Raw genomic sequence first — 47,204 nt, forward strand, 5'->3', positions numbered from 1 at the left:
TTCAAAAGGGGGGAATTGGTTCGAAAGTCCCCTTTTTGAAGGGGGATTTAGGGGGATCGAGCAGGATTTTAGCTTCTCGTTTGAGATGTGTGTACACGGTAGCCACGCAGGGATTTTACCCCTGCATCCCCTTGTTAAACATTGAATTGTGCCCACGAGGAGTACCGCTCCAGACTGCTGAACAAAACGTTATCTGAAATCATCCAGAAATCTTTTACGCTACAAGTGAGTGAGTTGATGGATAGTAGTTTTCATGAACGTAATGAAAATTCTATTGAAGGCTGTGTGGCTCTGTAGGGTGGTGGTGTTGAGCCTGACCATTTGGTTGGGCATCAATCTGCTAGATGCGGGGTTGGGACTGTCTCACCAGAGCGTTGCGTATGCGATCGCGACTAATCGCGATACCGTCACTCAGGTTACGGTGCATTTGGGCACTGAGGCAGGCGAACTCAAATTTGTGCCCGATCGCATGACGTTCGCAGCCGGTAAACGTTACAAATTGGTATTAGACAATCCCAGCCCAGACAAGCATTATTTCACTGCCAAAGATTTTGCCGATGCCATCTGGAGCCAAAAAGTAGATGCAGGCAATGTGGAAATTAAAGGCGCAATTCATGAACTAGAACTGCGTCCAGGGGCGATCGCCGAATGGGTATTTATCCCCCTGAAAACAGGTACCTATGAATTGCACTGTTCCATTCCCGGTCATACGGAAGCGGGGATGAAGGGAAGCCTGACTATTGCGAACTAATCTACCTATCAAACTTCTAAGGATCACAGATTAAATAACCTGTAATTCTTTTTGGGAGAGCGGCGGCGGAGCCGCCGCTCTCCCAAAAAGAATCGGGTTTTATTCAATCCACGATTCTAAGGATCGTAGATTGAATAGAATCGAAGATTTAGTTTTAGAAGCGCGGCGTCGCCGCACGTCCAAAACTAAACATTCAGGTTTTGTTTGATTGGTGATCCTCAGGAAATTTTCCAGAGTCCCTCCTGTTTTCTCGGTTGGTAGAGTGAAAGATAAAATGGAGGGAATTCTCTTAATCCTCTTCCCCTAAAAAATTTATCTGCTCCTTCAGGACTCAGATGTTCAATCCGACCACCATGTTGATCAAATCCTTCGTTAAGGAGTTGCAAGAAGGCTATGAGCAAAACTACGGAGGATTAAAACCCGATTACGCCAACATCATCGGTTGGTCGGGGAGGATGGCATTAGAAAATATTGCCAATAGCGATGCGCTTTATCACAATGTCGAACATACGTTGCTAGTAACCCTGGTCGGGCAAGAAATTTTGCGAGGCAAACACATCCGAGAAGGGGGTGTTTCTTGTGAAGACTGGATGAATTTTATGATTTCGTTGCTATGCCACGACATTGGCTATGTCAAGGGCGTCTGTCGGAGCGATCGCCCTGGCTCTTATGCCACTGGCATTGGCGAAACGGTGATCTCGTTGCCACCCAGTGCCACGGATGCCAGCCTTGCCCTCTATCATGTCGATCGCGGCAAACTATTTGTAGAAGAGCGGTTTGGCGGCAATAAATATATTGATGCCGAAAGCATTAAGCGAAATATTGAACTCACACGATTCCCTATTCCTGAAGATGGCGATCACCAGGACACGCTTAACTATCCTGGGCTGGTTCGTGCTGCCGATTTAATTGGGCAACTGAGTGACCTGCGCTATCTCAAAAAAGTGAGTGCCCTATTTTACGAATTTCAAGAAATGGGCTTCAACCAAAAAATGAACTACGAAAATCCGGCCGATTTACGGCGTAGTTATCCAAAATTTTATTGGGATGTGGTCTATCACTATATTCAAGACGCGATCGCCTATCTTTCTCTGACCCAGGAAGGTCAGCAAATTATTGCAAATCTTTATTCCAATGTCTTTGTTGTAGAACACGAAAATTCAGACACGACTCATCATTAAGGATCTTTACAAAATTAAAATCCATAACTGTTTTGGGAGAGTGCGGCTCCGCCGCACTCTCCCAAAACAGTTATTCAAGTTATTTTTATAAGGATTCTGATCATTTTTGGGGTCAGGAATGGGGTGCCTTGCGTGTGTTGAGATTGCTATATAGTCTCAAGAAGAAGACATTGCTATCTCATCGCCTGGGAGCGAACCCTATGAGTTTACTGGGAAATATTATCTGGCTGCTGTTTGGAGGATTTGTCAGCGGGTTAGGGTATATCGTCGGTGGGCTGGGTATTTGCCTGACGATTATTGGCATTCCCTTTGGGCTACAAGCGATTAAATTAGGGATTGCGACACTCACCCCGTTTGGCAAAAAAGTCGTTGAACTGGACAACGCAGACAGCCCCTTACGACTCATTTTTAATGTGATTTGGATTGTATTGTTTGGTTGGGGAATTGCCCTTTCGCACCTGGTGCATGGGCTAATTTTGGCAATTACCATCATCGGTCTTCCCTTTGCCAAGCAGCACTTTAAGCTGCTGATTATGGCGCTATTACCGTTTGGACGAGACTTTCGTTGAGTGTCAGTATTTTTTCGGACTTTCCCGATTCGTTCTTTTTTATTCACTAGAAATTTACAAACTAAATTCCTTAGCAAAGCTGGAGTGAACTTTTTAGAGAAGTTGTGGATCTTCAATTTAAGTATTCTTACGATTTAATCGTGGTTGAACGGAATGGGTAAACGATGGGAATGACTTCGGCGTAGTCCCTCTCCTTTTCCGCTGGTGAGGTCATTCAACATCCTGGTTCTTAGGATCGTGGATTGAATAAACCCCAATTCTTTTTGAGAGAGCGGTGGGTTGGTTAATCTGTAATCCTTAACAAATTCGATAAAATCTTCTACAAGTGGGAGTAAAGACGTGAAGGTATTGGTCACAGGTTCAAGCGGCTTGATTGGTTCTGAGGCGGTGCAATACTACGACCAACAAGGTCATCAGGTGACAGGTGTTGATAACAATATGCGCGCCGAGTTTTTTGGCAGTCAGGGCGATACAACCTGGAACCTGAATCGGTTAAAGAGTTCAACCAATAATTTTGAACACCGTAGTATTGATATTCGCGATCGCGATCGCCTGTTTGAACTATTTCAAGAAAAGAAATTTGATCTAATCATTCACTGTGCCGCTCAACCATCTCATGACAAAGCCTGTCATATTCCTATCTTGGACTTTGAAGTCAATGCGCTAGGAACCGTTAACCTTCTGGAATCGACCCGCCAATTTTGTCCAGAAGCCGTCTTCATTCACATGAGCACCAATAAGGTCTATGGCGATGCACCGAATGAAGTGCCCCGCGTTGAGCTAGACAAGCGCTACGATTATGCCAACCGCGAAGACTACAACGGTATTTCTGAAGAGTGCCGCATCGACCGTTGCCTGCACTCATTGTTTGGTGCCTCCAAAACGGCTGCTGATGTCGTAGCTCAGGAATATGGACGCTATTTCGGCATGAATGTCGGGATTTTCCGGGGCGGCTGTCTCACGGGTCCCTCCCACTCTGGCGTAGAACTCCACGGTTTTCTGTCTTACCTGATCAAAGTAGCCATTACCAATGGAACTTACAAAGTCTTTGGCTACAAAGGAAAGCAGGTGCGCGACAATATTCACAGTTATGATGTGATTCAAGCGTTTGAAGCATTTCGCCATAATCCTCACCCCGGCGAAGTCTACAACTTGGGTGGCGGGCGCGATAACAGCATCTCGATTCTAGAATCGTTTGACTTGATTGAAGAGTTGACGGGTCACAAGGTTAACTGGGTCTATGTAGATGACAACCGCATTGGTGATCACATCTGCTATATCTCCGACTTGCGTAAACTCAAGACTCACTTCCCTGAGTGGGGCATTACCCGTAGTATCACTGACATTTTCAAAGAGATTATTGAGGCAGAGACAGCCCGCTATGCTACTGCTTAACTCAAATGACCCGTCTTCTATCAGCAATGTAGACACAGCCAGCCAACCCCGGTTGATGTTATTTGACTTATCTGTCGGTGGGCATCATCCGGGCTACATTCAGCACTTGATCCGCTACTGGTGTGAACACAATTTACCCGGTTCGTTGGATATTGTCGTTGTCCCCAAGTTTTTGACCGACCACGCTGATGTCGTGGAGTTTGCCGCATCCTATGGGCGCGAGGGGATCAACTTTGTTGCCATCACCCCGTCAGAGGTTGAGTCCCTCAATACCCGACCCGGTGCCCTGTCAAAAGCTCATCTGGCGTTCCAAGAATGGGGATTGCTGTGCAAATACGCCGCTTTGCGTCAGGTCAATCACGTCTTTTTGATGTATTTTGATACGGCGATCGTCCCCTTTATTTTTGGTCAAAAGCCGCCTTGCCCCATCTCTGGTATCTATTTCAGACCCACCCTCCACTACCACACGTTTGGGCACTATCAGCCGACATTTAAAGATAAGACGCAGGTTTGGCGGGAATACTTTAACCTCTCTCGGATCTTGCGTCGCCCTCAATTGGAGACGCTGTTTTGCCTCGATCCGTTTTCCATTGAGCACCTCAAACAGTTTCGGGGAACTGCCAATGTTCTTCATTTGGCAGATCCCATCCAGGTCTATGAGGATGATCAACCCGATCCAGACCTGCTGAAGCAGCACCTTGGGATTAAACCCGATCGACAGGTGTTTCTGTTCTTTGGGGCATTGACTGCTCGTAAAGGGATCGATCAAGTCCTGGATGCCATCCCTCTCTTGCCGCCTGATCTGCAACGGCAGATCTGTTTGCTGTTGGTAGGACCGTTGGGGTCGGGGGTTGAGGGCAAACAACGGATGCGCGATCGCTTAGATGCTCTGTCTGCCTCGACGCCAGTACAAATTGTAGTGCACGATGAGTTTGTTTCCGATCGCCAGATTCAGCCCTATTTCCACATTTCCGATGTGATTTTGGCTCCGTATCAACGACATGTGGGTATGAGTGCCATTTTGGTACGAGCAGCCATGGCGTTGAAGCCTGTATTAGCCCCTGACTATGGTCTGATGGGTGAAGTGACCCGACGCTATCAGTTGGGGTTAACGGTAGATTCTTCTCAGTCAGATGCGATCGCCCAAGGGCTGACTCGGTTTCTGACGGAAGATCCAACCACTCTGTGCGATCGCTCTCAAATGCAACAATTTGGATCAATAAACTCATCGCAAGAGTTTGCCAGAGTTATTTTTGAACAACTCTCTGTCTTTCACCCTAAGCAGGCTTGAATCTATGTTGGAGAACGCCAACTCCCTTCGTATTGCCTGGTTGCTGCCGGTTGCTTGGTTTTACTGGCAACCGGCTTTGAGTGAATTTACCAAATTATTTCCCCATACCCAAATTTTCACAGCTCTCTTTCCAGGCTATGCCCGAGGCTTTGAAGATTCTCTGGCACTGGAGGTAATTGGGGAATGGAAAGTCTTCAAACAGCGTTCGGAACAGGAAGGGTATGGTTCTAGCTTTACCTCCCTATCTTTGGGCGTAGCAGGACCCCTGTTACGATTTCGTCCGGATGTTGTGTTTAGTAGCTCGTTCGGGGTGTGGACTATTCTGGCGTTGTTGCTGAAACCGCTGGGCAGATGGAAAGTGATTCTGGCTTACGAAGGCAGTACACCGGGAGTAGACTTTCGCAATTCACCCCTGCGCTTGTTTCTGCGTCGGTTAATGGTGAAAGCTGCCGATGCCTTCATTACCAATAATCAGGCAGGGCGCGACTATCTGACGCAAATTTTGTATGCCGATCCGCAACGAGTGTTTGCCCAACCCTACGAAATTCCTTCGGCAAAAAGCTTATTAGATGGGGTTGAAGCCGTAGAATTGCCGATTGCGGAGCGACAACGCCCGCTTTTTCTGTTTGTTGGGCGCATTATGCCGCGCAAGGGTCTGCATCTATTACTGCAAGCCTGTCTGTTATTACAAAAGCAAGGGTATCAGAATTACACCTTACTGATTGTAGGAGACGGAGAACAACGGCAAGAGTTAGAAACGTTTACGCGCGACCATCACCTAGAAACCTGTGTGACATGGATTGGACAGGTGGATTATGCCAAAGTCAATGCTTATTTTCGAGCCGCCGATGTGTTTATTCTGCCAACCCTGGAAGATACATGGGGCGTGGTGGTGCTAGAGGCAATGCTGTTTGGCAAACCTGTGTTGTGCTCCACGGGGGCTGGCAGTGCCGAGATGGTGAGAAATGGTGAAAATGGCTATCTTTTTGACCCGAGGCAATCTGAACAGCTGGCAGAATTGATGCAAAAGTTTATTGATCAGCCTCAGTTAGCCGCAGCCATGGGTGAGCGATCGCTCCAAGTTATGGCAGCAACTACACCAGAGATTGCAGCTCATGCCCTTGCCCAAGTGGTGCAATTGGTGGCAGCAGGGCAATCTCAGGGAGTCTCTGCATGAACGAAAAATCGATTGCCATTCTGACCTGGACGTTGAAGGGTGGGTCGCTGACCAATTACACGACTGCGTTAACCCAGGGCTTATGGGATGCTGGCGCAAAAAATCTTTATTTATTTTATGTAAATGATGGATTGGGCAGTCATGTGACGGTGCCCGAAGGGGTTCACCTCGTGCCCTTGGGGGCAAAGCGATCGCGCTGGATGCCTTTTTACCTGGCGCGTCGTCTGAGAGAGATCAAACCCGATTTTTTAATTGCCGTCTCGACTTTCATTAGCCTTCCGGCTGTCATTGGTTGGCTGTTATCGGGTCAGCGATCCACTAAGCTGATTGTCAGTGAGCATTCAACTATGAGCTACAAGGTCTATGTTGAACTCAAAGACGACCCGATGGTCAAAATTCAACCCTTCTTAGCACGCCTGCTCTATCCCATGGCAACAGGCTTACATGCCAACAGCCAGGTTGTGTTAGACGATCTAATCAATACGATTGGCGTGGCGATGCCACCCGAGCGAGCGATCGCCACCACAAATCCCGTGAATATCGATGCGATCGCCCGCTATAGCCAGGCAGAACCCGATCATCCCTGGCTGAACCATAAGGACAAGCCTGTCATTATCAGCGTTGCCAGACTGGCGCAGCAGAAAAATTTTCCGCTGTTGCTAAAAGCCTTTGCCAGAGTTAAACAACAGGTTGATGCCCGACTGATTATTGTGGGAGAGGGTCCCGAACGACCCCATTTAGAACAACTGGCTGCCCAGCTAGGGATTGAGCAAGACGTAAGTTTGCCTGGATTTTCATCCAATCCCTGGTGTTATATGGCAAACGCTGATGTCTTTGTGTTGTCGTCTGAAGAAGAACCTTTTGGTCTGGTATTAGTAGAAGCGATGGTATGTGGAGTGCCTGTGATAGCTACAGATGCGATCGGGCAAGGTCCTAAAAGTGTTCTGGAGGACGGCAAACATGGCATTCTGATCCCCAGTGAAAATGAAGCGGCACTGACGGAGGCGATCGCAAAGCTCTTGACCCTGCCCGAACTGCGAGATCAATTGATTGCTGCTGGTAAACAGCGGTGTCAAGCTTTTCAACCCAAACTTGTGGCTCAGCAATGGCTTTCCTTCTTATCACGTTTACAGGCGTTATGACGCCAACCAGCGCTCTTAAACGTTGAGTAGCATTACCAGAGAAAGGGGACTGTGTCCCGTTGTGGCAACAGAATCTCCACACCTTTCCGAGAACTTAGGCTTATGGTTCATGGGTATTAGCTAGTTCAGTGCAGCCGATTCAGTCGGTAGGACATTCAAACAAGGGAGAAAGTGGATTGATGAAAGTTCTGTTATCAGCGTATGCGTGTGAAGCTGGTCGGGGCTCTGAACCAGGAGTCGGCTGGAACATTGCCTGGGAGGTCGCTAAACATCATGAAGTATGGGTGCTGACTCGCCCTGATGACGGTCGTCCCGCGATCGAAGCGTTTCTTGCCGAGCATCCCAACCCCAACCTCCATTTTGTCTACTTCACGTTGCCGATCGGGGGAGGCTTCTGGAAGCTAGGTTCTGCTGCGTTTGTGCTGCATTACTATCTCTGGCAAGTTCAGGCTTATTTTGTGGCGCGTCGGTTGCACCAAACCATTGGTTTCGACGTGGCTCACCATGTTACGTTTGTGCGATATTCCACACCCAGTTTCATCTCTCTCCTGCCTATTCCCTTCATTTGGGGTCCGGTCGGGGGTGGTGAAGCGGCTCCAGCGCCGTTTTGGAAAGATTTTGGGCTGCGTGCCAGAGTCTATGAAATTTTGCGTCTGCTGGCGCACCGGGTGGGTGAGCTAGATCCCTTTGCCCATCTGACGGCTCAACGCAGTGCGATCGCTCGGGTTACCACAGAAGATACGGCGGCGCGGGTACGAAAAATGGGCGGTAAAACCATTGAAATTGTCCCGGAAGCCAGCCTGTCAACCGCAGATATTGAGCAACTCACCCAATGCCCTGAACCAACAGGCGATACCGTGCGGTTTATCAGCATGGGTCGCCTGCTCCATTGGAAAGGCTTTCACCTGGGTTTGCGTGCCTTTGCTCAAGCTGCCTTACCCAATGCCGAGTATTGGGTTGCCGGGGAAGGGCCTGAGCAACACAATCTGGAAAAGATGGTGGAAGAGTTAGGCATCAGCCATCAAGTCAAATTTTTGGGCAAGTTACCTCGGCAGGAGACCTTAGAGCGGTTGGGCGAATGTCATGTGTTGGTTCATCCCAGCTTGCACGATTCTGGAGGGTGGGTGTGTCTGGAAGGGATGGCGTCAGGTCGTCCGATTCTTTGCTTAGATTTAGGTGGTCCTGGGGTTCAGGTGACCCCGGAAACCGGCATCAAGGTTCCTGCTCATACTCCCGAACAGGCGATCGCCGATCTGGCTAAAGCCATGGTTGAACTTGCAAACAATCCAGAATTGCGGGTTAGCATGGGACGAGCCGGACGAAAAATGATTTTGGAATCTTACAATTGGGAAGCAAAAGGGCGAAATTTGGCAAAGCTCTACGAAGAACTCAATAGCCAGCCTGCTTACACCGTTGTCAAAGTTTAGCGGGTCAACGTTTCTATCACAACATCTTCTATGCGAGTTTTGGCAGTTCATAACCATTATCAGCAACTCGGTGGGGAAGACACGATCTTTGCTACCGAAGCGGATCTGTTAACGTCTTATGGGCATCAGGTCAGGCGTTATACGGTTCACAATGACCAGGTTGAGCAAATGAACTCCCTGGCATTGGCAAAAGCAACATTGTGGAACAGCAAAATCTATCAAGAATTGCGGGAAATCATTCGCGAAGAGCGTCCGCAAGTGGCGCATTTTCATAATACGTTTCCGCTGATTTCGCCTGCCGCTTATCATGCCGCCAAGGCAGAGGGCGTAGCTGTTGTGCAAACTCTCCATAACTACCGTCTGCTGTGCTCGAATGGGCTATTTTTTCGAGATGGGCGTGTTTGTGAAGATTGTTTGGGAAAGCGAATTCAATTGCCCGGTGTGATTCATGGTTGCTACCGAGACAGTCGGCTTGCCAGTGCAGCCGTGACGGGGATGGTGAACTTCCACAGCCTCTTAGGCACCTGGACTCAAACCGTTGATGTATTCATTGCCTATAGTCGATTTGCCCTGAATAAATTTATTGAAGGCGGTTTACCCAAAGAAAAGTTTGAATTTAAGACAAACTTTCTTCATCCGGCACCGGCAGCGGGAACGGGGCAAGGGGGATATGCGTTGTTTGTGACGCGGCTATCACCGGAGAAGGGAATTCCTACGGTTCTAAAAGCCTGGGAACAGTTGGGGGCTAAGATTCCACTCAAAATTGTAGGAGATGGTCCTCTGGCACCTCAGGTTGCCGAGGCGGCTGCCCGAGTTCCTGGAATTGAATGGGTCGGACGCAAACCCCTTGCTGAGGTGTATGAATTAATGGGGGAAGCAGCGTTTTTGGTGTTTCCTTCAGAATGGTATGAAACCTTTGGGCGGGTCGCGATCGAAGCCTATGCCAAAGGCACCCCTGTGATTGCGTCTAACATTGGGGCGATCGCAGAATTAGTGATTCCCCACCAAACCGGATTACATTTTCAACCGGGTGATCCCAATAGTCTGATTGCTCAGGTCGAGTGGGCGTTGTCTCATCCGCAAGACATGGCTCAAATGCGCCACCAGGCTCGGGCTGAATTTGAGACCCAATATACGGCACCCGATAACTATCGCCGGTTAATGGAAATCTATGAGCTGGCGTGTAGTAGACAGGGTGCAAACAGTCTGGCACAGTCTTTGGTGAGTTGATATGCAAGGGCGATCGCAGATTCCGTACTTAAAATCCAGAACATCAAAATCTAGATCTAAAAAATCTGGATCGAGTGATGCGGAAATGCCCCCCTCGAAAAAACGGAAGGGCTTTATCAGCAGCACGAACCTGGTATTTTTGGCGTTCGCCTCAGCCTTTTTCCCTCGATTTTTGGAGAACTTGGGTGCCCCATCGCCCATCAACTTTCTCCATTTCATGGTGATTCCTGTTGCCTTTGGGGTGGTGCTGCTCAAAAGCCGTTCCAAAAACAGACAGCAGCTGAAAACAACGCAGCTCCTGTTATTTGCCTTATTAGTGTTGCTAGTGGCTGAGTTGGCGAGTGCCCTGCTTAATAATGCAGGTGTGATTAATGTGTTCCTCAGTTTTATGTTGCTGGGAGAACCGTTTATTTTACTGATTGCGATCGTCAGTATTCCCATGCCGCTCGAAAGCTTTGAGCGATTTCAAAAATGGTTTCGCTGGTCGTGTTTGTTTCACATCGGTCTGGCACTGACTCAGCGGTATATCTTGCGCTATGACTTGCGCCAAATAGGCAACTTAGAGCCAGCAGATACAATCCAGGGTATTTTCTTTGAGTCTGGTGCCGGACATGTCGTCGGCACGTCTGTCGCCCTATCCTTTGCCGCTTATTACTTCGTAACTGCCAAAAACTCGCCTATTTGGATTCGTCTTGGGGTGGCGTTTGCTGCCTTAATGCAAATGCTGGCGGCAGACGCGAAGCAAGTGCTGCTGTCGATGTTAGTGGGGTTGGGGTTGTTGATGCTGACCAAACTCAAAAATATTGCGGAAGCGGTGAAATATCTGGTGATTGGGGCGATCGCTATCTATGCGCTGCTTTGGGCAATGCAAAACTTAGAAGCCTTTGCCTCCTTTAATGTTTGGGTGAGACCCGATCTGTATGGTCCCGATGGCGAGGTAACGCAGTTAAAAACCGCAGCATTCCGTGTTATCCCTGCGTATTATGAATCGTCGCTCAACTGGTTCTTTGGTCTGGGACCCGGTCATACAGTGGGGCGCTTGGGGGGCTGGATGATTCAGGATTACTCATCGTTGTTGACGCCGTTGGGCGTGACCACCAGCCCAGCGAGTCGAGCGGTTTGGCAGGCGGTTGCAGACAGTTATTGGGGCGACAAGTCCAGCATGTTCTCGCCACTCTTTGGGTGGGCTGGGATTTGGGGTGATTTGGGGCTGGTAGGATTAGGAACCTACTTATTTCTGTCGTTTCTCATCTGGCAATATATCTGCCCGGATGATCTCTGCAAGTTTTTAATGATGACCGTGTTTGTAGTGGGTTTAATTTTCTCGCAGATGGAAGAACCCGGTTACATGTTGACGATCGCCACGATTATTGGGCTGCGATGGCAAGAGAAGCAATTTGAAGAAAAGCAGCGAAAACAAAAAGCACATGAGGCTTTTCTGGAAAAATTATCGCTACAACAATCGCTGCAACAAACCTAAGTATTGAGAGTTTTGGCAGCGCGGCATTGCCGCGCTGCCAAAACTAATATGCTTTGCACCCGGATAGATTACGGGTGTTGAGAGAGAGCCGCGCTCCGCGCGGCTCTCTCTCAACACCTTATCCGTTACGTCATTGAGAATTGCTATACATGTTTAGGCTTTGATTAATACCTTTTAATGTGAAGCTGCGTCTTATTCAACCCCCGGCTGTCGCCGTCCCCCTTGCCAAGGGGGACTACAGGGGGTTCTATGTTTGGCGCAACTTCATAAAAGATTGGTATAAGCTGTGCTCCTTAGGGAGCATGGTGCTTTAATGACTTTGCATCAATGTTTCGTAGACTTGATAGGCTTCTGCTCGAAGTTTCGATAATTCTTCAGAATGAAACTGAGCTTTTAGTTCCTGTTTCAGGTCTTTTCTCTTTTCAGACGGACGGCTGATGACTTCTTCTTTGAGCTGCCCAAAGGCTCGTTGATAGCCCTGGTCAATTAGATCAAAGCAGCGCTTTACATTTTCGTCGGTATGAACAAATTCTTGGAACGAGGTCCCATATTTTTTGTTGACGTTGCGAATTGTTGCACCGTAATCGGTAGTGATTTCACTGAAAGGTGCCAGAACAAAGCGATCGCGACAGGCAAGCAAGGGTTTATAAAATGCTAAATATTCTCGGATCGATTGCTGCATTGATAATTGCGGATCAAAATCGCCAATTAAATAAGAGATGACGGCTGATTCTGGATCTCGAATCAAAACAATCGTCGGAATATTTTTTTGTACAGCTGCCAGCACTTGCGCTACAGCGTGCGTATGATGACCAATTTTAACGAGCCTATCTTGCGCCATCTTAAACGCAATATGGGTGAAGGTATTGGCAGTCCGAGGGAACCCTTCAATGACAATCTCAGTATCTTTCATCAATGGCTGAGGTGCGGCGGGTTCGGGGCCACTAATATCGGGACAATATTTTGCCCGCCAACGCGTCCAGCGCCACCGTGAGAAGGGAAGGAATAAACTGGGATAGCGTCGGCTAAAGGTTCGTAGTTTGTAATATAGGGCAGGAGGAAGTTTTCGTCGCAATAAATATTGGGTTGCCTTGTAGGTTTCCTCAGGGCTGGCAGCCGATGGAGCGGCTTCTGGTGGAGCGCTGATCGACAGGGCATCGGCTTGAATGCCTACGTTTTCCCCAGGTTGATTTGGCATGAATGTGACTCCAGAAAGGGTGAATCGTGGAAGTTTTTGTAGCCATTCTAAAGGCTACGCTGAGGAAATTTTCGTAGATTTAGCAGCAAACGATGGATCGTGATTTTAACAGAATGGATTGGGCAGGGCTATTCGCGCAGGGCTGTTTGAGGGAGTTCATTTGAGCAGCTGTTATCAAAGCGATCGCAGCTGTTGCATCTCGTTGTCGGTCAAGGGTTGTGCAGAAAAGACGGCTAGATTTTCGGCAAGATGCTTGGGGCTGCTGGCACCTGGAATCACCAACGAGATACCTTCAATTTGCAGTAAAAACTGGAGTGCAGTTTGGGTGAGTGAGCGATCGCCTTGCTCGATAAAGCTGCGAATTTTTTGATTCTTGATCTGATCGGCTGGGTTGCCTGCGGCATCGTCGGTCGGTTGGAATAAACGCCCAGAAGCAAAGGGTTGACGGGCAATAATCGCTATATTAGCCGCTTTCGCAAGTGGTAATAATTGGGCGATCGCATCCTGTTCCAACAAATTAATTTCAATCTGAATGGACGCAACCCCTGGGTACTTGAGACACAGCAAAGCATCTGCAACCGTATCACACGAAACCCCATAATAACGGAGTTTTCCCTGGCTTTTTAGATCATCCAATGTGGCAAAAATTTCGCCCGATGTCAGCACCTCAGATGGGGGGCTGTGAAGTTGGAACACATCTAAATAGTCTGTTTGCAATCGTTTTAAACTACCTTCAAGCGATCGCCGAATGTAATCAGGAGCAAAATTTTGGCGTAGCAACGAACCACGTACTTGTGATAGCGATTGGTTCTTGGGACGGATGAGCTGAATCAAGGGCTTGACCAGCGGCTTAATGCGAGCAGCGACCCCCCCCAACGACGACAGACAATAGCCTGCCTTACTCGCGAAAATAACTTGATCTCTCTTTTGCTTAAACGTTTTTCCTAAAAGCAACTCACTGTTGCCTTGACCGTAACTATCGGCAGTGTCATAAACGTTAATGCCACTATCAAAGGCTTCAAGTAGAGTTGCGACTGATTCTTTCTCACTTCCTCGCTCTAAATTTCCGCCCAGGCGCGAACAACCCAGACCCAGTTCAGAGACAACCAGATCAGTATTACCAAATTTTCTATGTCTCATAGATTTTAGGCTGATTAAAAAGCAGTAAACAATTGCTTCTACTTATACCAATTCTCTGTAAGCATCGTTGCTTTCATAAAGCCGTGGATTTATTTTTGGCAGCGCAGCGATGCTGGATGTCTGAAATAAACATCCAGGTTGCATTTAATGGATGACTCTAAGCAATTTCACCCGCTTCCCCTGACAAAACTGGCGTTACTCCAATTTAATTTTGCCCAGCTACTCCATAACGAGGGTACGTAAGCCCACTAAGATTTGCCAGCCCCTGTATTGTTACTTTATAGAAAAAATATAAATTCTGTCCAGAATATGAATTCCTTGTGGCTGAACGGTAGCAGCGTCTTGAGGGGAAAATTTCAGGTCTGATCAGGTTTTGCTTTTAACGATCTAAAATTTAGAAATCCACCGTCATCTGTACGAGTCAGTAGTATCTTTCGTAAAGCTTTGATGAACAGCACTATTTTCTTAAAGAAAGAGTAAAGTGGGAACCCGAATAAGTACTCCTACGTATGTTGGTGATACAGTTAGCGATACGTGGTTTGGAAATATACCTGTTTGTCAGTGGTGTACGGGATCTGAGCTAGTTACACGTTTCACCTTGTATCGTTAGTTTGCAGATTTGATTATGAAACTGAAGGCGCTTCTGTCCTCCCTGCTTTTAGCCGTCGGAGGTTCCACAGTATTATTGTCTGAGCCGCTCCCTGCTCAGGCATACACGGTTACGTTTAATGGTAAGACTGGTGGAGATAACAACTTACAGCTAAGAGATATTGGTCTAGATTCACGCTATGACATTGGACGCACCTTAGATCCAACAACCTGGGCTCTTTCATCGGGTGGCTCACTATCTCAGGATTTAAATGGGTCTGCCACCATCCAGGTCTTAAATTTAACCAGTAGCGTTTTGTCTTTAGCAATCACAGTTGCTAATAATGTCGATCCGTCTTTTCAATCATCGATTGTCAGCCTTGGGTTTGGGGTTACTCCTAATCCTAGCTCTGCGGGTCTGAGCGATTCTGGTGATGTCTTTGACACGGTAACTGTTCAGTCAGGGAATAATCAGAACTTTCCTGGTGGATTTAAAAATATTGACATCTGTATTTTTGGCGCAAACAATTGCAGCGGCGGTAATATCAACCAAGGCTTGTTGTCAGGAGAGTCAGATACCTTCATCGTCAATATCTTTTCGAGCAACAACGGTTTTTTGAGTGCAGACGGAACTTACGCGACCGTGACCTTGAGCGATTTTGCGTCTAAGTGGCAAACGCAAGATGGTAGCTATGAGTTGGCAGGTGTACCTGAACCCTTTACGATGGCTGGATCGGGCGTAGCCCTGGGTCTTGGCGCATTAATGAAGCGGAAAGCTGCCAAACAGAAAGAAAAGCAAAAAGAGAAGGCGATCGCTTAGGTTATCCCTACTTTAGACAGTTTTCAATGTCAGCTATAAAGCCCTTTTGGGATCACTTCGTGAGGTTTCCAATAGGGTTTTTTCTATAGCCGCCCAGGTTGGGTACTGTTAAATCCAGATATAGAGGTGATTGTGAAACCACAGGTTTCACAGTCACCTCCATACCTAAAAACCAGCAACCTATAGAGTTTGTGGCACAATTTTGTCATTGTTCTCTACAGAATCCGTCTCAGCGCCCGGGGCAGCGAACTGCTTAAGATTATGAATCAGGAAAATTTGACAATGGTCGATCGGCTAAAGCAGTCAGACTTTTGGCTACTGGCGATCGCCACAGGTTTAATCGCAATTCATCTTACCCTTACCCTGCGGGCTAAAGATGGCAGTTTGCTGGCAAGTAGCATTCTCTATTGGGCGGCGATCGCATCATTAGTTTGGTCTAAACGCACAGCCCTCAATTTCGATAGCAACCTTCCCTCTAGCATCGTGGGGGTGCTTTTACTCGCGTTGGTGCTGATAAAAAGCTTGTTTTTAGTGGGGTTTGATCCGTTTTTGCGAGTTGCCCCGCTGCTATCTGCCTTAGGCTTAGCGCTGATTGCCTCTGGGTTCAAAGGGCTCAAGCAATATTGGCAAGAGCTTCTGATTCTTGCTTTCCTTGCACCTCCTCCCAGTGCCCTATCTGAGCTAATCGATACATCGCCCATCACCGCCAGACTGTCTACCATGCTGCTGTGGTACGCGGGGTATGATGTTATCCGTCAAGGCGTCAATATCGTTTTGCCAGAGGGTGGAGTAGAAGTTTATTCAGGTTGCTCTGGCATTGAAAATATGTTCCATTTGTTGGGGCTATCGATTCTATTTTTGGCAACCTTTCCAACCCACCTGATCCAGAAAATATTCATCCCCATTGTGGCGCTATTGACGGCTTTTGTTATTAACGGATTTCGGGTGGCATTAATGGCAATTTTGGCAGCCTCTGCCGATAAAGCCGCCTTCGAATATTGGCATAAAGGCGATGGGTCGCTGGCATTCTCCATGATTTCGGTCATGCTCTTCGGCACGTTCTGTTACTTCATGCAGCAGGATGATCTGGAAGACCCCGATATTGCGGAGCTAGACTAGCCATGCTGTTATCAAAACAAGCCCGGTTTGCCCTATTAGTTGCAATGTCTGGGGCTGTTCTTCTCGTTTTTGCTAAAACCGCACTCCATCCATCTCAACCCAATAGCACCCTGGCTACCTATACCTTTCCGCCAACGGTGCCCCTAACGGGATGGCAAGCCGTAGACAGTCGCCCCATAGAACGGTCTAACCTGACGCCACTTAACGATCGGGCAGGTAATCGATATCGCTATACTCAACAACAAATCGAGCTAGAGATTGAGATTCGATACATTGTGGGTACGGACGGAGATATCAAGAAATTTATTGCACAATATATAAAACCTGCTCAACCGCTTAACCAATCGCAATGGGAAATTCGGCAAACGCAGGCAGGCGGCTCCTATGCATTATTTGTAGATCAGGGAAACGTCTATCTCAGTTCGTGTATTAACCCTCACGGAGAAAGTACAGTTACAGATCGAGAATTTAAGTACAATCGCAACTTTTACGACATTCGTTATCGCCTTCTTCCGTGGCTACTGGGCAAAAGTCTGAAAGATGAACGATGTTTGTGGACTATTGCATCGACTCCGCTGCAAAACACCACACCCGAATCGTTGTATCGCCTGCTTGAACAAGTGTGGGTGGAATGGAATGAATGGTGGCATTTACATTTTCCCAAAGCCGAATAAACGTGAATATAACGAATCTGATTATTAAACTGGATCTCTTTCTTCTATGACAGAATCAAAAGATAATGCCATTGTCCAAGCCATTGATAGTAAAAGCCGATCTGTTGGAATTTTACGGGTAGTGGGCTATGGTCTGATAATTTTGGCGACCTTTAATCTGGTAGACACGTTGGTGCCCCCTCGTATTATGGATCCCATTTGGGAATTCCAATCGATAGGTGCGATCGTCGATAGTTTGCCAATTCCGTTGTTGGGGCTAGCGTTTATATTTTATGGGGAAGCTAGTCAGAGAGGAAAAGGAGAACAACTCGTTGTCAGAATTTTGTCGTACATTTGCTTGCTTATTGCTGTTTTGTTATTTCTCGCCATTCCGCTGATGGCGAGCAATGTTCTGCGCATCAATCAGGATATTGCCGCTCAATATAGTACTCAATTTAGTCAACAAATGACTCAAATTGATCAAGTCGAACAGCAGTTAAATCAAGCAACTGACGCAGAAATTAAAAATTATTTAGACAGTCAGGGCGTCTCGATTGAACCTGATGCATCTAAGAGTTTGAAGCAACAGTTAATTGAACGTTTAGATGAAACGAGAGCCAAGATTAAAGACGACAATCAAGTTGGTCAAACAAGTAAACGTAACGCCATTTTGAAAAGTTCGGTGAAGTGGATTCTGGGTTCCTTAGTATCTAGTTTTATCTTTATCTATTTATGGCGGTTGACGAAATGGGCAAGACCGCCCATGCGAACAGGAAAACGCCGGAAAGTCGGAAGTTCTTCAGCTAACCGGGCATAGGGGTGTTGAGCGAATGCGTAACCGAATTTGTGAGTGATGCCTATTTAACTGAGAAATAGCAAAAATTATTTCCACCATTCAGGTATCGGTATGAGGTTTGCCTGAGGTATTGCTGAATCCAGTGATGACATTTAGTGTGGGTGCCGCGCTTCGCGCGGCACCCACACTAAATGTCATAGTTCAATTCAGATGCTTCTCTGGATGGAATGTTTATTGCATACGGTCGATTGTGCGATATTGAATTGCCTCGGCAACATGGCGAGTTTGCAATTGCTCGTCGCCTGCCAGATCAGCGATGGTACGGGACACTTTCAGGATGCGATCGGTGGCTCTGGCAGATAACCCGAGTTTACGAATGGCATTTTCTAATAAAGTACAGGTCGTTTCGTCGAGGTTGCACCAGCGCCGGATGTGACGGCTTTGCATTTCGGCATTACAGCGTAGATCGTCTGCTTTGAGACGATGACTGGCGCGATCGCGTGCTTTTTGCACCCTTTCTCTCACGGCACTTGAATCTTCACCCACGGTTTGACGAGTCACTTCCTCCGGCTTAAGACGGTTAACGGCTACTTGTAAATCAATTCGATCCATCAGCGGTCCCGATAACTTTGCCCAATATTGTTCGCGATGACGAGGCGTGCACGTACAGGGCTGGATAGTATCGCCAAAATACCCGCAAGGACAGGGATTTGTGCTGGCAACCAGGGTAAATTGAGCCGGAAAGGAAACCGATTGCTTGGTGCGGGAGATGGTGACATGGCCATCTTCTAAAGGTTGGCGCAGAAATTCTAAGACATCTCTTTTAAATTCTGTTAATTCATCTAGAAACAAAATTCCTCGATGTGCCAGGGAGATTTCGCCCGGTTTGGGGTAGCTGCCACCCCCCACTAAAGAAGGACCCGACGCCGAATGATGGGGACTGCGGAAGGGGCGATCGCTCATTAGAGTCCCTTTTTCTCTGAGCAATCCGGCAACCGAGTGGATTTGAGTAACCTCCAAAGCCTCTTCAAACGAGAGGGGTGGCAAGATGGAGGGCAACCGCCGAGCCAGCATAGTTTTGCCACTGCCCGGAGGACCAACAAAAATAAGATTGTGTCCACCCGCAGCGGCTATCTCTAATGCTCGACGGGCGTGGGCTTGACCTTTGACATCTTTAAGATCTAAGCCACGAAATTGCGATCGCATCAATTCTTGGATGCCGTCCAGATGCAGCGGTTGATAGCGTTCCGGTTGGTTTAAAAAATCGGCAACTTCTGACAAGTGCTTGAAGCCATAGACCTCTAACCCTTTGACTACAGCTGCTTCACGGGCATTGTCTGCCGGAACCACTAAACCTTTAATGCCCAATGTTTGAGCCACAGCGGCGATCGCCAGCACCCCCGCAACAGGGCGCAACGCACCATCTAATGAAACTTCACCCAAAAACAAAAAATCGTCTAACAACTGAGGATTAACCTGTTCGGAAGCTGCCAGAATGCCAATACTAATCGGCAAATCAAAACTGGGTCCTTCCTTACGCAAATCTGCCGGAGTGAGATTAATGACGATCTTTCGTACTGGCACGGCATAACCTGCATTTTTTAGGGCTGCCTTGACCCGCTCTCTAGACTCTTGCACCGCCGTATCCGGCAAACCCACAACAACAATTCCTGGCAACCCTCCGGCGATATCAATCTCGACACCGACTTTGACCGCATCGATTCCTACCAGTGATGCACTCCAAACTTTAGCAAGCATGGCAATCCTTACAAAACTCAATGCCCCTGCCTGTTAGGATGCCCCGAAGCCTTCATAGACGCACAAGGCTTCATAGAGGTGCTAGATGAATTATTTTCTACAAATGAATAGTTGATTTAGGACAGGGTGCCGGGGTGGAACTCCTGCACCCTGTCCTAACCAGCCCTTTGGCTGCTATATGCATAGCACTTCGCGCCTGAATAGGTTACAGGTGTGGGGTGAGCGCCGCGCGGAGCGCCGATTTTCACCCCATTACCATCTTGTTTCTGAACGCATTGCGCTATCATCGGCAGCTTCTAGTCAGCCAAGTGGCATTCAAGATAAGTAGTGCTAAAGCGGTCTATACGGATAACCATCCTCAGTATTCCTAGTAACACAAAATCCAAATTCCTCAGTAAAAGCCGATAGAAATTGGCAAAATTAGAGTTTTCAAGACACATTTAGATGCAACTTTTTTCATCTCCAAAACTCAGTAGAAAGTTGTAATTGAATGGACTGTCTGATCTAAATGGCAATTTCAAGCCAGCTTATTAAAAACTTCATAAACTTTCCTGGGAACTCTATTAAAACTTAAATCTAATTAGTCTCTTTTCGTCATAAAGATGTTTTTGCTAGATGATGATGTCACATTAATCACATCCTATCTCCTAGATATTTTGTTTTTATACAGGTTTCCATAACCAACTTATCTCATCAATAATCATTAAGTTAAAAAACGAAAAAAACAAATTAAAAGTATTCAAAATGTTTTAGCTTAAATCTCTAAAACTATTGATATAAAAGGGTTTTTACGTATAGAGAGCCGTGTTGAATGTGATATTAAAGTAGCTTTTTTTACTTGAAATAATGGGGGAATTATCCCTTCACTTTCGGGGAATTAAATGCTCTTGAAGCGACGATGAAGTAATTGGAAACTCCTCATCAATACTTTATATGCACCCACTCTGAAAGATCTGTCAATGATGCTATGTTCAAAATACTCAATGCAATTCACAACATTTAGTCGAGTTCAGTTTCTTTACCTAGTAATTAGTTTTGAAGTGGCTGACTTGATTTCAGCTAGTTAGCGGATCTGATTCATTTTGAGGGAATGCTAGTTTAGGTAATAAGCGAGTAGAGATGCACTTCTTACCGTTAAGTAAACTTCTACTTTGTTTTCTTCAATTTACTTGAGCTAAATGCTATTCGAACGGGCGACGAGCTATTTTGCCTGTTCATCTCGGGAATACTCTGTTATGGCAGCATAGTTGGTGCTGTATTTGTGATATGAAAGTAAACTCCTTAGAGTATCAACCTACTAATTCTGATATCGGCGTTTATGATTGCGAAGTTCGTCTTCGGTTCAGAGTCATTGAAGAAAAAGGCGCTCTGCGCGATCGCGATCGCCTGCTAGAGATGCTGCTTGACGCCTTCTCGTACGGTTCCGATGAATATCTCGAAACCATCTTGACTCATGTTGAAGCTCAGGAAATTCCTGAAGTAGAAGCCTCTCCCAAGATGCGGCGTCAGCTAATTCGTTTACGCAATTCCAAAGATTGATCACCTGTCTGTCTGTTTACATCAGGGTGTACCCAACTCGATCTACTTACTCTCCCGATTTCGGTAGAAGCGATCGCTACAGAGAATAAATCTCTTTTTTCAGATCGGGGTTGACAGATGCAGTGATATTAGCTACCTTAATAAAGGTCAAGTCCACAAGCCCCCATCGTCTAGAGGCCTAGGACACCTCCCTTTCACGGAGGCGACGGGGATTCGAATTCCCCTGGGGGTATAAACTTGGCACGATGAGTGCCTCGACTCTTAAGCCATCAGTTCTTTTACTGGTGGCTTTTTCCGTTTTTGGTTACTGGCGGAACTATGTTGCTTGAGCAGATGAAACACGAAGTTGAGCTGTAGATCACTTATGAGGTTGACATTACCCTCGCAACTCAACGTCAAGTGCGAAAGTTACCCAGTCCACTCAGCTGCTCATCTCAGCGGCTATTCAAGAGTAAGTGAGCCAAGACCTGATGGCGTGGTGAAGATGGCACAAACCAGCAGCGCCGCTTTTTTGTCCTGCTGCTAATGCGGTTGGCGCAACGCTATAGTTATCCTCGACCAATCTGAACGCTGCTTATGGATAGCGAGGGGTAATCTCTTGGCAAAATCTCTCTCGCCAGAGTAATACGAGAAGGGTATGACAGAAGTAGGGGTGTGGGCGCTCAGGGAAATCTCTCTAGGGGCAAAGTTATCGTTGTCTTTGCGTCAATTTTCGAAAACTTCATAAAAAGGATAGAAATCCATCAGAGTAAATTATTTCCTTCCGGAGTTGCCAGGGACCTACAGAAAGACTTACTTAATTAACCTGGACTGCCAGAGGATTCTACTGAGTTGAGTGTGAGAGCGGAGGTTTGTACTATGGCGATGACATCATCTACTTACTACATGGAAGGTGTAGACAATACAAAAATTGCAGTGACCCGTGATGGATTGCGTGCAATCTTTGGTCAAGTAGAAGCTGAACTGCATCGCAGTGAAGTGTATCAACATGCAATGGAAAGCCTGTACCAGGGGCTAGGAGAAGCAGCTGCAAAAGCTTACCAACTGTTGATGCAGACGGTTGGTCGAGAGGCAATCCGCTTGGCACTGCGTCAATTGCTCCGCCAATATCGCACCCTTTCACCCCAACCTGCTAACGTCAGCGAGCATTCCACCGTGAACCTGGCGGCTGAGTTTAAAGTATTGACAGGTGCTGTGGAGCAATTTCAGGCTGAGATCCCTGCTGCGGTGACCCCTACAGCCGCACCAGCACCCACTGCAACGTTGACTAACTCATCTCAAAGCTCAAGCAGTTCCAGTAAGCGTCATGCTGAAAAATCGGTGTCTCAGCCACTGCCGTTAAAGGATAAAGCTGTAGGGCGTCATGCCCAGCCGACTGAAGAACAACGCCGCCGCCAAGCTATTTTCAGCCAACTGGGGGATGAGATCAAACAAGCCCGTGAGGCTTGTGGTCTGTCGATTGAGCAGTTGCATTACAAAACCTGGGTGCCCATTCACCAGCTCAAATCTTTAGAGCTAGGGGATATTGAACGCTTGCCAGAAGACATTTATGTTCGAGGGTTTCTCCGGCGGATTGCGAGTGTTTTGCAGTTAGATCAGGAGCAGATTTCTCTAACGCTGAATGGGTATGAATCTCGCCAGTCTGTGATTCCGTCCTGGCAACATTCCACACCTGCTGCCCGACAGTTACAACCTGTTCATCTCTATCTGGGGTACGCTGCGTTGATGGCAGGTGCTGTCGGAGGGCTTGCCTGGATGTCTCAACAACCGATGTCAGAACAACTGCTGAACTATCAGCTTCCCGATCTAGTCCCTCAATCTGAAGCACATTCGGCACAAACGACAGACTTTACTGTAACTCCCGGCACTCATGTCGATGGTAGTGGCAATGGGGCGATCGCCAATCCAGAGATGAATCCGCCAGAGGGGTTCCCCTTTTAAGCTTAGTTCTGCGTTTTTGTTTGCCAATTTTAGTGGAGGTCTGTCGGGCAATGCATGACTGACCTCCACTAAAATTGGTGTCGCTGATTCTATAGCAATCGAACGGCTAACCGGGACAGGGGCGCGGGGGCTGTGCTCCCGGTGTTGTATTTACTGCGCGGGCATGTTGCCCACGGGCAACATGCCCGCATTCCAAAAAACAATAGAGGAGTGGGACGCTCTGATTAGAAACTGGATCCGACACTCTGCAACACTTGTATGTTCATCAGCGTCCTAGAGTTTTCTCTGAGAAAAATTCTGGATTCTAGCTTAAGCAGAGTTCAATTTCAGGCTTTTGGCTTAGGCAAGTCTGTCTGGATTCAGCGAATTACCTATTTATTGTTACAGTAGTAGTCTAAATGGTTCAAAATAAGCAATGTAAGCGACCTGGTTTAACATCAACCATTAAAAGTCGTCTAATACTAGCTCTACCTGCTTTTTCTGGAATGATTAAAGGATCTCCCAGTCTGAATGAACAGTATGATTTGCTGATGTGAAGCTAATTTTGCTGCACAAACTGGGTGTATCTGCATAACTCATTATTTGAGTGCAATGGCTCCATGCAAGATCGGTATAGTCCAAGAGAGTTCCAAGATAATTCGCTGATTCGCTCCGCTCCGTTTTTTGATGGATTGCCAGAAGCCATCATAGACAGCGCGGTGGCGCATGTCGTGACTCGTACCCATCCTCCCAATCAGGTGATCTTGCTAGAGAATGATTGGGGAACATCGGTCTATTTCATCTTGGAAGGCTGGGTCAAGATTCGAACGTATAATCTCGACGGCAAAGAAATAACACTGAATATTTTGGGGAAGGGTGAGCTGTTTGGTGAAATGGCTCCCCTGGATGAGGTACCCCGTTCGACCGATGTGATTACGCTCATTAAAACTGTCATTGGCAGCATGCCCGCGCAAGACTTTGTGCAGTTGATTAATACTGAGCCACAGGCAGGCATTCGCCTGGCTCAGTTGATGGCACGACGGTTACGACAGGTCAATCGGCGGTTGCGCTTGCGCGAGTCGGATAGTGTGTCACGAGTTGCTGACATTATTCTGTTTTTGGCAGAAGGGCAAGGCAAAAAGAGTCAGCAAGGTATTGAGATTCCTAACCTACCTCATCGTGAGCTGAGTAGCCTCAGTGGTTTGGCAAGAGAAACGGTGACGCGGGTTTTGAGCAAACTAGAACGAAAGGGCATGATTGTCCGCGATCGCGATATTCTCTGTATCCCCGATATGCACGCTTTAGAACGAATGCTGATTTAATTTGCAAAGTCTGATTGCAAACTGAGAGGCGATCGCAATGGGTGCGGTAAGTTTTGGGTAGGGTTCGCCATACCTCTTACAGCGCTTTGCGCCTGAATATATTCAGTTTTTTGTTATGTGCTGCGCGGCACGTAATAAAAAACTGTGGCTTAAGCAATTAAAAATTGCTGTATTCCTTCGTCGCACTCTCACCAACGCCTCAGCCACCATGAGCTTTAAACGAATTCTGGCAGCGGTCGATCATTCACCGCTCGGTCACTCTGTCTTTCAGCAATCGCTATCGCTTGCCAAATCAGATGCTGCCACTGTGCTGTTATTTCACAGCCTGATGGTAGATACCGTGCCCACCACCCCTCCTTTTTCTGGAGAATTGGGGTTAGCACCCCAGATTATTAACCAGGCATACGAGGCGCAGCAACTCCACATGCAGCAGCACACCCGCGAAATGCGATCGCTATTGCAACGCTATTGCGACCTTGCCCGCCAACAAGGAGTGCCGATCGAGTTTGAATACAGTACAACCGACGCTGGACCCGGCATTTGTCAGACGGCTCAAAAGTGGGGTGCCGATTTGATTGTTATGGGGCGACGCGGACGGCGTGGCTTAACCGAGGTGTTGTTGGGGAGTGTGAGTAACTATGTGTTGCACCATGCTCCCTGTGCGGTTTTAGTTCTTCAGGCAGAGAGCCTCAATACCGATTCTAGTGAGACATCTCAATCTGTGAATGCGCGCCCTTGACCCTGATGGTAGTGCGCTCTGCTGGTGGTGATTACCTGAACGGAGTGGGTAGGAACACTTCCCCTACAATTAATTTGAACCACGATCTTAAGTAGATGATGTGAGCATTGTCCGCTACCGTTCCTAAATGATTTAGGACGGAAATTCCTTGGGGTTAGTTGTTAGATGAACAAATTTCTTAACTGCTTCTATCCGACATATAAATTTATCAAGCATCATAGATTCAAAATTTTTCTCGTTACACTTTCTATATCTGCACTTCCTCTATTTTTACTAGCTGTATGGAAAATACCAAAGTGGCAAGTTGGAACAAAGCCACTTCAAGCTGAAGAGAAAGCTCAAATTGATGCAGAAACAGCAGCACGAGTTGTAATTATTCAAAGTGTAGGTGGATTGTTATTGTTTGTAACTGCTGGCATATCATGGTTGAACCTCAAAGCTACACAACGTAATATTATAATTTCTGAAGAGAAGCAAGTAACGGAGCGTTTTTCCAAAGCCGTAGAGATGCTTGGAAATGAAAATAATATTCATATTCGTTTAGGTGGAATCTATGCGCTGGAAAGAATTGCTAAAGATTCATCTAAAGATTATTGGCAGGTGATGGAAATTTTAACTGCTTTTGTGCGAGAGAAAGCTCCGTTAAAAAATGAACAAGAACCTTTTAGGGTTATAGATCCATATTCAAGGTTTGAGACAGATGGGTATGAATATTATGAAACTGATGAGAGGGATGAAAGGGATGAATACATCTATATCCCAAACAAGGAATATATTCATCCGATCGCACTAGATATCCAAGCTGTATTAAAAGTTTTAGGGCGTCGGAATCAAAATTATGAATATGGTAGTCAATATTCTCTTGATTTGAGTCGAACTGATTTGAAAGGTTTAATATTTACAGGAAAATTGGTAGGAATCAATCTGGAAGGATCTGATCTTCAATGGGCTATCTTCAAAGATGTAGAACTTTCAGAATCAACTCTTATTCAAACCAATCTTAAACTCGCTAAGTTTCATAATGCAGATTTAAAGAGTGTAAATCTAAAAAATGCTGAACTTAGATGGGCGGAATTTGTGGAAGTAGATTTCCAAGGAGCAAACTTAGAGCAAGCTAATCTCTGTGAGACGCAACTTAAAAATATAAACTTAGTTGGAGCAAATTTGGAAGGAGCTAACCTGTGGAATTCAGTGCTCGATGAACAAAGTAAATCTACTCTTAAATACGCAAGTCTCAAGTCAGTCAAGTTAACTAGTATAGACTTAAGTAAAATAGATTTTGAAAAAGCTTCTTTAGAGTCCGCCGATTTGGAGAATGTGAATCTTAGTAATGCAAATTTAGGGTTCGCAAATCTTAGTGGAGCATACCTCGGAGGAGCTAATCTTGATAGTGCAAATTTAGAAAATGCTAATCTTGATCATGTAGATTTAATAGAAGCAAATCTGTCTAATGCGATCTTAGAAAGGAGCAGTTTAATAAACGCTAACTTAAAAAATGCTAACTTAGAAAATACAAATTTTTCTAACGTAAATCTGAGTGACTCACTACTGAAAGGTGCATTTATTAATCAGACAAACTTTTATCAAGCAAATATTAAGGGAGTACAGCTAGCTAAGGTTGATCTGAGTAAAGCTATTAACTTAACCTCACACCAAGTAAAGCTAGCAAAGAATTGGGAAAAAGCAGTTTATAGCCCGGAATTGGGGCAAAATTTGGGGTTGCCATTACTTTAATAACTATTAGGTTAAGCAGTACTCATGCGGAACCAAAATACAATCGTTTTCCCACTGTCCACGCCCAGAATTTGAAGTTGAGATTGCTATTATCCATCCTCAATGCTCAAAATTTTGAGGGGCGAAGTCGCTACCGATCGTCGTTCAAACCGGGCGTGGCATTCGGGCTAATGGGGTCGGCTAACGACAGCTATAATCTGCCGAATGCCGCGCCCCTACCGACGCTTTTGGTTTTTGGGTTCATGTTGGCACACGCAGGGCGTCAATCTGTTGTCGGAGTTCGTTAGCATTGTCGGCTAATTCAGCTTGATTGAGGACAACCTGATCGCCCGATGCTAACCATTTCAAATTTACGGTTTGGTTATCGGCTTCGCTATCGCCCAAGATCAAACAGGCGATCGCTCCGCTGCGGTCTGCGCGTTTGAATTGTTTACCAAAAGCACTACCACTCAGATCGATTTCAACGGAGAAGTCCAAATGTCTGAGGGTTTGGGCAAGCTGGAGGGCTTGAGATTCAGCGCGATCGCCTTTGGATACCAGATAAAAATCGAGGGTAGAGGTAGCAGGAGCATTGAGCTGTTGCAATAGCAAAATCAAGCGTTCTAGCCCAATTGCCCAACCGACCGCCGGAGTTTCGGGCCCTCCCAGTTCGTTGACGAGTCCATCATAGCGACCGCCGCCACAGACCGTTGCCTGGGCACCCAGATCATCCGAGATCACCTCAAATGCAGTGTGCGTATAGTAATCTAGCCCGCGCACTAAACGCGGATTGATGCGGTAATCAATTCTCAAATCAGTCAACAACTGTTGCACGCGTTCAAAATGGCGTTTGGAGTCGGCATCCAGGTAGTCCAAAATGCTGGGTGCTGCCTGAGCAATTTCTTGAGTACGAGCATCTTTGCTATCGAGAATGCGCATGGGATTGCGCGTCAACCGATCTTGGGAGTCCTTGTCCAGTTCGGTTTGATAGTGGGTGAAATAATCGACCAGTGCCGTGCGATAGTGCTGGCGATCGCCCGGTGTGCCCACAGAATTAATATCCAACCGTAGGGTTTTCAGCCCCAATGTGTACAGCAGATCAGTGGCGATCGCAATCACCTCTGCATCAGCGCGTGGGTCTGGGCTACCCAGCACCTCGACGCCCAATTGATGGAACTGCCGTTGTCGTCCAGCCTGAGGACGCTCGTAGCGAAACATCGGTCCTGTATACCACAGCCGTTGGACTCCACCCTGAGCATATAAGTGATGCTCGATTAATGCCCGCACCACCCCCGCTGTGTTTTCAGGACGCAGGGTAACCGAGCGATCGCCCCGATCTTTAAACGTATACATCTCTTTGCCAACGACATCTGTGGCTTCGCCAATGCCGCGTTCAAACAACTCTGTAGCTTCAAAAATGGGGGTGCGAATTTCTTGATAAGCAGCGTTGCCCAAGATCTTTCGTGCCGTTGCTTCGACTTGCTGCCAATAGCCCACCTTATCTGGCAGGATATCTTTTGTGCCCGGTAATGTTTGAAGTGCGCCCATAACCCTTAATTTTGCTCCTCAATCTCTTGCCATTCCCCATAGCGATCGCCATAGTACGCCAAAATCTGATCAACGCGATGTCGGGAACTGAGATTGGCTAACTCAGTATAGTGAATCCACAAACCACCCACCTGGCTTTCCAGATAATCAAATTGTTGAGACTGCTGGGGTAGCAAGTCTGTCGAGACACCTTCCACCTGCCGCAGATGGGAAGCAACTTCCCGATATACTGCCAGAGGGAGTTTCCGACAACAAATTCGATAATCGGGCTTAACCGTTTCAACCGTTCGCATCATGGGTCAGTCTACAGTGGAAAATTTAGTTGGGGTTAGCGCTATCGAGATACCGTAACCGAGATACCGTAACTAATATACAAAGAATATGAATGATACAGGAGTATTATTCTACGGGTGGTTTAATCGCATCGGGGCTGGGTAACGGCAGCGTACAGCAATTGACATCATTAATGCAAACTTTGCCCCACTGCAACGCCCAACGCACCAATGCGACTCGGTTTCCGGTCGCCGTTTTGGTAAGAATATTGCTGATGTGATTATCAACAGTCCGCTTACTAATATCGAGCTTCTCGGCAATTTCCTGATTTGTTAAGCCAGCAGCTACCAATTCGACGATTTGTAATTCCCTATCTGATAGAGAACTAGAGTTGTGAAGCTCTTCGGCAGCCATACGCTTTTATACCTATGTATATGTACTCATTCCTTACTCTCATTCTAGGGTGTTGTCCAGGAAAACTTTTCATAAAACTCAATCTTGCCGGGGTGTATTGGATGACATTGCCTAATCGAGCGATGAAATTGGGTGTGAGTTCTATCAGGCTAAAATCCTTGCTGTTACTGCCCGTCATTTTGTTACTGTGGTTGGGTTTGAACGTTCCGGCTAGCTTTGCGGAAGACCTATCGACATCCAATAGCTCGGGAACGGCTTCAGGAACGGCGATCGAAGAGGTTGCACCGACCCACTCTAGCCTGACCTCGGCAGATATTTCTCTGGAAAAAGTCAGTCAGTTTGTCAACGCCTATTTACAAATCACTGCCTTACTCGAACGCCGAGAAGGAGAATTGCAAGCCGTGGAAACCGACTCGGAGTCGTTGCGAATTCAGCAAGAAATTGAAGCTGAAGCCTTTCAGATCATTGAAGCGTCTGGATTGAGTTGGCAAGAGTATTTGCAACTGTTGGGTCTGGCAAACACAGATCCCGACTTTGGCGAACGCATTGCGACGCAGTTACAGGAGTTGGGAGGGTGAAGGGGTGAAGGGGTAGAGGGGTGAAGGGGTAGAGGGGTGAAGGGGTGAAGGGGTAGAGGGGTGAAGGGGTAAAGGGAGAGAGGGGTGAAGGGTGAAGCTAACAGCTAATAGCTAACAGCTAACAGCTAATCGCTCATCGCTTTTGCCCTGGAAGTATAGAATCAAATGGTGCTGTTGCTTAGGGGATGTAAGTAGCTGTGACTAGCGCTCGTGTGATTTGTCTAGGCGAGATTTTATTTGACTTGATTGCAGATCAACCGGGTCGTCCGGTGGAGCAGGTAACGTCCTGGACATCTTATCCGGGGGGTGCGCCTGCGAATGTGGCGTGTGCGCTGGCAAAGTTGGGAACGCCTGCGGCATTCATCGGCTGTATTGGGGAAGATGATCCCGGTCAAACCTTACTGGAACTGTTGCAAACAATCGGGGTTGATTGGTCGGGTGTGCAGCGTCATCCGGTTGCCCCAACTCGCGAAATCTATGTGGTGCGCTCTGAAAATGGCGATCGCCGTTTTGCGGGGTTTGGTAGTCGTGATACGGCTGAGTTTGCGGATACTCGTCTTAAACCGGAGCTGTTACCTGTAGGTTTATTTGACGCTGCCGATTTTTTGGTGTTAGGCACCTTAGAGATGGCGTATCCAGACTCTGGTCAGGCGATCGCCAAAGCGTTAGAGCTGGCGGATGCTCACAAGGTCAAAATTCTGGTGGATGTCAATTGGCGACCGATGTTTTGGCACGATGCTGATGCTGCGATCCCTTTAATTCGAGATCTGGTGAAGCGGATCGATTTTCTCAAGCTTTCTGCCGAAGAAGCAGAATGGCTGTTTGATACTCGTGATCCCGGAGCGATCACCCATCGGATTGGCGACTTGGAAGGGGTGCTGGTTACCGATGGCGATCGCGGTTGTGCTTATTGTTTGGGTGACAATGAGGGCAGCTTACCTGCCTTTAAAGTCGAAGTGGAAGATACAACCGGAGCCGGAGATAGCTTTGTTGCAGGCTTTTTGCATCAAGTTTGCCACCGGGGAATTCAGGCATTATCTGATCCCCAAGTCGCCAAAGACGTGATTCTCTATGCGAATGCTGTGGGTGCTTTAACCACCATTCGGGCTGGAGCGATCGCAGGTCAACCGACTGCCGCAGAAGTAGAAGCATTTTTGTACTTAAACTCCGCAAATTCCGATCATGGCAGTTGAAATTGAGCGCAAATTTGTGGTGAAGGGTGATGATTGGCGATCGCTGGCAACCGGCATGTTGTATCGCCAGGGCTACATCATGTCTGAGCGAGGACGCACAGTTCGGGTCAGAGTGATTGCCGATCAAGGCTATCTGACGATCAAAGGGGCGTCCGTTGGCATTGCCAGGGCAGAGTTTGAATATCCTATTCCCCTGAGCGATGCAATGACGCTGCTCGATATAGTGTGCGATCGCCCATTGATCGAAAAAATGCGATATCGAATTCCCTATGATGATTGCGTCTGGGAAGTCGATGAGTTTACGGGAGAAAATCAAGGCTTGATTGTGGCAGAAGTTGAGCTAACCCATGTGACTCAGGCGATCGCGATCCCCACCTGGATCGGTCAGGAAGTATCGGACGATCCCCGCTATTTCAACTCCAACTTAGTCAAGCATCCTTTTCAAAACTGGTGATCTGAACCATCGTGTTGCTAAGGATCGATGCCAAGCCAACTTGACTGATGAAATAACGACATGCCCCCTTACGGGGTGTGTTAGGCGCTAGCCGTAACGCACCGCAGGTATTTTATTTGTTCCCCAGATCACTAACTATCGAGTAATTATCTACCTATTAATGTAACTCTTTATTCTCTTTATTGAAATAGTCACTAACTATCTATTGGGATGCCTATTTGGACTATGTATTGTGAATTAAGGTGATAGCCATCTATCTTGATAGGCTATCTATGTTATCTATGTATGGGCGCTATTAACTAGAATGGGCTACTACTCAGGTTTTTTCGATTGATTTGTGCGACTGGTTTGGTCGAGCTTTTGTTAGTAAAAGAGTGGCTTGTGATTTAGCCATAATCCACTAAAAGCGACTCGATAGCCTTAAGCTTTATTGGTCTGATCAATAGAAACGCTAAAGAGAACGTAAACCAATGCGTAGCTTGTAAAAAGAACAGCGGCTGCGATCATATATTTGCTCCTTCCCATCTTTGGGAGTTCAGGTGAAAGTTATTTCTTTCATACTTCTAAGATAGGCTGACTATAGAAGATCAACTACCCCCAAAAGGGTTAATCTTTTTGGGTGAAATTTGACCCCTATCATTTATCAAAAGAATGAGTTAGTCACTAGGGCAGGCGGCGATCGTAACACCGTCTTAGAGAAAGTAGCCTATCGGGTAAGCTGCCTTAAAAGCAGGGGTAGTGTAGATGGTCGAAGTTCACCCATGCAGAATTTGTAAGATGGTTGCAGACAGTCAGTAGAATGGGGTTACTATGAAAACCCAACGTACGCGCAGCCAAGAGCGCATTTTGACCCTGCTGAAAACCCTCAATCGAGAAATTTCTGCTCAAGATCTCTACATCGAACTTCGAAGTCATGGGCAAACCATGGGACTGGCAACGGTCTATCGATCCCTGGAAGCACTGAAGCTAGAAGGCTCGATTCAAGCTAGAACGCTCGTCAGCGGGGAATCGTTGTATAGTTCTGTACAAGAAGACAGACATCACTTGACGTGCTTACAATGTGGCAATTCGGTACCCATTGATGAGTGCCCGGTTCACGATTTAGAAGAACAACTCAACCAGTCTTATCAGTTCAAAATCTACTATCACATGCTTGAGTTTTTTGGCTTATGTACCCACTGCCAACGGCTCAATGTTTCTAAAGATTCACTCGGTTAAGATGACAAATTAATGTTCAATAAAATCCCCGTTTTAGGGTGGCGCGGCTTCGCCGCGCCACCCTAAACGCTATGCAGGTTGATTCAGTATGGCGTTGTAGGGCGCGGAGCGCCCTACAACGCCGTTTCTTGTGCTTAACGAACTGGCACACCGCTATAAAACGGCAGGGAGTGGTATTCATGTAATGATTTTGTGTGTCGTGGGCAACGCCCACGACACACAAAATCATTACTTTTTTAGAACTACTAAACGGGGATTCTATTTCGTATTGACTTTTTCAATTCATGCGAAAACGGAGTCCTCAATTGAGAGACTCCGTTTTTGATAGGTATTCGCATAAAACAAGGTTAGTTTTGCAGGTCGGCGCGACAAGTTGCCAGGATTCGCTGGTCGTTATCACTCAGTGAATTCAAGCGATGATATCCTTCTAAACCAGCAGGTGCGATCGCTTCATTTGGATTGGTTGATGCAACAGAAGAATTCGATTCCAAAGCTACTGCATAAGCGTAAACAGTTTGTTCATAACTGTTCACAATATTCAATGCTAATTGTTCACCTTGAAACTCACCATTGAAGCAATCAAACGATGAATAGGGCATATAAAATGCACCCACCACTTGACCTTGGTTTACCTCAAATACCATATAGGTTGAACCAACTTGGTCGGCTTCGGCAGACTGCCCGTATAGATAGGCTCCGTCTGGCATCGATTGACGAATCGCTGAATCAGACGCAGAGGTAGATTGAGGATTTTGAGCTTGACTGGAAACGGGGTTGATCTCGCCTGCCAATGCTTGAGGTAATCCTGCTGTAACGATCCCCAAACCTAATAGCAACCCGGTCAAAGATTTGCCGACTTTGTATATATAATTATGAAGTTTTGAAGGGGCGGAATAATGTGTATAAAGCACCGTAACTTTTCCCGATAAAGTGCAAATTTCAGTAATCAAATCGACCTAATTCCAATGTAGCTGAGAAGCGATTTGTAAATCTTGAGTTGTGCGAAGACTTTACATCCGCCGTATAGTTATTCTCACGTCAATCCAGTATTTACACATCACCTATTTGGAGGATCCGATCGTCCTCTTTTAGCTAATGCTTTGGGGTGACTTTTAGATCTACAGTTTGGTCGGGCTTGATTCCAGAAACTTGCCTTGATCTTCTAAAACCAGCGCTCCATTTGTTGCAAAGATAGTGTCCCAAAAGTGTGAGCGGTCGAGTTGGTGGGATTCTTGTAGGGCGATCGCCTGAAACAGTTGCACGGTGCTGATCAAGCAATAGTCCGAGACTTGGGCAATGATCTGGCAGGGTTCGGGAAAGATCGTCTGACGTTGGTCGGGTGGTTTTGTGGCATTACCATTGGCGATCAAAATACCTTTGCCCTGCCAGTTCCGTTTAGCGGCTAAGCCTACCGTCCATCGATCCAGTTGCCGCAAATCGGCTGCCCCGATCGCTTTGGGCTTGGCACGTACGACCACGACAGCAGTTTGTCCGGTTGGACTGATGACACACATGACATCTCGCCCTGGGCAGGGAACCATCTGCACTTGTGCGCCTAATTCTTGTAAGGCTTGGCTGACGGTTAGCGCCAACGTGTCTTGGCTGGATTCATATAACAATCGGTTTAAGCCCGAAACAGACTCAATCTGGTGTTGAATCTGGGCTAATTCTTGGGTAAGTTGGGCGATCGCCTGTTGATGTTTTTGTTTTTGGGCTTCTAGATCATGCTGTTGGGGAAGTAGATACGATTCTGCCCAGGCTGGCATAATCTGTTGGTTCGATAAGCCATAGCGATGCTTTAAGACTAAATTGACTGCTTCATCTACGGAGATTTCGGTTGGTGGTGGTAGCCAGATGACTGTGCCAGAGTCCACTAAAGGTTGCTTTTTCGGAGACTGTCCCGCTCGATGGGGTAGCGATCGCCGTTGTTCGACTCGACTGGCACGAAAAAATAGTTTGAAGGCGATCGGTTGTTGTAAGCGATTGCAGGCGATCGCCCCCATCCCCACCTGAAGTTTATTGGCTTGGGGATGAATCACTTGCAGATAGCGAGAGAGTCCTAAAAAGTGACTTTTAAATGAACGGTTGGCACAGAAAAACCAACGATGAACATGCTTGAAGTAGTAGGTAAACTCTGACTTGACGTCTCGAATGGCTTCACCGGAGGTTAACACCACCTCTGGCATAACGGGCAACCACCAGGTCGTTGACTGGTATAGACTATTGTCTTCAATGCCTGGTAAACCAATACAGATAATTTCGCTACCCGAACTAAACAGGAGTCGCGCCAGGTGTTGCCAGGGGGGAAGCCGTTCCGGTCGAATGCCCCGTTCTGACTGTTGCGCTAAAAACGCAGCCAGGTTTAGCACAATGACATCAAAATCTCCGACATTCAGCTGCTCGGGTAAATCATTCCATCGGTGAGCCGTCACATTGGGGAACGACGACTCAGAACCCAAGACCAGGATGCGGGGATTGGTCTTCTGAATGCGATGGCTTTGAGCCGGAGACAGGTGTGATGCAGTCGTCATTCTCGTGCCCTCATGACAGGATTTACCCTAGATCCATGTCCGCAGGACTGACAACTACCTAAAGGATGATTTCAACCGAGTTCCCCAACCATAACCTGACGCAACTGAATATATTGAAAGTGTTGCAGAGCAACGCTTTCAATGCTTCATCGTCTGGTTTTGAACCCGTATGATTAAGGAATGCTGTAGCTTACACGCGCCAGACTTTGATCGTTTTATCAGAGCTGCCACTGACGAGCACCTTGCCATCGGGACTAATAGACAAGGCATTAACACTATCTTGATGAGCATTGATCGTTTCTAGTTCCATGCCAGTGCTGAGCTGCCAAAACTTGATGGTGGTGTCACTGCTGCCGCTAATCAATGTTTGAGCATCGGGCGTAATCACTAGCGCATTGACATCGCGGGTATGCCCTTGCAAGGTTTTAATCAGCTTGCCTGTATTCATATCCCACAGGCGAATGGTTTTATCTTTGCTGCCGCTGATCAAGATCTGATTGTCAGGGCTCACGGCTACCGCATGAATCACACTCAAATGCCCAGCCAGAGATTGAATCTCTTGCCCGGTTTGTAAGCTCCAAATTTTTACATTGCCATCAAACCCGCCGCTAACCAGGGTTTTGCCATCGGGCGCAATCACAATCGATCGCACCATGCTGCCGACGCCCAAGATCGTTTTGAGCAAGTTGCCGGTCCCCATATGCCATAGCCGAATCGTACGGTCTTCGGCACCGCTTGCCAAAATTTGACCGTCGGGGCTAATGGCGACAGTACTGACATCTCTAGAATGGCCGGTCAGCGTGCGGATCAACGCGCCATTGCTGAGGCTCCAGGTTTTGAGGGCGTAGTCATCGCCGCCACTGGTGACAGTTTGCCCATTGGGGCTGATGGCAAGAGCATTTACACCTCTACGATGCCCCGGTAAGGTGGTAAGCACCTCTCCCATGGGCAAATTCCAAAATTTGATCGTGTCATCCAGGCTGCCGCTGGCAAACAAGATGCCATTGGGGGCGATCGCCACGCTGGTGACCCAGGAGGAGTGCCCTGTCAGCGTATAAATGCATCGACCACTCGTATTCGCATCTTCATCCGGAGGTGGAGCTGGCGGTTTAGAAACGGGCTGTCCTGAAATCGGCTGTTTGGAAACGGGTGGTTGAGAGGTTGGAGGTTGAGAGACGGGTGGTTTTGAGGTGGGTGGTTTTGAGGTGGGCGGTTTGGCACCGGGGGAACGAGCGGGGGGTGAGTTAGCGGCAGGCGATCGCCCCGCCGGTGATGGATAGGCGGGTGGTGCAGGCGGTGCAGACGTGGGTGCAGGGGTATTGGCTGAGGGATTATTGGTATAGCGATTGGATGGGTTGCCCGATCTCGATTTTGTGCCCACTGCGGAGGGGATGAAGTAATCAGCATTGAGATCTCGCATCACCTCATCGGCAGATTGATAGCGATCGTTGACCAAATCTTTCAGCATCATGTCCAGCATGTGCGCCAGTTGATCGCTGATCAGCACCTCTTTATGTTGCAGATGATCGCGCCAGATCCAGCGTCCTTCCAGCGGATCATAGAGATGATCGGGGCGGGTTTCGGTCATCAAATGCAAACAGGTTGCCCCCAGACTATAAATATCGCTGGCAGGAAAAGCGCGCCCGCCGCGAAATTGTTCCATGGGGGCATAGCCTTCTGTGCCGATGCGGGTTCCGGGTTCGCCAGAGGTTTGGCTCAGTTGCTTGGCAATGCCAAAGTCAATCAAAATCAGGCGATCGTCTGATTGACGCCGCAAAATGTTCATCGGTGTGATGTCGCGATGGATTACCTGATGATTGTGGACAAATCTCAAGACGGGCAAAATGTCGGCTAACAGGTCGCGAATTTGACGTTCGTTAAACGTGCCTTGCTGACGCATCTCTTGCAGCAGGTTCTGTCCTTCGATAAACTGCTGCACCAGATAGAGATAACCTTCTTGCTCAAAATATGCCAGCAGGGTGGGAATTTGCGGATGTTCGCCCAATTCATGCAGACGCACTGCCTCCTGGTTAAACAGGGCGATCGCTTTTTCCATCGACTTAGTGCCCTGCACCTGCGGTGAAAACTGCTTAATCACACAGCGCATCCCCAGCCGATCTTCATCCATTGCCAGGTACGTTTTACCAAACCCACCCTGTCCAATCGGTTGCACCGCACGATAACGCCCCCGCAGCAGCGGCGTTAAACTGGACCCACAACTCTGACATACTTTTGTATCGTCAGGATTTTGGGGCTTGCGACAACGAGGATTTAGACAACAAATCATGGTAGGTGGCACGGTTGAGCTGCTGATACTTCAATTTTCACCTAATTAGGAGCATCTTAACTGGGTCGGTGAATGAGCTTGAAATTATCTCTAAGACTTGTTTGTGCTGATCAGCACAATCAACCCCACAGTAAAAAATTAGAAAGCGGAGGTTTCCATCTGCTCAATGCTCAGCGGGCTAAGCTGTTCTATGGCTTTTATCCATAGACAGCACTCCATCTCAACATCTTAATTGGAATTAAATCTTAAATCGAAAGTTAGATGTTACAAGTAATTGCTGCAAAAGGCTATCCCTCTAATCGGCATCTTTGAAGGGTTCCTGACATGACTGAATGGCTTGACGAAATCCTAAAACGACTAACACGTTGGATAGGGTCAAGAAAACTTCTGCGCCCCCATGCAAAAAATCAACGTTTGCTAACGCTTCACCATAGGCAACCTGGGCATAAATGCCTGCCGGAATCGTGACGGCGACAAACACCAGGGTCATATAAAAGCCAATGAGTGCCAGTCGGGGTGCCTGTTTTGATCGGGTGAGAAACCACAGAAACCCAATATAGGGAAATAGGGAAAGGGCAAACAGCGTTTCTTTGGAAGGTATCAACGCATTAGCCGGGGGCACGGTGCTTGGGAGGTGGGACAGCAAGGGATGAAGCAAATGGGAAGAGATGAAGAGATGAAGGGATGGAGGGTGGAGCGGCAGGGATAGAGGCTGGAGTGTTAGGGATAATAGCGATGAATGATGGAGCAGGGATAGGGAAGTAAGGGAAGGGAGAGTTAGATCTAACATAGGGAACCGTAAACATTAAACCGTGAACATTAAACAAACAGTGTGCTAAAGATCATGGATTTAATAACCTGTAAGGTTGTGTTGTGAGGCGCGGCGGTGCCGTGCCTCACAACACAAACCTTGCGGTTTTAATGAATTCACGATCCTAAGCGGGGTTTAAATCTCGGGGGACGTCGATTTGTTGGGTGGGGTCTGGGTTGAGCGTTTGGAGGTTGTCCAAATCCACCAACCTGCCAGACAAAGAGTAATGTTGCCTAATACGGTAGTGGCGGCTTGCAGTGTTACTAACCATTCCAGGGCAGGGGGGTTATCAAAAAAGTGCCAGGTACAGGCACACATAGCACTCACCAGAGCGGGCAACATTCCCCAGGAGAGGGCGCGCCATGCCGGATTGTGACTGCGATCGCTGTAAATCCAGATCAGCCAGATGGCAGCGACCCACTCAATCACACTGGAAATGTGGATCATCCAGGTTGGGATGGAAAGAGCATGCATAAAATAAAGTTTGAGTTTTTGAGTGTGCAGTTTTCAGTTCATAACTAATTTCTCATGAATCGTTGGAGTGCATTGCGTCCCAACCATTCACCTTAAAAACTTGGTAGTGGTATTCATGTAATGATTTTTTGTGGCACGGGCGACGCCCGCGCCACAAAAAATCATTACTTTTTTAGAACTATATCGGTACGCATTAGGGTTAGGACGGGGTGCAGGGGTGGAACCCCTGCGTGGGGGCACCGCCCCCACCCCCCGATGTCCTAACTAGATTGCGTAGAACCATACCAAAAACTTAAGATCACAGATGAGGAAGATGGGGATGCGAGCGGTTTTGTCTGGCTATTATGGCAAGGGAAATGGGGGCGATGAGGCATTATTGGCAACGTTATTGCAAATGTTGCCGCAGCATATTGACCCGTTAGTGTTGTCGGGCAATCCGCAACACACGATGCAAGCCTATGGCGTCGAGGCGTGCGATCGCATGTCTGCCATGTCGGTCTTTAATGCGTTGCGTCAAGCCGATGCCTTTATCTGGGGTGGGGGCAGTTTGATCCAAGATACAACGAGTGCCGTGAGTCCGCTCTATTACGGGGGGCTGATGGGCTTGGCGCAACAGTTTGGCATAAAAACGATCGCCTGGGCACAGGGCATCGGACCGTTGCAGCGATCGCTGACCCGTCAGCTTGCCCAGCGCAGCTTTTCTGGATGTACGGCTATCAGCGTCCGCGATCGCGCTTCTGCTCAGCTGCTCAGCGATTGGCAGCTATCATTTACATTGGCACCCGACCCGGTCTGGGCATTGCAGCCAGAGCCAGTTCCGGGGTTATGGGAGTTACCTGCGCCCCGAGTTGCCGTGGTATTGCGTCCTCATCCTCACCTGACACCCATTCGATTGCAGACTCTGACCCAGGCATTGAGCGATTTTCAAAAGGCAACCCAGACGTGTCTGTTGCTAATCCCGTTTCAACCTGTTCAAGATCTGGCGATCGCGGAAGCCATCCAGCCCCATTTACCCGGAGTCAGTCGGATTTTACAGCTCAGTAATCCCCAACAATTGATGGGGGTGTTTCGAGGAGTAGAGATGGCGATCGCCATGCGCTTACATGGGCTGATCATGGCAGCGGCGTCAGAATGCCGGTGTTTTGCGCTGAGTTATGACCCCAAAGTCAGCCAATTGATGCAGGAGTATGACATCCCAGGTTGGGAACTAGACGAGTTGCCCGACGATGCCACGGTGATCAGCCAGCGTTGGTTAGAACATTACGCCAATGGGGATGGTCTGTCGCTAACTCAAATTCATGCGACGATTGATCGAGCCTTACTCCACCAGGACGTTTTGTGGCAAAGCTTGAGAGACAGTACTCTCTAAACTTTCTCTAGCGGTGTGTATGCCCTCCATTCCGTTAAAAAGTTAACAATTTGTTGTGAGTCAGATTTTGTGTGTTACTAAATGAATGGTTTGCATTATTTTTATTAGTTATTAGTTAGAGCGTGCGATCGCCTTTAGCGTGCCCAGATCCAATGAACTTGAGCCAGAACCATGAGTGAAGCCAACATTCCTCCTAACGACCCAACCTCACCGGAGGTCACTAGCTCATCCACATCCGACTGGTTTACAGGTTGGGATGATTTCTCCGCCGATGCTGTTGTCGAGCATAGTCCTGATCCTGTAGTGCCGACATCTCAAGCCGATTGGCAAACGGTTAATTTTCCCAACGCCATCAGTGCGGATGCGATCGATCGCCAATCGCTGTATGCTCAAGAATCCCCTCCAGCAAATTGGACGATGCAAGCAGTTCCCAATCCTTCGGTTAATCCACCTGTGCGGGTTGAAGATATCTCTGATCTGACCGAACAGCCCGACGTAGATGATCTGATCAGCCTGATTCAAGAACTCAACCAATGTAATAACGCTCTGCTCGATCGGGTATCGCAACTTGAAGACGCGCTAGAAAACAGTCAGAAGACTGCACTGGGTCTACCCACGGGCGATCGCAACGGTAGTGCCATGGCGACCGGAGCATCAGAGAGCGTCTTGACGCCCGAACAAATTGCCAAACTGCTGAATGAATTTGAATTTTTGCGTCAAGCCAATAAACGACAAGAAATTTTGGTCGAGACGCTCAAAGGAGAATTGGAAAGCTCTCAAGAACGGGTTGCCCATCTCGAACGCGATTGCGCTTTGGTGCAACAACGGTATAACGAACAAGCACAAGTGTTGATCCAGAGTGAAAATGGCAATCGTGATTTACGCACTCGGTTACAACGGCAGCAACGCTACACCCTGCAATTTAAAGCTGCGTTAGAAAAATGCTTAGAAGTGCCGCCCCCCAGCTATACCGCTCTTGCCAACTCCGAAGACGGCAGAGTCAATATTCCCCTCTGGTATGAACCTCAAACGGATTTGGGGCAAAACCTGCTGCCAAAAGTACAACGAATTCAGCCGTGGTCATCGCAATCGCAATCTAAGTTTCTCGAAAAGTTAAACCTGAGTTCTCTTGCCGATGAGCTGTCTGACCTGCAAGCGTTGCCGGATGCTGTGGGCTATGAATCGTCTTTTGACCCAGCATTTACGGATGTTGACGTGACCCCGGTGACTCTATCCGCCTCAGATTCAACCCATACGATACCGCCCGCTCCCGTTAGCTACGATATCAAACGCAAAGATGCAACATCCCCAACCGTAGACTCTGCTGATTTAAGCTCGTCGCTGGATTTGGATACGCTCGACGACCTCTCGGAATTAGCAGATCTGTCACCTGATGTTTTGAAAGCCGGAATTTCGGAGTTGCAAGCCGCGTTAGGCGACTTCTGGAGTGAACCCACAACGGCAACTGAAGCCGCATCACTCCCTGCCTCGGAGGTGGGTGAAGCAGCCCTCTGGCAAGATTTAGCTCGCTTGATTGAAGTGTCGGCGGATGATCTGGTCAAAGCCAGTATGGCAAATGACTTTTCGTCGTTTGAGGCTATACCTGCTAAGCCCACCGCAGAACCGACCCAACCGACCCATCCAGAGCAATCGGTTGCCAATGCCGATGCCCCTGTCCCTGTGTCAACCGTTATTGGTGCATCCTCCACGGCTATTCCGCCGTTATTGTCGCGATCGCCTGAATCATCAACGGCAGCGAAGTCTACCGTAACTCGCGAACAGACGACTCCGTTTGGCAACAACCCCAATTGGCCGTCGCCCCTGGTTCATCCTCTGCGCCCGACCCGCAAGCTGTCGTCGTTGTCAGCCGTTGACCTGCCCAAGTTTAGCTAACTCTCCAGAGCGTGGCTTGAATAAAACCCATTGGCGTTCAGAGGGCGACGGCTCTGCCGTCGCCCTCTCAAATAATTTATTGTGAGAGAGCCGCGCGAAGCGCGGCTCTCTCACAACAGCCGTAATTTATCCAGAAGCGAAGTGCGATCGCCCCTTACCCTGGCGTCTCTGGGTTTAAGAACACCAGACTACTGTAAAGATGAAACGCCGGATCCCACTGCGTTTCTTCTTTACGAAAAATATCGATGTGCGATTTCAGGGCGTTAATCGACTCCAGATGTTCTAACGCCGTCTCGGCAAACGGGGTAAAGTTGGCATGGCTGGCAGTCTGCGGCAATTGATCCTGTAAAAATTGCACCAGATGATTCCAGTTCAGGCGGGTTGTCGATTGCCTTACAGCCGACTGTGGATCTGAATGGGCAGTGAAGTTAATCCCTTGCTGAAACTGATAGGTGCGATCGCAAAACCGCAGCAAACAGTTGCGTTTTGGCAAATGCAAGTCGAGTACCTGGGCATAATCTTGCGTGGCTTCCTTGCGTTTGAGTTTATTCCAGGGACCCAAGTCAACCACATCTTCAAAAATCGGTAACATGCCTTCTACCCGTCCACCCACCTCGTCCCAGTGAAAGGGCAGTGTACCAAGTTGATCGGCTTCGTTATAGCAAATGATCGACGGATGGGGGGTGTTCGTTTGCAGATAATGGACTCGAAACACCCGCAGAGTTTGTATTTGTGCCAACGCAACAGCAAATGCTGGAATACCCGCTGCCCGCAGTTCCTGGGTATAAACCTGAAGTTCGCCAATTTCACCCGTGCGATATAGCCGCCAGCCACGGTGGGATAGATGAATCCGAGCCGTATACGCATCCAACTTCATCAACTTAGAAAACGCTGGGATCACCTGTTGGCGAGTTTCTACACTCATCGGTTCGAGAATCAAAAATCCCACACCTACATTATTAGGATCTGCCGTAGCGCGGGCGATCGCTTCCTGGCGTTGAGTCTGTGCCGTCTCTTCTAACCGCTGTAGACATTGACGTGTTTGAAGTGCCAATTTTGGGTTGGTTGTTTCCCGCAAAATCTTGCGATAAACCGCTTCAGCGGCATCAAGCTGATGTTTAGCTTCGTAAAGCCGACCTGTGTAAAACTTCACCCAGGGATGATCGGGTGTCTGTTGGCTCAACTGTTTCAGCAAGGCAGCAGCCGTCTTGTAATCTTGACGGTCAAATGCGGCAGCAATTTGATCCAGCATGGGGGGTTAGAGGAGGTTGAGGTGAATGGATTTTGTTCATCATAACAACAGGATTTGTGTGCCATGGGTATGACCAAATCCACACCCGAACACACTATTTCAGATCGTAGCCAAACAGATTGGGATTGACGGATTGCAAATTCAAGTCGCCCAGCCCATAGTCTGCCCAGCGGCGCGTCACCATGGCGGCAACTTCGGCATCCGATTCTAACGGCGCACCCCATTCATGATCGGTTTCAGGGGGCATTTTGGTCGTCGCATCAATGCCCATGCGTCCACCTAACCCAATTTTTTCGCTGGCAAAGTCGAGCGTATCAAACGGCGTTTCCGGCAAGATGAAGACATCGCGCACCGGGTCAACTTTTGATGTGATTGCCCAGACCACCTGACGTGGATCGCGGATATTAATGTCTTTATCCACAACAATGACAAATTTGGTGTACGTAAATTGGGGTAACGCACTCCAAAATGCCAGAGCCGCGCGGCGGGCTTGTCCGGGATAGGCTTTGTCGATAGAAATAATTGCCGCTTTATAACTGAGGGCTTCCATCGGCAAGAAAAAGTCGGTAATTTCAGAGACTTGCTGGCGCAAAATCGGCGTATAGATACGGTTAAGGGCGATCGCCATCATGGCTTCTTCTTTGGGAGGACGACCGCTGAATGTCGTCAGGTAAATCGGATTTTTGCGATGGGTGAGGCAATGGAACCGGATCAACGGCGAATCTTCAACGCCGCCGTAATAGCCCATGTGGTCGCCAAAGGGCCCGTCTGGCAAGACTTCGCCAGGGGTGATCGTGCCTTCTAAGACAAATTCAGAATCGGCTGGCACTTCTAGATCCACCGTCTTACATTTGGCTAAGTTCACCCCAGATCCGCCATACAGACCTGCAAACAACCATTCCGATAAATCCACGGGAATTGGAGTTGCCGCTGCCATGATGATTAGCGGATCAACGCCCAGGGCGATCGCCACTTCTAATTTCTTGCCTTGCTCTGCCGCTTTGCGTAGATGTCGTGCTCCCCCCCGCACCGACAGCCAATGTACCGTCATCGTGGTTTTCGATTGGAGTTGCAGCCGATAGACGCCGACATTGGGTATGCCCGTTTCGCAGTCTTTTGTAATTACCAATCCCAGCGTAATAATCTTGCCAGCATCGCCGACATAGGGCCGGATCATCGGAATCTGGTTTAAATCCAGTTCATCATCTTTAACTACCACCTGCTGACAAGGCGGAAACAGGTCGCGCCCCGGCTTCGCTTTCACTACATCAAATAAAACTTTGCCAAACTCAATCGCCTGTGAGATTTTCTTAGGGGGTTTGGGCTGCTGCAACATCCCCAATTTTTTGCCCAACTCCTCTAGCTCTACGGGCGTTTCCATATTCATTGCCCAGCAAATCCGTTCGACGGTGCCCATGACGTTAATGGCAACGGGGTAGGGCGATCCCTTAACATTCTCAAACAGCAGCGCGGGACCACCTGCCTGCAACATGCGATCGCTAATTTCAGCAATTTCTAGCTCCGGATCAACTAGCGTGCTGATCCGCCGCAACTGTCCGCGTTGCTCTAGCTGTTTCAGAAAACCCCGTAAATCTCGCGCCATAGTAAAGCAATGTAAAGCATCTGTTCTCATTATGCGTGAGATAGGGATAGGAGCGATCGCAGATGAAATATCCCTGATGTAGACTTAGTCAGCATGAACTGAGTTATGCGATCGCATCTCTTCGCCGCCTATGACTTTTTTGTCTATTATTTACGGAATTTTTCTGCTCAGTGTCCTGGGGCTTTATTGGTCTGTCGAAGGGCGATCGCTAAAGCTGTGGGTCATTCTCATCGCCAGTCTGGCATTCTATGGCTCTTTGCAAATCCAATACATTCCGTTGCTGTTGGTGATGATTCTGATTACCTTCCGCATCGGCATTGCCCTCAGCCATCCAATCGACTGGCGCATTGAAGACTGGCAGTTTGCTCAACAAGACTGGAATCGTCACCGACTCAAACTGCTATGGGTGGGGATCCTCCTCAATATAGGGTTGTTAGCCGGATTTAAATACATTCCTTTTACCCTCGATACGTTTGGGTTAGCGTTTAACCTTCCTGCTGCCAACGAGGGTGCCAATTGGGTCGCCACCCATTTAATTGCCCCGCTTGGACTGAGCTTTTTCTGCTTTGAATGTATTGCCTATCTGATTGATGTTTATCGAGGCGCACCAGCAACCTACGACTTATTGAAATTCTCGGCGTACAAGCTGTTTTTTCCAAAGCTGATTTCGGGTCCCATCACCCGTTTCCATCCCCTGATTGCCCAACTGCAAACCCCCACCCCCCCAAATCCCAGCCAAATTACCGAAGGACTCTGGCTGATCGCCTGTGGAGCTGTCAAAAAGCTCCTTTTGGCAGATCATCTGGCAACCCTGGTAAACCTCACCTTTGGCAACCTGGAACGAGCAGGCAGCGGTGATTTATGGCTCGCCATTTTTGCCTACGGATTGCAGCTTTATCTTGACTTTAGTGGCTATGTTGATGTGGCTAGAGGCAGTGCTTTGCTGATTGGCATCGACCTGCCGCAAAACTTTAATTTTCCCTATCTCTGTACCAACATTGCTGACTTCTGGCGACGCTGGCATATGACGCTGGGCGATTGGTTGCGCAACTATCTCTATTTCCCGTTGGGTGGCTCTCGCAAAGGCTTGGCGCGAACCTGCTTTAATCTGTTAACGGTGATGTTGTTGGCAGGTATCTGGCACGGCGCTGCCTGGGGATTTATTGTCTGGGGTGGATTGCACGGTTTATTTTTAGTGATTCACCGCCTGACGGATGGCTTGTCGAAGCAAGTGAGCGGCTTAAATGCTCTGTGGCAGAGTGTTCCTGGTAACCTCATTGCCTGGGCTATTACCCAAAGTGCTGTCTTTTTCTCCTGGATTTTCTTTCGCTTGCCCAATTTGAAAGAATCGGGTTTGGTTCTGCAACATTTATTTGGACATCCAGCCGACATTCAGTTTGCTCAGAAGGTCTATATTGAAACGTTACAAATGGGACCGCTGCAAATCTCATTGTTGCTCTGGGGGCTAGTGGGCATCATGGCAGGGGTTTACTTTCTGAATAAGGGGCTGAAAGTCCAGCTGAACTGGTCTGTAAAAATCTTATTGGTGCCGATTTGCCTGTTCGCTGCATGGCTGCTGGCACCGAATGAGAGCGCACCTTATATTTATTTTGATTTTTGATCGGGCGTGTCTGTCGCTTTGGGATGGGTATGTAGTGATTGCGGCATTTCTGATGCTTAGAGGCGTGGGCTTTGCCCACGCCTCTAAGCATCACGGTGGTGAGAGGAAGATGAGACCAGGGCGGTAATTGCTAACTTTTGTTGCGGATTTTGGGGTAACGACTCCGCTTTCTGAACGAAAAGGAGAAATTCTCAGATTGTGTGAATGGATCTTAGAAATCTCCTCAGATTCATTGCGATCGCATAAAAGCATTGCACCGCAATGAATTGGGCTAAAATGCGCGATGGACAAAACCAGCGTCATCCATCTTTTTTTGAGAAAATCAGGAAAATTGTTTACAAAACTTGATTAAATACCTTGCAAAATCCTTTAACTATTGTTACAGTTATCACATGCAAGCAACAGCCGAGGTTAACGACGCCAGCGCTTGTAAATACATAGTTTCAATACTTTTCACAAGGGACTTATAAATCATGACTACGGTTCTACAGCGTCGCGAAAGCGGCAACCTGTGGGGTCAGTTCTGCAACTGGGTAACCAGCACCGAAAATCGCCTCTATGTAGGTTGGTTCGGCGTTCTGATGATCCCTACCCTGCTGACTGCAACCATTTGCTTCATCATCGCCTTCATCGCCGCTCCTCCTGTTGACATCGACGGCATCCGCGAGCCTGTTGCAGGTTCTCTACTGTACGGAAACAACATCATTTCTGGCGCAGTTGTTCCTTCTTCCAACGCA

At 47.8% G+C, this 47,204-nt stretch carries 39 protein-coding genes, 1 tRNA gene and 1 pseudogene; 28 read left to right on the forward strand and 13 right to left on the reverse strand.

Going from position 1 to position 47,204, the window contains the following annotated elements:
* The first annotated feature begins 262 nt into the window (after positions 1-262).
* The 10 genes from ACR6Z4_RS26830 to ACR6Z4_RS26875 all read left to right on the forward strand — a co-directional run bounded on the left by ACR6Z4_RS26830 (position 263) and on the right by ACR6Z4_RS26875 (position 11,643).
* On the forward strand, positions 263-751 hold the full coding sequence (locus ACR6Z4_RS26830; protein WP_479720412.1) for a cupredoxin domain-containing protein: 489 nt from the start codon (positions 263-265) through the stop codon (positions 749-751).
* A 335-nt stretch (positions 752-1,086) separates the two neighbouring features.
* The gene (locus tag ACR6Z4_RS26835) at positions 1,087-1,932 is read left to right on the forward strand and encodes an Npun_R2479 family HD domain-containing metalloprotein (RefSeq protein ID WP_479720413.1); all 846 of its coding nucleotides are present in this window, start codon (positions 1,087-1,089) and stop codon (positions 1,930-1,932) included.
* A 200-nt stretch (positions 1,933-2,132) separates the two neighbouring features.
* Positions 2,133-2,501 (forward strand): YccF domain-containing protein, encoded by a 369-nt coding sequence (locus ACR6Z4_RS26840; protein ID WP_479720414.1) that lies wholly within the window; start codon positions 2,133-2,135, stop codon positions 2,499-2,501.
* A 339-nt stretch (positions 2,502-2,840) separates the two neighbouring features.
* The gene (locus ACR6Z4_RS26845; protein ID WP_479720415.1) at positions 2,841-3,896 is read left to right on the forward strand and encodes an NAD-dependent epimerase/dehydratase family protein; all 1,056 of its coding nucleotides are present in this window, start codon (positions 2,841-2,843) and stop codon (positions 3,894-3,896) included.
* Positions 3,883-5,187 carry a glycosyltransferase family 4 protein gene (locus ACR6Z4_RS26850; protein WP_479720416.1) on the forward strand — a complete coding sequence of 435 codons (1,305 nt, stop codon included), beginning with the start codon at positions 3,883-3,885 and terminating at the stop codon, positions 5,185-5,187. Before ACR6Z4_RS26845 ends, ACR6Z4_RS26850 begins: the two co-directional genes overlap by 14 nt.
* Positions 5,188-5,191: 4 nt before the next feature.
* Positions 5,192-6,364 carry a glycosyltransferase family 4 protein gene (locus tag ACR6Z4_RS26855; RefSeq protein WP_479720417.1) on the forward strand — a complete coding sequence of 391 codons (1,173 nt, stop codon included), beginning with the start codon at positions 5,192-5,194 and terminating at the stop codon, positions 6,362-6,364.
* The gene (locus ACR6Z4_RS26860; protein ID WP_479720418.1) at positions 6,361-7,506 is read left to right on the forward strand and encodes a glycosyltransferase; all 1,146 of its coding nucleotides are present in this window, start codon (positions 6,361-6,363) and stop codon (positions 7,504-7,506) included. The genes ACR6Z4_RS26855 and ACR6Z4_RS26860 overlap by 4 nt, the downstream gene beginning before the upstream one ends.
* Before the next feature lie 179 nt (positions 7,507-7,685).
* Positions 7,686-8,933 (forward strand): glycosyltransferase family 4 protein, encoded by a 1,248-nt coding sequence (locus ACR6Z4_RS26865; RefSeq protein WP_479720419.1) that lies wholly within the window; start codon positions 7,686-7,688, stop codon positions 8,931-8,933.
* A gap of 30 nt (positions 8,934-8,963) precedes the next feature.
* Positions 8,964-10,163 carry a glycosyltransferase gene (locus ACR6Z4_RS26870; RefSeq protein WP_479720420.1) on the forward strand — a complete coding sequence of 400 codons (1,200 nt, stop codon included), beginning with the start codon at positions 8,964-8,966 and terminating at the stop codon, positions 10,161-10,163.
* Positions 10,164-10,248: 85 nt separating this feature from the next.
* On the forward strand, positions 10,249-11,643 hold the full coding sequence (locus ACR6Z4_RS26875) for a hypothetical protein (protein ID WP_479720421.1): 1,395 nt from the start codon (positions 10,249-10,251) through the stop codon (positions 11,641-11,643).
* Between the two features lie 310 nt (positions 11,644-11,953).
* On the opposite strand, the gene ACR6Z4_RS26880 is transcribed toward ACR6Z4_RS26875, so the two are convergent.
* Entirely contained in the window at positions 11,954-12,841 is an 888-nt protein-coding gene (locus ACR6Z4_RS26880) for a hypothetical protein (RefSeq protein ID WP_479720422.1), read from the reverse strand.
* 174 nt (positions 12,842-13,015) lie between these two features.
* Positions 13,016-13,981: an aldo/keto reductase gene (locus ACR6Z4_RS26885; protein ID WP_479720423.1), complete on the reverse strand. Its 966-nt coding sequence runs from the start codon at positions 13,979-13,981 to the stop codon at positions 13,016-13,018.
* A 625-nt stretch (positions 13,982-14,606) separates the two neighbouring features.
* Between ACR6Z4_RS26885 and ACR6Z4_RS26890 the strand changes: the two genes are divergently transcribed.
* The 4 genes from ACR6Z4_RS26890 (at position 14,607) to hpsJ-A (ending at position 17,978) form a co-directional block, all read left to right on the forward strand.
* Complete coding sequence (locus ACR6Z4_RS26890) at positions 14,607-15,389, forward strand: cistern family PEP-CTERM protein (RefSeq protein ID WP_479720424.1); 783 nt, start codon at positions 14,607-14,609, stop codon at positions 15,387-15,389.
* A 261-nt stretch (positions 15,390-15,650) separates the two neighbouring features.
* Positions 15,651-16,508, forward strand: coding sequence for a cyanoexosortase A (gene crtA / locus ACR6Z4_RS26895; protein WP_479720425.1), 858 nt, complete (start codon positions 15,651-15,653; stop codon positions 16,506-16,508).
* Positions 16,509-16,510: 2 nt separating this feature from the next.
* Positions 16,511-17,182: a cyanoexosortase A system-associated protein gene (locus ACR6Z4_RS26900; protein WP_479720426.1), complete on the forward strand. Its 672-nt coding sequence runs from the start codon at positions 16,511-16,513 to the stop codon at positions 17,180-17,182.
* A 46-nt stretch (positions 17,183-17,228) separates the two neighbouring features.
* A complete protein-coding gene (hpsJ-A, locus tag ACR6Z4_RS26905) occupies positions 17,229-17,978 on the forward strand; it encodes an HpsJ-like protein, cyanoexosortase A-associated (RefSeq protein WP_479720427.1) in 750 nt (249 codons plus the stop codon).
* 210 nt (positions 17,979-18,188) lie between these two features.
* Here hpsJ-A and ACR6Z4_RS26910 read toward each other — a convergent pair whose 3' ends face one another.
* Positions 18,189-19,715, reverse strand: coding sequence for a YifB family Mg chelatase-like AAA ATPase (locus ACR6Z4_RS26910; protein WP_479720428.1), 1,527 nt, complete (start codon positions 19,713-19,715; stop codon positions 18,189-18,191).
* A gap of 1,266 nt (positions 19,716-20,981) precedes the next feature.
* On the opposite strand from ACR6Z4_RS26910, the gene ACR6Z4_RS26915 reads away from it, so the two are divergent.
* The 6 genes from ACR6Z4_RS26915 to ACR6Z4_RS26940 all read left to right on the forward strand — a co-directional run bounded on the left by ACR6Z4_RS26915 (position 20,982) and on the right by ACR6Z4_RS26940 (position 26,969).
* Positions 20,982-21,254, forward strand: a complete 273-nt coding sequence (locus tag ACR6Z4_RS26915; RefSeq protein ID WP_479720429.1) for an Npun_R1517 family heterocyst differentiation transcriptional regulator — start codon at positions 20,982-20,984, stop codon at positions 21,252-21,254.
* A gap of 159 nt (positions 21,255-21,413) precedes the next feature.
* Positions 21,414-21,486, forward strand: a tRNA-Glu gene (locus tag ACR6Z4_RS26920).
* A 626-nt stretch (positions 21,487-22,112) separates the two neighbouring features.
* Positions 22,113-23,195 (forward strand): helix-turn-helix domain-containing protein, encoded by a 1,083-nt coding sequence (locus ACR6Z4_RS26925; protein ID WP_479720430.1) that lies wholly within the window; start codon positions 22,113-22,115, stop codon positions 23,193-23,195.
* A gap of 599 nt (positions 23,196-23,794) precedes the next feature.
* The gene (locus ACR6Z4_RS26930) at positions 23,795-24,496 is read left to right on the forward strand and encodes a Crp/Fnr family transcriptional regulator (RefSeq protein ID WP_479720431.1); all 702 of its coding nucleotides are present in this window, start codon (positions 23,795-23,797) and stop codon (positions 24,494-24,496) included.
* Between the two features lie 208 nt (positions 24,497-24,704).
* Positions 24,705-25,235, forward strand: a complete 531-nt coding sequence (locus ACR6Z4_RS26935; RefSeq protein ID WP_479720432.1) for a universal stress protein — start codon at positions 24,705-24,707, stop codon at positions 25,233-25,235.
* 165 nt (positions 25,236-25,400) lie between these two features.
* The gene (locus tag ACR6Z4_RS26940; protein WP_479720433.1) at positions 25,401-26,969 is read left to right on the forward strand and encodes a pentapeptide repeat-containing protein; all 1,569 of its coding nucleotides are present in this window, start codon (positions 25,401-25,403) and stop codon (positions 26,967-26,969) included.
* Between the two features lie 240 nt (positions 26,970-27,209).
* On the opposite strand, the gene hisS is transcribed toward ACR6Z4_RS26940, so the two are convergent.
* The 3 genes from hisS to pedR all read right to left on the reverse strand — a co-directional run bounded on the left by hisS (position 27,210) and on the right by pedR (position 29,183).
* Positions 27,210-28,496 carry a histidine--tRNA ligase gene (gene hisS / locus ACR6Z4_RS26945; RefSeq protein WP_479720434.1) on the reverse strand — a complete coding sequence of 429 codons (1,287 nt, stop codon included), beginning with the start codon at positions 28,494-28,496 and terminating at the stop codon, positions 27,210-27,212.
* Positions 28,497-28,501: 5 nt separating this feature from the next.
* Positions 28,502-28,789 carry a hypothetical protein gene (locus ACR6Z4_RS26950; protein ID WP_479720450.1) on the reverse strand — a complete coding sequence of 96 codons (288 nt, stop codon included), beginning with the start codon at positions 28,787-28,789 and terminating at the stop codon, positions 28,502-28,504.
* Positions 28,790-28,895: 106 nt separating this feature from the next.
* Positions 28,896-29,183, reverse strand: a complete 288-nt coding sequence (pedR, locus tag ACR6Z4_RS26955) for a photosynthetic electron transport-dependent transcriptional regulator PedR (RefSeq protein WP_479720435.1) — start codon at positions 29,181-29,183, stop codon at positions 28,896-28,898.
* A gap of 101 nt (positions 29,184-29,284) precedes the next feature.
* On the opposite strand from pedR, the gene ACR6Z4_RS26960 reads away from it, so the two are divergent.
* From ACR6Z4_RS26960 to ACR6Z4_RS26975, 4 genes are all read left to right on the forward strand, one after another.
* Complete coding sequence (locus tag ACR6Z4_RS26960; RefSeq protein ID WP_479720436.1) at positions 29,285-29,761, forward strand: DUF4168 domain-containing protein; 477 nt, start codon at positions 29,285-29,287, stop codon at positions 29,759-29,761.
* Between the two features lie 197 nt (positions 29,762-29,958).
* Positions 29,959-30,954: a carbohydrate kinase family protein gene (locus ACR6Z4_RS26965; protein WP_479720437.1), complete on the forward strand. Its 996-nt coding sequence runs from the start codon at positions 29,959-29,961 to the stop codon at positions 30,952-30,954.
* The gene (locus ACR6Z4_RS26970) at positions 30,944-31,408 is read left to right on the forward strand and encodes a CYTH domain-containing protein (protein WP_479720438.1); all 465 of its coding nucleotides are present in this window, start codon (positions 30,944-30,946) and stop codon (positions 31,406-31,408) included. Before ACR6Z4_RS26965 ends, ACR6Z4_RS26970 begins: the two co-directional genes overlap by 11 nt.
* A gap of 810 nt (positions 31,409-32,218) precedes the next feature.
* Positions 32,219-32,626 (forward strand): Fur family transcriptional regulator, encoded by a 408-nt coding sequence (locus tag ACR6Z4_RS26975; protein WP_479720439.1) that lies wholly within the window; start codon positions 32,219-32,221, stop codon positions 32,624-32,626.
* Positions 32,627-32,973: 347 nt separating this feature from the next.
* On the opposite strand, the gene ACR6Z4_RS26980 is transcribed toward ACR6Z4_RS26975, so the two are convergent.
* The 5 genes from ACR6Z4_RS26980 to ACR6Z4_RS27000 all read right to left on the reverse strand — a co-directional run bounded on the left by ACR6Z4_RS26980 (position 32,974) and on the right by ACR6Z4_RS27000 (position 38,729).
* The gene (locus ACR6Z4_RS26980) at positions 32,974-33,576 is read right to left on the reverse strand and encodes a hypothetical protein (RefSeq protein WP_479720440.1); all 603 of its coding nucleotides are present in this window, start codon (positions 33,574-33,576) and stop codon (positions 32,974-32,976) included.
* Between the two features lie 168 nt (positions 33,577-33,744).
* A complete protein-coding gene (locus ACR6Z4_RS26985; RefSeq protein WP_479720441.1) occupies positions 33,745-35,157 on the reverse strand; it encodes a hypothetical protein in 1,413 nt (470 codons plus the stop codon).
* 190 nt (positions 35,158-35,347) lie between these two features.
* Positions 35,348-37,456 carry a protein kinase domain-containing protein gene (locus tag ACR6Z4_RS26990; RefSeq protein ID WP_479720442.1) on the reverse strand — a complete coding sequence of 703 codons (2,109 nt, stop codon included), beginning with the start codon at positions 37,454-37,456 and terminating at the stop codon, positions 35,348-35,350.
* 283 nt (positions 37,457-37,739) lie between these two features.
* A complete protein-coding gene (locus tag ACR6Z4_RS26995) occupies positions 37,740-38,066 on the reverse strand; it encodes a DUF3593 domain-containing protein (protein ID WP_479720443.1) in 327 nt (108 codons plus the stop codon).
* A gap of 324 nt (positions 38,067-38,390) precedes the next feature.
* Positions 38,391-38,729 (reverse strand): DUF2499 domain-containing protein, encoded by a 339-nt coding sequence (locus ACR6Z4_RS27000; RefSeq protein ID WP_479720444.1) that lies wholly within the window; start codon positions 38,727-38,729, stop codon positions 38,391-38,393.
* Positions 38,730-39,048: 319 nt separating this feature from the next.
* On the opposite strand from ACR6Z4_RS27000, the gene csaB reads away from it, so the two are divergent.
* On the forward strand, positions 39,049-40,098 hold the full coding sequence (gene csaB / locus ACR6Z4_RS27005; RefSeq protein WP_479720445.1) for a polysaccharide pyruvyl transferase CsaB: 1,050 nt from the start codon (positions 39,049-39,051) through the stop codon (positions 40,096-40,098).
* 171 nt (positions 40,099-40,269) lie between these two features.
* Complete coding sequence (locus ACR6Z4_RS27010) at positions 40,270-41,991, forward strand: hypothetical protein (protein WP_479720446.1); 1,722 nt, start codon at positions 40,270-40,272, stop codon at positions 41,989-41,991.
* A 154-nt stretch (positions 41,992-42,145) separates the two neighbouring features.
* Here the strand turns inward: ACR6Z4_RS27010 and ACR6Z4_RS27015 are convergent, their stop codons facing one another.
* Positions 42,146-43,243: a tetratricopeptide repeat protein gene (locus ACR6Z4_RS27015; protein ID WP_479720447.1), complete on the reverse strand. Its 1,098-nt coding sequence runs from the start codon at positions 43,241-43,243 to the stop codon at positions 42,146-42,148.
* 94 nt (positions 43,244-43,337) lie between these two features.
* A complete protein-coding gene (locus tag ACR6Z4_RS27020; protein WP_479720448.1) occupies positions 43,338-44,846 on the reverse strand; it encodes a UbiD family decarboxylase in 1,509 nt (502 codons plus the stop codon).
* A gap of 130 nt (positions 44,847-44,976) precedes the next feature.
* Here ACR6Z4_RS27020 and ACR6Z4_RS27025 point away from each other — a divergent pair, with 130 nt between their 5' ends.
* Positions 44,977-46,467 (forward strand): MBOAT family O-acyltransferase, encoded by a 1,491-nt coding sequence (locus ACR6Z4_RS27025; RefSeq protein ID WP_479720449.1) that lies wholly within the window; start codon positions 44,977-44,979, stop codon positions 46,465-46,467.
* A 473-nt stretch (positions 46,468-46,940) separates the two neighbouring features.
* A pseudogene (locus ACR6Z4_RS27030) lies at positions 46,941-47,204 on the forward strand (photosystem II q(b) protein); the annotation flags it as partial.

The sequence above is a fragment of the Calyptranema fuscum S582 genome, from assembly GCF_055793305.1.

Coding starts and splice junctions, on each gene's coding strand:
- ACR6Z4_RS26935 (WP_479720432.1), top strand. CDS start 24,705: ATGAGCTTTAAACGAATTCTGGCAGCGGTCGATCATTCACCGCTCGGT.
- ACR6Z4_RS26970 (WP_479720438.1), top strand. CDS start 30,944: ATGGCAGTTGAAATTGAGCGCAAATTTGTGGTGAAGGGTGATGATTGG.
- ACR6Z4_RS26830 (WP_479720412.1), top strand. CDS start 263: ATGAAAATTCTATTGAAGGCTGTGTGGCTCTGTAGGGTGGTGGTGTTG.
- ACR6Z4_RS26860 (WP_479720418.1), top strand. CDS start 6,361: ATGAACGAAAAATCGATTGCCATTCTGACCTGGACGTTGAAGGGTGGG.
- ACR6Z4_RS26855 (WP_479720417.1), top strand. CDS start 5,192: ATGTTGGAGAACGCCAACTCCCTTCGTATTGCCTGGTTGCTGCCGGTT.
- ACR6Z4_RS26950 (WP_479720450.1), bottom strand. CDS start 28,789: ATGCGAACGGTTGAAACGGTTAAGCCCGATTATCGAATTTGTTGTCGG.
- ACR6Z4_RS26925 (WP_479720430.1), top strand. CDS start 22,113: ATGGCGATGACATCATCTACTTACTACATGGAAGGTGTAGACAATACA.
- ACR6Z4_RS26840 (WP_479720414.1), top strand. CDS start 2,133: ATGAGTTTACTGGGAAATATTATCTGGCTGCTGTTTGGAGGATTTGTC.
- csaB (WP_479720445.1), top strand. CDS start 39,049: ATGCGAGCGGTTTTGTCTGGCTATTATGGCAAGGGAAATGGGGGCGAT.
- hpsJ-A (WP_479720427.1), top strand. CDS start 17,229: ATGACAGAATCAAAAGATAATGCCATTGTCCAAGCCATTGATAGTAAA.
- pedR (WP_479720435.1), bottom strand. CDS start 29,183: ATGGCTGCCGAAGAGCTTCACAACTCTAGTTCTCTATCAGATAGGGAA.
- ACR6Z4_RS26865 (WP_479720419.1), top strand. CDS start 7,686: ATGAAAGTTCTGTTATCAGCGTATGCGTGTGAAGCTGGTCGGGGCTCT.
- ACR6Z4_RS26960 (WP_479720436.1), top strand. CDS start 29,285: ATGACATTGCCTAATCGAGCGATGAAATTGGGTGTGAGTTCTATCAGG.
- ACR6Z4_RS27010 (WP_479720446.1), top strand. CDS start 40,270: ATGAGTGAAGCCAACATTCCTCCTAACGACCCAACCTCACCGGAGGTC.
- crtA (WP_479720425.1), top strand. CDS start 15,651: ATGAATCAGGAAAATTTGACAATGGTCGATCGGCTAAAGCAGTCAGAC.
- ACR6Z4_RS26915 (WP_479720429.1), top strand. CDS start 20,982: ATGAAAGTAAACTCCTTAGAGTATCAACCTACTAATTCTGATATCGGC.
- ACR6Z4_RS26880 (WP_479720422.1), bottom strand. CDS start 12,841: ATGCCAAATCAACCTGGGGAAAACGTAGGCATTCAAGCCGATGCCCTG.
- ACR6Z4_RS27025 (WP_479720449.1), top strand. CDS start 44,977: ATGACTTTTTTGTCTATTATTTACGGAATTTTTCTGCTCAGTGTCCTG.
- ACR6Z4_RS26985 (WP_479720441.1), bottom strand. CDS start 35,157: ATGACGACTGCATCACACCTGTCTCCGGCTCAAAGCCATCGCATTCAG.
- ACR6Z4_RS26875 (WP_479720421.1), top strand. CDS start 10,249: ATGCCCCCCTCGAAAAAACGGAAGGGCTTTATCAGCAGCACGAACCTG.
- ACR6Z4_RS26930 (WP_479720431.1), top strand. CDS start 23,795: ATGCAAGATCGGTATAGTCCAAGAGAGTTCCAAGATAATTCGCTGATT.
- hisS (WP_479720434.1), bottom strand. CDS start 28,496: ATGGGCGCACTTCAAACATTACCGGGCACAAAAGATATCCTGCCAGAT.
- ACR6Z4_RS27015 (WP_479720447.1), bottom strand. CDS start 43,243: ATGCTGGATCAAATTGCTGCCGCATTTGACCGTCAAGATTACAAGACG.
- ACR6Z4_RS26870 (WP_479720420.1), top strand. CDS start 8,964: ATGCGAGTTTTGGCAGTTCATAACCATTATCAGCAACTCGGTGGGGAA.
- ACR6Z4_RS26975 (WP_479720439.1), top strand. CDS start 32,219: ATGAAAACCCAACGTACGCGCAGCCAAGAGCGCATTTTGACCCTGCTG.
- ACR6Z4_RS26900 (WP_479720426.1), top strand. CDS start 16,511: ATGCTGTTATCAAAACAAGCCCGGTTTGCCCTATTAGTTGCAATGTCT.
- ACR6Z4_RS26910 (WP_479720428.1), bottom strand. CDS start 19,715: ATGCTTGCTAAAGTTTGGAGTGCATCACTGGTAGGAATCGATGCGGTC.
- ACR6Z4_RS27000 (WP_479720444.1), bottom strand. CDS start 38,729: ATGCATGCTCTTTCCATCCCAACCTGGATGATCCACATTTCCAGTGTG.
- ACR6Z4_RS26890 (WP_479720424.1), top strand. CDS start 14,607: ATGAAACTGAAGGCGCTTCTGTCCTCCCTGCTTTTAGCCGTCGGAGGT.
- ACR6Z4_RS26940 (WP_479720433.1), top strand. CDS start 25,401: ATGAACAAATTTCTTAACTGCTTCTATCCGACATATAAATTTATCAAG.
- ACR6Z4_RS26835 (WP_479720413.1), top strand. CDS start 1,087: ATGTTCAATCCGACCACCATGTTGATCAAATCCTTCGTTAAGGAGTTG.
- ACR6Z4_RS26885 (WP_479720423.1), bottom strand. CDS start 13,981: ATGAGACATAGAAAATTTGGTAATACTGATCTGGTTGTCTCTGAACTG.
- ACR6Z4_RS27020 (WP_479720448.1), bottom strand. CDS start 44,846: ATGGCGCGAGATTTACGGGGTTTTCTGAAACAGCTAGAGCAACGCGGA.
- ACR6Z4_RS26850 (WP_479720416.1), top strand. CDS start 3,883: ATGCTACTGCTTAACTCAAATGACCCGTCTTCTATCAGCAATGTAGAC.